The sequence below is a fragment of the sulfur-oxidizing endosymbiont of Gigantopelta aegis genome (genome assembly GCF_016097415.1).
In the GTDB taxonomy this organism is placed as follows: Bacteria; Pseudomonadota; Gammaproteobacteria; order GRL18; family GRL18; genus GRL18.
Map to the genome: position 1 here is coordinate 1637686 of NZ_JAEHGE010000001.1, position 57671 is coordinate 1695356.

The 57671-nt window shown below is 40.1% G+C and carries 51 protein-coding genes and 3 pseudogenes (2 of these 54 only partly in view); 37 read left to right on the forward strand and 17 right to left on the reverse strand.

All coding sequences use genetic code 11. The features are described 5' to 3' along the window. Positions 1 to 1883 carry the 3' portion of an EAL domain-containing protein gene (locus JEU79_RS08285; protein WP_198263728.1) on the forward strand. The gene continues 439 nt to the left of window position 1, outside the view, so 1883 of the gene's 2322 nt are visible here — the last part of the coding sequence; its start codon lies beyond the left edge, outside the window; the stop codon is at positions 1881 to 1883. A 9-nt stretch (positions 1884 to 1892) separates the two neighbouring features. On the opposite strand, the gene ppsR is transcribed toward JEU79_RS08285, so the two are convergent. From ppsR to rsuA, 3 genes are read right to left on the reverse strand one after another with little or no spacing between them, the layout of a single operon-like run. Next, a complete protein-coding gene (gene ppsR / locus JEU79_RS08290) occupies positions 1893 to 2702 on the reverse strand; it encodes a posphoenolpyruvate synthetase regulatory kinase/phosphorylase PpsR (protein WP_198263729.1) in 810 nt (269 codons plus the stop codon). Continuing rightward, the gene (gene ppsA / locus JEU79_RS08295) at positions 2699 to 5092 is read right to left on the reverse strand and encodes a phosphoenolpyruvate synthase (RefSeq protein ID WP_198263730.1); all 2394 of its coding nucleotides are present in this window, start codon (positions 5090 to 5092) and stop codon (positions 2699 to 2701) included. The genes ppsR and ppsA overlap by 4 nt, the downstream gene beginning before the upstream one ends. A 57-nt stretch (positions 5093 to 5149) precedes the next feature. Then, the gene (gene rsuA / locus JEU79_RS08300; protein ID WP_198263731.1) at positions 5150 to 5854 is read right to left on the reverse strand and encodes a 16S rRNA pseudouridine(516) synthase RsuA; all 705 of its coding nucleotides are present in this window, start codon (positions 5852 to 5854) and stop codon (positions 5150 to 5152) included. A gap of 184 nt (positions 5855 to 6038) precedes the next feature. Here rsuA and JEU79_RS08305 point away from each other — a divergent pair, with 184 nt between their 5' ends. Beyond that, the gene (locus JEU79_RS08305; protein ID WP_198263732.1) at positions 6039 to 6314 is read left to right on the forward strand and encodes a hypothetical protein; all 276 of its coding nucleotides are present in this window, start codon (positions 6039 to 6041) and stop codon (positions 6312 to 6314) included. Here JEU79_RS08305 and JEU79_RS08310 read toward each other — a convergent pair. Then, the gene (locus JEU79_RS08310; protein WP_198263733.1) at positions 6311 to 6943 is read right to left on the reverse strand and encodes an MBL fold metallo-hydrolase; all 633 of its coding nucleotides are present in this window, start codon (positions 6941 to 6943) and stop codon (positions 6311 to 6313) included. The genes JEU79_RS08305 and JEU79_RS08310 overlap by 4 nt on opposite strands. Before the next feature lie 65 nt (positions 6944 to 7008). After that, positions 7009 to 9645 carry an ATP-dependent helicase HrpB gene (gene hrpB / locus JEU79_RS08315; protein ID WP_198263734.1) on the reverse strand — a complete coding sequence of 879 codons (2637 nt, stop codon included), beginning with the start codon at positions 9643 to 9645 and terminating at the stop codon, positions 7009 to 7011. 92 nt (positions 9646 to 9737) lie between these two features. On the opposite strand from hrpB, the gene JEU79_RS08320 reads away from it, so the two are divergent. From JEU79_RS08320 to JEU79_RS08350, 7 genes are all read left to right on the forward strand, one after another. Beyond that, entirely contained in the window at positions 9738 to 9977 is a 240-nt protein-coding gene (locus JEU79_RS08320; protein ID WP_198263735.1) for an OadG family protein, read from the forward strand. A 70-nt stretch (positions 9978 to 10047) separates the two neighbouring features. Continuing rightward, positions 10048 to 11823, forward strand: coding sequence for a sodium-extruding oxaloacetate decarboxylase subunit alpha (gene oadA, locus JEU79_RS08325; RefSeq protein WP_198263736.1), 1776 nt, complete (start codon positions 10048 to 10050; stop codon positions 11821 to 11823). 45 nt (positions 11824 to 11868) lie between these two features. Continuing rightward, positions 11869 to 13248, forward strand: coding sequence for a sodium ion-translocating decarboxylase subunit beta (locus JEU79_RS08330; protein ID WP_425511167.1), 1380 nt, complete (start codon positions 11869 to 11871; stop codon positions 13246 to 13248). A 151-nt stretch (positions 13249 to 13399) separates the two neighbouring features. Further along, positions 13400 to 14866, forward strand: coding sequence for an MFS transporter (locus tag JEU79_RS08335; protein WP_198263738.1), 1467 nt, complete (start codon positions 13400 to 13402; stop codon positions 14864 to 14866). A gap of 91 nt (positions 14867 to 14957) precedes the next feature. After that, a complete protein-coding gene (locus JEU79_RS08340; RefSeq protein WP_198263739.1) occupies positions 14958 to 15599 on the forward strand; it encodes a TetR/AcrR family transcriptional regulator in 642 nt (213 codons plus the stop codon). 3 nt (positions 15600 to 15602) lie between these two features. Further along, positions 15603 to 16688: an efflux RND transporter periplasmic adaptor subunit gene (locus JEU79_RS08345; RefSeq protein WP_198263740.1), complete on the forward strand. Its 1086-nt coding sequence runs from the start codon at positions 15603 to 15605 to the stop codon at positions 16686 to 16688. After that, complete coding sequence (locus tag JEU79_RS08350; RefSeq protein ID WP_198265923.1) at positions 16685 to 19726, forward strand: efflux RND transporter permease subunit; 3042 nt, start codon at positions 16685 to 16687, stop codon at positions 19724 to 19726. Before JEU79_RS08345 ends, JEU79_RS08350 begins: the two co-directional genes overlap by 4 nt. A gap of 35 nt (positions 19727 to 19761) precedes the next feature. On the opposite strand, the gene JEU79_RS08355 is transcribed toward JEU79_RS08350, so the two are convergent. Further along, positions 19762 to 20790 (reverse strand): response regulator, encoded by a 1029-nt coding sequence (locus tag JEU79_RS08355; protein WP_198263741.1) that lies wholly within the window; start codon positions 20788 to 20790, stop codon positions 19762 to 19764. A gap of 38 nt (positions 20791 to 20828) precedes the next feature. On the opposite strand from JEU79_RS08355, the pseudogene JEU79_RS08360 reads away from it, so the two are divergent. Then, positions 20829 to 21989, forward strand: a pseudogene (locus JEU79_RS08360) (IS3 family transposase). A 232-nt stretch (positions 21990 to 22221) separates the two neighbouring features. Here JEU79_RS08360 and JEU79_RS08365 read toward each other — a convergent pair. Next, positions 22222 to 22389 (reverse strand): hypothetical protein, encoded by a 168-nt coding sequence (locus JEU79_RS08365; RefSeq protein WP_198263742.1) that lies wholly within the window; start codon positions 22387 to 22389, stop codon positions 22222 to 22224. A 156-nt stretch (positions 22390 to 22545) separates the two neighbouring features. On the opposite strand from JEU79_RS08365, the gene JEU79_RS27395 reads away from it, so the two are divergent. After that, positions 22546 to 22674, forward strand: coding sequence for a hypothetical protein (locus JEU79_RS27395; protein WP_281400849.1), 129 nt, complete (start codon positions 22546 to 22548; stop codon positions 22672 to 22674). Between the two features lie 4 nt (positions 22675 to 22678). Here the strand turns inward: JEU79_RS27395 and ylqF are convergent, their stop codons facing one another. Continuing rightward, positions 22679 to 23614, reverse strand: a complete 936-nt coding sequence (ylqF, locus tag JEU79_RS08370; protein ID WP_198263743.1) for a ribosome biogenesis GTPase YlqF — start codon at positions 23612 to 23614, stop codon at positions 22679 to 22681. A 150-nt stretch (positions 23615 to 23764) separates the two neighbouring features. Here ylqF and mtgA point away from each other — a divergent pair, with 150 nt between their 5' ends. The 3 genes from mtgA to JEU79_RS08385 all read left to right on the forward strand — a co-directional run bounded on the left by mtgA (position 23765) and on the right by JEU79_RS08385 (position 25441). Then, positions 23765 to 24475: a monofunctional biosynthetic peptidoglycan transglycosylase gene (gene mtgA, locus JEU79_RS08375; RefSeq protein ID WP_198263744.1), complete on the forward strand. Its 711-nt coding sequence runs from the start codon at positions 23765 to 23767 to the stop codon at positions 24473 to 24475. A gap of 403 nt (positions 24476 to 24878) precedes the next feature. After that, positions 24879 to 25112 (forward strand): hypothetical protein, encoded by a 234-nt coding sequence (locus JEU79_RS08380; protein WP_198262780.1) that lies wholly within the window; start codon positions 24879 to 24881, stop codon positions 25110 to 25112. Further along, positions 25088 to 25441 (forward strand): IS3 family transposase, encoded by a 354-nt coding sequence (locus JEU79_RS08385; RefSeq protein ID WP_425511168.1) that lies wholly within the window; start codon positions 25088 to 25090, stop codon positions 25439 to 25441. Before JEU79_RS08380 ends, JEU79_RS08385 begins: the two co-directional genes overlap by 25 nt. A gap of 144 nt (positions 25442 to 25585) precedes the next feature. Here the strand turns inward: JEU79_RS08385 and JEU79_RS08390 are convergent, their stop codons facing one another. Together JEU79_RS08390 and JEU79_RS08395 are read right to left on the reverse strand one after the other, a co-directional pair. Further along, the gene (locus tag JEU79_RS08390; RefSeq protein WP_198263745.1) at positions 25586 to 25978 is read right to left on the reverse strand and encodes a hypothetical protein; all 393 of its coding nucleotides are present in this window, start codon (positions 25976 to 25978) and stop codon (positions 25586 to 25588) included. Between the two features lie 127 nt (positions 25979 to 26105). After that, entirely contained in the window at positions 26106 to 26504 is a 399-nt protein-coding gene (locus JEU79_RS08395; protein WP_198263746.1) for a hypothetical protein, read from the reverse strand. A 266-nt stretch (positions 26505 to 26770) separates the two neighbouring features. Here JEU79_RS08395 and JEU79_RS08400 point away from each other — a divergent pair, with 266 nt between their 5' ends. Continuing rightward, positions 26771 to 27592 carry an ion transporter gene (locus tag JEU79_RS08400; RefSeq protein WP_198263747.1) on the forward strand — a complete coding sequence of 274 codons (822 nt, stop codon included), beginning with the start codon at positions 26771 to 26773 and terminating at the stop codon, positions 27590 to 27592. 29 nt (positions 27593 to 27621) lie between these two features. Here JEU79_RS08400 and JEU79_RS08405 read toward each other — a convergent pair whose 3' ends face one another. After that, entirely contained in the window at positions 27622 to 28506 is an 885-nt protein-coding gene (locus JEU79_RS08405) for a phosphoesterase (protein ID WP_198263748.1), read from the reverse strand. 448 nt (positions 28507 to 28954) lie between these two features. Further along, positions 28955 to 29839, reverse strand: a complete 885-nt coding sequence (locus tag JEU79_RS08415) for a lytic transglycosylase domain-containing protein (RefSeq protein WP_214660530.1) — start codon at positions 29837 to 29839, stop codon at positions 28955 to 28957. 290 nt (positions 29840 to 30129) lie between these two features. On the opposite strand from JEU79_RS08415, the gene JEU79_RS08420 reads away from it, so the two are divergent. From JEU79_RS08420 to JEU79_RS08450, 7 genes are all read left to right on the forward strand, one after another. After that, positions 30130 to 30375: a DUF3820 family protein gene (locus JEU79_RS08420; RefSeq protein WP_198263751.1), complete on the forward strand. Its 246-nt coding sequence runs from the start codon at positions 30130 to 30132 to the stop codon at positions 30373 to 30375. A gap of 17 nt (positions 30376 to 30392) precedes the next feature. Then, positions 30393 to 31223 (forward strand): M48 family metallopeptidase, encoded by an 831-nt coding sequence (locus tag JEU79_RS08425; RefSeq protein ID WP_198263752.1) that lies wholly within the window; start codon positions 30393 to 30395, stop codon positions 31221 to 31223. 165 nt (positions 31224 to 31388) lie between these two features. Beyond that, positions 31389 to 33824, forward strand: coding sequence for a type VI secretion system Vgr family protein (locus tag JEU79_RS08430; RefSeq protein WP_198263753.1), 2436 nt, complete (start codon positions 31389 to 31391; stop codon positions 33822 to 33824). 6 nt (positions 33825 to 33830) lie between these two features. Next, the gene (locus tag JEU79_RS08435) at positions 33831 to 36545 is read left to right on the forward strand and encodes an HET-C-related protein (RefSeq protein ID WP_198263754.1); all 2715 of its coding nucleotides are present in this window, start codon (positions 33831 to 33833) and stop codon (positions 36543 to 36545) included. Next, positions 36546 to 38057: an Lcl domain-containing protein gene (locus tag JEU79_RS08440; RefSeq protein WP_198263755.1), complete on the forward strand. Its 1512-nt coding sequence runs from the start codon at positions 36546 to 36548 to the stop codon at positions 38055 to 38057. After that, entirely contained in the window at positions 38048 to 38815 is a 768-nt protein-coding gene (locus JEU79_RS08445; protein ID WP_198263756.1) for a LysM peptidoglycan-binding domain-containing protein, read from the forward strand. The genes JEU79_RS08440 and JEU79_RS08445 overlap by 10 nt, the downstream gene beginning before the upstream one ends. Before the next feature lie 75 nt (positions 38816 to 38890). Next, on the forward strand, positions 38891 to 42118 hold the full coding sequence (locus tag JEU79_RS08450) for a type VI secretion system Vgr family protein (RefSeq protein WP_198263757.1): 3228 nt from the start codon (positions 38891 to 38893) through the stop codon (positions 42116 to 42118). 242 nt (positions 42119 to 42360) lie between these two features. Here the strand turns inward: JEU79_RS08450 and JEU79_RS08455 are convergent, their stop codons facing one another. Continuing rightward, a complete protein-coding gene (locus JEU79_RS08455) occupies positions 42361 to 43356 on the reverse strand; it encodes an IS30 family transposase (protein ID WP_198263758.1) in 996 nt (331 codons plus the stop codon). A 628-nt stretch (positions 43357 to 43984) separates the two neighbouring features. On the opposite strand from JEU79_RS08455, the gene JEU79_RS08460 reads away from it, so the two are divergent. The 11 genes and pseudogenes from JEU79_RS08460 to JEU79_RS08510 all read left to right on the forward strand — a co-directional run bounded on the left by JEU79_RS08460 (position 43985) and on the right by JEU79_RS08510 (position 52933). Then, entirely contained in the window at positions 43985 to 44566 is a 582-nt protein-coding gene (locus JEU79_RS08460) for a PEP-CTERM sorting domain-containing protein (RefSeq protein WP_198263759.1), read from the forward strand. 356 nt (positions 44567 to 44922) lie between these two features. Continuing rightward, entirely contained in the window at positions 44923 to 45945 is a 1023-nt protein-coding gene (locus tag JEU79_RS08465; RefSeq protein WP_198263760.1) for a 4Fe-4S dicluster domain-containing protein, read from the forward strand. Beyond that, positions 45942 to 46814 (forward strand): FAD/NAD(P)-binding protein, encoded by an 873-nt coding sequence (locus JEU79_RS08470; protein ID WP_198263761.1) that lies wholly within the window; start codon positions 45942 to 45944, stop codon positions 46812 to 46814. Before JEU79_RS08465 ends, JEU79_RS08470 begins: the two co-directional genes overlap by 4 nt. Continuing rightward, positions 46814 to 47587, forward strand: a complete 774-nt coding sequence (locus tag JEU79_RS08475; RefSeq protein WP_214660531.1) for an NADH-quinone oxidoreductase subunit B family protein — start codon at positions 46814 to 46816, stop codon at positions 47585 to 47587. The genes JEU79_RS08470 and JEU79_RS08475 overlap by 1 nt, the downstream gene beginning before the upstream one ends. Positions 47588 to 47605: 18 nt before the next feature. Then, positions 47606 to 48925 carry a Ni/Fe hydrogenase subunit alpha gene (locus tag JEU79_RS08480; RefSeq protein ID WP_198263763.1) on the forward strand — a complete coding sequence of 440 codons (1320 nt, stop codon included), beginning with the start codon at positions 47606 to 47608 and terminating at the stop codon, positions 48923 to 48925. After that, complete coding sequence (locus tag JEU79_RS08485) at positions 48918 to 49400, forward strand: hydrogenase maturation protease (RefSeq protein WP_198263764.1); 483 nt, start codon at positions 48918 to 48920, stop codon at positions 49398 to 49400. The genes JEU79_RS08480 and JEU79_RS08485 overlap by 8 nt, the downstream gene beginning before the upstream one ends. A gap of 24 nt (positions 49401 to 49424) precedes the next feature. Next, positions 49425 to 49967 (forward strand): hypothetical protein, encoded by a 543-nt coding sequence (locus JEU79_RS08490; RefSeq protein WP_198263765.1) that lies wholly within the window; start codon positions 49425 to 49427, stop codon positions 49965 to 49967. Between the two features lie 33 nt (positions 49968 to 50000). Continuing rightward, positions 50001 to 51121: pseudogene (locus tag JEU79_RS08495) on the forward strand (IS3 family transposase). 249 nt (positions 51122 to 51370) lie between these two features. Beyond that, positions 51371 to 52285 (forward strand): sensor histidine kinase, encoded by a 915-nt coding sequence (locus tag JEU79_RS08500; protein ID WP_214660532.1) that lies wholly within the window; start codon positions 51371 to 51373, stop codon positions 52283 to 52285. Next, a complete protein-coding gene (locus tag JEU79_RS08505) occupies positions 52278 to 52667 on the forward strand; it encodes a response regulator (protein WP_198263767.1) in 390 nt (129 codons plus the stop codon). The genes JEU79_RS08500 and JEU79_RS08505 overlap by 8 nt, the downstream gene beginning before the upstream one ends. A gap of 38 nt (positions 52668 to 52705) precedes the next feature. Further along, positions 52706 to 52933: a PLD nuclease N-terminal domain-containing protein gene (locus tag JEU79_RS08510; protein ID WP_343074955.1), complete on the forward strand. Its 228-nt coding sequence runs from the start codon at positions 52706 to 52708 to the stop codon at positions 52931 to 52933. 126 nt (positions 52934 to 53059) lie between these two features. On the opposite strand, the gene hypE is transcribed toward JEU79_RS08510, so the two are convergent. From hypE to JEU79_RS08530, 3 genes and pseudogenes are all read right to left on the reverse strand, one after another. Beyond that, a complete protein-coding gene (hypE, locus tag JEU79_RS08515) occupies positions 53060 to 53758 on the reverse strand; it encodes a hydrogenase expression/formation protein HypE (protein WP_281401055.1) in 699 nt (232 codons plus the stop codon). Between the two features lie 189 nt (positions 53759 to 53947). Next, positions 53948 to 54428 (reverse strand): annotated as a pseudogene (locus JEU79_RS28450) (IS3 family transposase); the annotation flags it as partial. 186 nt (positions 54429 to 54614) lie between these two features. Beyond that, positions 54615 to 54794: an IS66 family transposase gene (locus tag JEU79_RS08530; protein WP_425511142.1), complete on the reverse strand. Its 180-nt coding sequence runs from the start codon at positions 54792 to 54794 to the stop codon at positions 54615 to 54617. Between the two features lie 92 nt (positions 54795 to 54886). Between JEU79_RS08530 and tnpA the strand changes: the two genes are divergently transcribed. The 4 genes from tnpA (at position 54887) to tnpC (JEU79_RS27400) (ending at position 57165) form a co-directional block, all read left to right on the forward strand. Next, positions 54887 to 55210 carry an IS66 family insertion sequence element accessory protein TnpA gene (gene tnpA / locus JEU79_RS08535; RefSeq protein ID WP_198262602.1) on the forward strand — a complete coding sequence of 108 codons (324 nt, stop codon included), beginning with the start codon at positions 54887 to 54889 and terminating at the stop codon, positions 55208 to 55210. Next, positions 55207 to 55560 (forward strand): IS66 family insertion sequence element accessory protein TnpB, encoded by a 354-nt coding sequence (gene tnpB, locus JEU79_RS26255; RefSeq protein ID WP_246540120.1) that lies wholly within the window; start codon positions 55207 to 55209, stop codon positions 55558 to 55560. The genes tnpA and tnpB overlap by 4 nt, the downstream gene beginning before the upstream one ends. Before the next feature lie 74 nt (positions 55561 to 55634). Beyond that, complete coding sequence (gene tnpC, locus JEU79_RS08545; protein ID WP_281400850.1) at positions 55635 to 56540, forward strand: IS66 family transposase; 906 nt, start codon at positions 55635 to 55637, stop codon at positions 56538 to 56540. Beyond that, positions 56431 to 57165, forward strand: a complete 735-nt coding sequence (tnpC, locus tag JEU79_RS27400) for an IS66 family transposase (RefSeq protein ID WP_281400851.1) — start codon at positions 56431 to 56433, stop codon at positions 57163 to 57165. Before tnpC (JEU79_RS08545) ends, tnpC (JEU79_RS27400) begins: the two co-directional genes overlap by 110 nt. On the opposite strand, the gene JEU79_RS08550 is transcribed toward tnpC (JEU79_RS27400), so the two are convergent. After that, a protein-coding gene (locus tag JEU79_RS08550; protein WP_198263770.1) for a hypothetical protein crosses the window boundary here: on the reverse strand, positions 57141 to 57671 show its final stretch. 834 nt of this gene lie beyond the right edge of the window; 531 of the gene's 1365 nt are visible here — the last part of the coding sequence; its start codon lies beyond the right edge, outside the window — the gene reads right to left on this strand; the stop codon is at positions 57141 to 57143. The genes tnpC (JEU79_RS27400) and JEU79_RS08550 overlap by 25 nt on opposite strands.

Here is a 57671-nt window from a genome sequence, read left to right on the forward strand (position 1 = left end):
GATTGGTAACTGAAAAGCAACGCATAGAGCAAAATGAACGCTATCAAAAAGCTTTGTTGAGATGGTCAAATGTTGATTTTGAAAATACCGGGGAATCAATTAAAGAATTGACCAAGCTTGCTTCTCACACTCTCAATGTTTCACGAGTCAGTTTTTGGTTGTTTAATGCAGAGTGTACTGCAATGGTATGCGAAGACCTCTATATCCGGGAAACAGATACACATTCTCATGGTATGATTCTGGAAAAACACCACTTTCCGCGTTATTTTAAGGCACTCAATGAGCAAAGCATGCTGGTGATTAAGGATGCCAGAAAAGATGTGCGTACGTCGGAACTAAAAGATAATTACCTTGAGCCTTTAGGTATATTTTCCATGTTAAAAATTCCTATTTTACAAAATAAAGAATTTTTAGGTATTATTTGTCATGAAGCAATAGGGGCTAAACGCGATTGGAGTATAGAAGAGCAAGAGTTTGCGATGACTTTATCGAACAATATTGCGCTTTCTATAGAGATAAAAAAACGCTATGAAGTTCAGGCACAATTGGAAAACCAAAAAAATAAATTAGATTATGAAGTGCATCATGATCAATTAACCGACTTGCCCAATCGTGCTTTATTCATTGATCGTCTGGAACAGTCGATTATAAAGAACCATCGCCAGAATACCAAAGTGGCTCTTTTTTTTATTGATCTGGATCGCTTTAAAGAAATTAATGATTCTATGGGGCATGATGCGGGTGATTTAGTTTTAAAAGAACTTGCCAAACGGCTTGCTGCTCAAATACGAAAATCAGATACCCTGGCTCGATTAGGTGGTGATGAATTCACCATTATCTTAGATGATATTCAGGATCCGGATGTTGTTACCAATATTATTCAAAAGCTTTTAGCCTGTACTCAAGAAGCTTTTATTATTAATGGTAAAACACTCTTTGTCACGCTGAGTATTGGTATTAGTTTATTCCCTGATGATGGTATTGATGTAGACTCATTATTAAGAAATGCTGATGCGGCAATGTATAAAGCAAAAGACAATGGGCGTAATACTTATGAGTTTTATACGCTTGAAATGACCATTAATGCTGTTGAGCGAGTGATGATGGAAGCGAATCTTCGTCAGGCTATTGATAAACAGGAAATGTATTTGAATTATCAGCCACAGTACGATGCCACTTGTAATAAGCTTATTGGTATGGAAGCCTTAATTCGCTGGAAAAATAGAGATTATGGTATTATAGCACCGGATAAATTCATTCCCTTTGCTGAAGAAGTTGGATTAATCATTGGTATAGACCGCTGGGTGATGGAAACGTCAATGCAACAATTTTCTCAATGGTATAAAGATGACTTAAATCCAGGCGTACTATCACTTAACCTTGCCATGCAGCAATTGCAGGATAAAACCTTTATTCCTTTTCTTAGCTCTCTCTTAGAAAAATATAACTTTTCTAGTGACTGGTTAGAGCTTGAAATTACCGAGGGTCGCATTATGAAAGATCCAGAAGTAGCAATTAAGACGCTCTCTCGGGTGAAGGCTTTAGGGATAAGTCTGGCTATTGATGATTTTGGTACGGGCTATTCATCCTTATCTTATCTAAAGCGTTTGCCGATTGATACCTTGAAAATAGATCGAGCATTTATTATGGAATTGCCAGACAATGAAGAGGATGAGGCTATCTCAAAAGCTATTATTGCCTTGGCTAAGAGTTTGAATCTCAATTTGATCGCTGAAGGAGTTGAAACAATCGAACAAAAAAACTTCTTGGTTGAGCATGGCTGTGATTTGATTCAGGGCTATTATTATTCAAAACCCTTGTCTGATATTGATATGCAGGCACATCTCAAAACGCCTTTTATAGAAGGCCAACTCATAGATTAATTTTTTCGGCTAACGCTTTAAACCAGCCTTGGCGATGATTCGAGTGGCAATTTCTTCGATGGAACGATAAGTGGTATTAATGGTAGGGATGTTTTCTTGTCGATATAATTTCTTTATTCGACTCACCTCAAACTCACATTGTTTGATGGATGAATAGGTGCTATTGGCGTGTCGCTCCGTACGAATTTCCTGTAATCTAGGGGTATCAATTTCCAGGCCAAATAACTTGTTTTTAAATTGTGTTGCCCAAGGGGCTAATTCATATTTCTCTAAATCATCTTCGGTAATCGGGTAATTAGCCACCATAATGTCAAATTGCATGGCAAGATAGAGTGCCGTCGGTGTTTTTCCACTACGGGAAACACCGATAAGAATAATGTCAGCCTGATGGTATTGTTGAGTTGCTAAACCATCATCGGTATTTAAGGCAAAGTTAACCGCCTTAATTCTATGCTCATAGGCTTCTTTGTCATCAGCACCATGTTGTTTTCCGACGCGATGAGAAGAAATAGTGTTAAAGGTTTGCTCTAATGGTGATATAAATTGTTCAAAGACATCTAACATCACTGCATTGGACTGATGTAATAGGCTTTTAATGTCCGATTGAACAATGGTGGAAAAAATAATGGGCTTATTATTATTTTTCTGAGCAGAGTGATTAATGAGTTCCACTGCTGCAAGGGCTTTTTCTTTGGTGTCAATATAAGTCAGAGTCTGACTTATATAATCAATGGCATCAAATTGTGATAGCAAGGTTTGACCCAATAATTCGGCTGTAATACCTGTTTGATCGGAAATGTAAAAGATGCTTTGTTTCATTGTGATTTTTGTTTGCCCAGATAAAGCCAGGTTTGAACGACTGAATCGGGGGTGAGTGAAGTGCTACTGATCCCCTGTTTCGCTAACCAAGCGGCAAACTCCGGAAAATCTGAGGGGCCTTGGCCACAAATGCCGACATATTTATTGTGCTTACGGCAAGTCTCAATAACTCCTTTGAGTAGTTTTTTAATGGCTGGATTTTGTTCATTAAACAAGTGTGAAACTAAGCCTGAATCACGATCTAAGCCCAAGATTAATTGGGTCATATCATTGGAACCAATAGAAAAACCATCGAAGAACTCTAAAAACTCCTCAGCTAAAATAGCATTGGATGGTATTTCACACATCATAATAATTTTCAGTCCGTCCTTACCCCGTTGCAGGCCATTTTCTGCTAATAAATGCACAATGGTTTCGGCTTCTTCTAAAGTGCGTACAAAGGGAACCATTATCGTTAGGTTGTTGAAGTCCATATCATAATAGACTGTTTTTAAGGCTTTACATTCCAGTTCAAAACAGGCTCTAAAATCTTGGGAAATATAGCGGGAGGCACCACGAAAACCAAGCATGGGATTCTCTTCTTCCGGCTCATAACGAGAGCCGCCAAGCATATTGGCATATTCATTGGATTTAAAGTCAGATAGACGAATGATGACTTGCTTGGGAGCAAAGGCAGCACAAATTGTGCTAATACCTTCGATTAATTTATTCACATAAAAACTGACCGGATCCTTATAACCGGCAATTCGTAGCATGATGTCTTTTTGTATGTCGGGATTTTGCTGATTGAATTCCAGTAATGCCCTGGGATGAATGCCAATGGTATTATTGATAATAAATTCTAATCGTGCCAAACCTACGCCGTCATTGGGAATGGAGGAAAAATCAAAAGCTCGGCTGGGATTACCCACATTGAGCATCATTTTGTTGGCTAAAACCGGCATGTGCATATTATCAGAAGTGATAATCTCAAAATCGAGAATTCCTGAGTAGACATTGCCAGTATCACCTTCGGCACAGGAAACGGTGACATCTTGATCGGGCTTGATGACTTGAGTGGCATTACCACAGCCAACAATCGCCGGTATGCCTAATTCTCTGGCAATAATGGCCGCATGACAGGTTCGACCGCCGCGATTAGTCACAATGGCGGCAGCACGCTTCATGACAGGCTCCCAATCGGGATCGGTCATATCGGTGACTAAGACGTCTCCGGCTTGCACTTGATCCATGGCTGAAACATCATTGATCACCCGTGTTTTACCTGCGCCGATTTTTTTTCCAATAGCACGTCCGGTGAGTATTGGCTTGCGATTTTGAGAGAGCTGAGAGGGTTGAGAAGGCTGAGTGAGTTGGTAGCGTTGGGTCTGATGTACTTTTTCTTGGCTAGCAACAGTTTCAGGACGTGCCTGAACGATATAAAATTGTCCATGATGATCCAATGCCCATTCGATATCCATTGGGCGCTGATAGTGTTGTTCGATAATGACTGCCTGACGTGCCAGATCGTGCAATTGTTCATCATTAAGGCAAAACTGTTGTTGTAGGCTTTTTTCTACGGGGATGATTGTCGTTGTTTCATTGGCTTGCTCGCTATAAATCATTTTAATGGCTTTGCTGCCTAAGGTGCGACTGAGAATAGCAGGCTTATTATTTTTTAATGCGCTTTTATAAAGATAATATTCATCGGGATTCACCGAGCCTTGCACCACGGTTTCTCCCAGACCATAGGCGGCGGTAATAAATACCACCTCTTTGAAACCTGATTCGGTATCCAAAGTAAACATCACGCCACTGGCGCCGCGATCACTGCTGACCATTTGCTGAATGCCTGCAGAAAGAGCCACTTCGCTATGGGAAAAATTCTGATGAACACGATAGGCAATTGCACGGTCATTGTATAAAGAAGCATAGACTTCACGAATATAATGGAGCACTGCATCGATGCCACGAACGTTTAAATACGTTTCTTGTTGCCCAGCAAAAGAGGCATCTGGTAGATCTTCTGCTGTCGCTGAAGAGCGTACGGCAACGGAGAGTTGGTCATTATCCCAAGCGTTCATCTGCTCCCAGGCGGTTATGATGTCAGCTTGTAAATCTGCGGGTAGGGGCGCTTCAACTATCCATTGACGGATCATTGCCCCAGTTTTTTGCAAGCGTTCCACATCATCCACATCTAATTCATTGAGTATGGTCGTTATTTTTTGCTCTAGTGAATTGTGCTTGAGAAAACGTCGAAAGGCTTCTGCTGTGGTGGCAAAGCCATCGGGAACACGAATGCCCATTTGACTGAGTTGACTGATCATTTCACCGAGCGAAGCATTTTTGCCGCCCACTTGATCAACATCGGTATTTGCAAGCGCTTTAAACCAGATGATATTACTTGTCATAAGGAGGTCTCTTTGTTGCTGTTCTAAGATATAATTTTAGTATGGCACAGATTTTTGCTAATTCATTGAGGTAATTTCAGCTTCTGTTAAATAGCGCCATTCACCCTCACTCAATTGAGTATCTAAAGTAATTGCGCCGATGCTGACACGGTGCAGTGCTTCAACATGATTACCCACGGCAGCAAACATACGTTTTACCTGATGGTAGCGTCCTTCTTGAATGCTTAATAGTACCTTTTGATTAGATTGTATAACAAGCTGTGCGGGTAAAGTTGCTTTGAATTCATTTTTGAGTAATAGACCTTTTTTAAAGCGTTCAATAATATCGCGGCTAAGAGCAGCATTAAGTGTTTCAGCTAAATCAACCTGATATGTTTTTTGGCAGTTTCTTTTCGGGGAAGTAATGCGATGTGACCATTGACCATCATCGGTGATTAGCACTAATCCAGTCGTGTCTACGTCCAAGCGCCCGACTATATGCAGGCGATCAGGTTTATCGATATCAATGAGATTTAAAACCGAAGGGTGTAGTTCATCTTGAGTCGAACAAATATAGCCCAAGGGCTTATTCAACATCAGATAGCGATGCCCCAAAGTGACTATCGGTTCACCACAATAAAGTACCTGATCACTCATTTTAACTTTAAATGCGGTGTTTTTTATGCACTCAAGATTAACCGAAATCTGACCTGATGAAATCGCTTTTTTCGCTAAAGAGCGACTCAGGTTAGTATTCTGACCAAGGTATTTATCGAGTCTCATGGGAATATTTAATATACAAAGTTTAACCTAAATTAATTAGTTGAGCTGATGATGAGAAGTACAACGATAGCCAGCTTGTTTTGAAATAACTTTAATAAATAGCTGTTGTAAGATAAAATTGCTAGCATAAAAATCATTATTTTAGGTTTAACTGACTCCTTAATCGAACAATAGCATAGCAGATATGAAACAAACATTAAGAAAACTATTTTCATTTATTCTCAATTTTTTTGAAGCGGGTGATGATGAATTTGTTTATAAAAAATCACATCGCTATATTTTGCTGTTTATTGGCTGTATGTTTACTGGCATGGCGGGTGCGGTTGTTTATGTCGCAAAGGATGTTGACCTGAGCTATTTATTTTCAGCGCTTATCTTTGCTGCCATTGGCCTGACCAGTTTTCTGGTTGGTTTTTTGGGCAATGACCGAGCTGTAGCTAAAATATGGGGCTCTCGCTAACGTAAGAAGGGGTTAGTCAGCGCTTCATCTTTTAAACTACTGCCAGGACCATGTCCCGGAACAAATTGATAATCATCAGGCAAGGCAAAGAGCTTGTTTTTGATTGATGCAATTAAATCATCATGGTTGCCACGGGGGAAATCCGTGCGACCAATTCCTTGTTTAAACAATACATCACCGACCCAGACTGTCTTAGACGCATGATGCACGATCACTATGTGACCGGGCGTGTGTCCTGGTGTGTGTAAGATCTCAAAGGTTTCTTTGCCTAAAGTGAGCGTGTCCCCCTCATTGAGCCATTGATCAGGGGTAAAATTCTTCACCTTTGGGAAGTTAAACATCTCACATTGCTGCTGCAGAATATCCAACCAGAAGAAATCATCTTTATGTGGGCCAATAATGGGAATTTTCTTGGAAGTAGCGATTTCTTCTGTTCCCCCGACATGATCAAGATGTCCATGTGTGAGCCAGATTTGCTTTAAGTCCAGGTTGTTTTTACTCATGGCCTCGTATAAGAGCGGCACATCACCACCGGGATCAATTAAAGCCGCCTCATTGCTTTGGTCACACCAGAGCAATGTACAATTTTGTTGATAGGCAGTAACGGGTATGATTTGGAACTTTAACATCAGGTTTTATTCGCCTTTGTTTTTAAATAACGGGTTTTAAATAGCAGGTTTTGAGCCACTGCTCTTTAGTGCTTGTGCTTTCGGGGCTTTACCCGATTAGTTGCCTGAGCTTGCAAGGGATCATCAGGCCAATAATGTTTTTTGTATTTACCGCGTAATTCTTTTTTCACCTCATTATAAGTGTTTTTCCAAAAGCTCGCTAGATCGTGTGTGACTTGCATGGGACGTCGTGCCGGGGAGAGCAAATGCAATAAGAGTGGAAAACTATTTTTTAAGATAGCAGGCGTGCTTTGCAGGCCAAATAACTCTTGTAGGCGCACCGCCAATACGGGAGCATCAGGATCACTATAATCAATATTAATTTGGGAGCCACTGGGTACAGATATTTTTTCTGGTGCGAGTTCATTCAGCAATTGCATTGTGTTCCAGTCGATTTGACTGGATAAAATCGAGGTTAAATCTATGTGCTGTAATTTTTTAATACTATTCTCATTATTTAAATGGCCTTGTAACCATTGTGCTAGATGATTAAGTAAATAGCTTTCAGAAAAGTCGGGCAATTCAATGGTAGATAATAATGTCTTACTCTTGTCATTATGACTTTGCTGATGACGGACAAATTCAACGCGCTGTCTGAGGATATCAGCCTGTTTTGACCAAGGCAGGCAACTAAGACCAAGGCCTTTGATGCCTTGTAGTAGTGTTGACTGCATTTGCTCGACTTCAATAGAAGAGTCAAGTTGTTCTTTAAGTACCAAAGCCCCCAGCATGGACTTTTTAAGACAGGTGACTTTTTGCTCGGATTTGTCCCATGAAGCAATGCTACTTGTGTGTATCAAATCAGAAAAATAATGCTCTATCTGCGCTTGGCTAATACTGGCGGCAAGAAAAATACGTGCTTCTTTGGCTTGTTTATTCGTTTGTTCGTGTAAGCTTGGAATCACTAAAAAAGCTTCTCCTGATAATATTTCCTGTTGAGCGAAATATGCCCCCTTACTATTGCTCAGTAAATAGCGTGGCTCTTGCTGCTTGCTAAAAGTGTTGCGTAATTTAGCGATTCTATCAGGATAGGCAAAGCCGAGTAACACACCGATCATTTCACTATCGGCATATTGTGCCGATGCATTAGCGCTTAAATCTTGGCTAAGGCTGGCTTGAGAGACCCGTTGCTGTAGCTCTTTTGCCGTTTTTAAGATCTGTCGGCATTGCTGTGGCTTTACTTTTGAGTGAGCAGATGATTGTGAACGATTTCCCGCCATTTGCTGCAAAATCGCGACACGTTGTGCGATGTCGGAAGATTTTGTATCGACTAGAAAGTCTTTTTCTGTGAGTAAGGCGACCAATAAACAGCCCAAGTGGACTAAATTAAACTGTCGGGCTGTTAATAGCATATGTGCCAGACGCGGGTGGATACCTAAGCTGAGCATCGCCTGACCGTGTGGTGTGATTTGCCCGCTGGCACTGATGGCCTGTAAATTAAGCAATAAATCATGCGCCTGAGCAATAGCACCCGGTGGAGGGATATCCAGCCAGTTCAAATCATTAACATCCTGCACACCCCATTTTGCCAGTTCTAATAATACCGGGGCTAAATCGGAGCGTAAAATTTCAGCTTTTTGATATTTAGGCAAGCGCTTATGTTGCGCTTCACTCCAGAGTCTATAGCAGGTGCCTGGCCCCAGTCTGCCCGCACGGCCACTACGTTGTGCTGCTGAATCCTGAGCAATCATTGCAGTGTGCAGGGCATTCATGCCTGAACCGGGATTAAAAAAAGCTTCTTTTTGCAGACCTGAATCAATGACAACATTAATGCCTTCGATGGTTAAACTGGTTTCAGCGATATTGGTGGCGAGGACAATTTTTCTCTGCCCAGAAGGGGGTGGACTGATAGCCTGATCTTGTTGTTGTTTTGTTAAATCACCATAAAGGGGGCTGATATGAATATGCTTGTCTTCAGCGCTGAGTTCATGGTGCAAAGCTTGCTCTAATTGCTTAATTTCCCTGACTCCGGGGAGAAAAATCAAAATATTGCCCGTATGTTGTGCCAATGCTGCAATGGTTTGTTGGCTCAGTTGCGCAATGAGCTGAATATTCTTTTTATAGCGACTCAGCGGGGTTTGCTGAGCGGTAATATGCGCCTGATGAATGACATTAACCGGATAAGTCCGACCCTGACTACTGACCAATGGTGCATTTAATAATTCAAGTAAAGCCTGAGTGTTGAGCGTCGCCGACATGACGAGGATTTTTAATTGCTCATTCAAATACTCCTGACTTTGCAGACAAAAGGCGAGTGAGAGATCCGCATGAATATTACGCTCATGGAATTCATCAAAAATAACCAGTGCAATGCCTTTTAGCTCCGGATCGGCTTGCAATTTACGGGTTAAAATTCCCTCCGTAACGACGAGAATTTTGGTTTTCTTACTGAAACAGCGATCTTGGCGAATTTGATAACCCACCGTTTCACCTACTTTTTCGCCTAGCAAATGAGCCATACGAGCTGCAGAACTGCGCGTAGCCAGACGGCGGGGTTCGAGCATAATAATCTGCTGATCCTTTAACCAGGGCTGATCTAATAAAGCCAAAGGCACTAGGGTTGTTTTACCCGCACCGGGAGGTGCTTGTAAAACAAGGCGATTGCTTTGTAAAAGGTGTTTTTGAATCTCTGGTATGACCTGAGTGACGGGAAGTTTTGGCATGGATACTATTATATCGAATTTTAATAACTATTCACTCTCGAAATTTTCAGTTAAAATAACTTCTTTTTAAATAAAATCAGAGAAGAATCACCATGCAACTTGGCATAGAACTGGCGTTAATGGGAATTGGGACGGTATTTACTTTTTTAGTTCTACTGATTTTTGTTACCTCCATGATGTCCAAAGCAGTGACAGCCATGGAAAAGCGAACATCACCACCCGCTGTGACTATGGGTAAGCCTCTTGACGCAGGCACAGGGCAGAAACTCTCTGATGAAATGTTAGCCACTATAATCACTGCCGCCGTAAAACAGTATCGTGCGAAAGGCTAATGTTTAATATACCGGTCTTACTTGAGCGACTTAATTTTTTATCCAATAATATGGCAATATGAAATAAAATATGAGTAAAAACAACCCACTAGGAATTACCGATGTCGTGCTACGTGATGCCCACCAATCCCTGTTGGCCACCCGAATGCGCATTGATGATATGCTACCTATCGCTGAAAAGCTGGATCAAATTGGCTATTGGTCGGTTGAGTCTTGGGGCGGTGCGACATTTGACGCCTGTATTCGTTATCTGGGTGAAGATCCTTGGGAAAGAATTCGTAAAATTAAAGAAGTGATGCCCAATACCCCTCAGCAAATGCTTTTTCGTGGGCAAAATATTCTCGGCTATCGCCATTATGCTGATGATGTGGTGAAAACCTTTGTCGAACGTGCGGCAATTAATGGTGTCGATGTGTTTCGTGTCTTTGATGCGATGAATGACCCGCGTAACTTTGAAACAGCAATCAAGGCCGTTATAGATAATGGCAAACATGCTCAGGGCACGCTGTCTTATACTACCAGTCCGGTGCATACTTTAGATGTCTGGCTTAATCTTGCACGGCAATTACAAAACATGGGTGCGCATTCGATTTGTATTAAGGATATGGCGGGCCTGCTGAAACCTTATGATGCCTTTGAATTAGTCTCACGACTGAAAAAGGATCTGGATATTCCCATTCATCTGCATTGCCATGCTACCACTGGCCTGTCTACAGCTACCTTGCTTAAAGCCATAGAAGCCGGTATTGATAATGTTGATACGGCTATTTCTTCCATGAGTGCAACCTATGGCCACTCGGCCACGGAAACAGTTGTGGCGATGCTAGAAGGTCAAGAGCGAGACACTGGACTGAAACTTACCCAATTAGAAGAAGTGGCTTCTTATTTTCGTACCATACGCAAAAAATATGCAAAATTTGAAGGGGCGCTTAAAGGCATTGATGCGCGTATTTTAGTCGCTCAAGTGCCCGGTGGTATGCTCACCAATATGGAAAATCAATTACGCGAGCAGGGCGCTGAAGACAAGATGGATCAAGTCTTGAAAGAAATCCCCCGGGTGCGTAAAGAACTGGGTTATATTCCCTTGGTCACACCCACCTCACAAATTGTTGGCACTCAGGCCGTGCTCAACGTGCTGTCAGGTGAACGTTATAAAACCGTCACTAAAGAAACCACCGGCATCCTTAAAGGTGAATACGGTGCTGCGCCTGCAAAGTTAGATGCAGATTTACAAACTAAAATCCTAAAGGGTGAAAAAGTCATTACTTGTAGACCGGCTGATAATATTGAGCCGGAAATAGATTCCTTAAGTCAGGAGCTTAGAGATATCGCTTCGAAGCAAGAGCTCAAACTGGCGGCCAATGAAATTGATGATATTTTGACTTACGCTTTATTCCCACAAGTTGCTCTTAAATTTTTTGAGAATCGTAATAATCCAGATGCTTTTGAGCCTGCTCCTATGGCTATTAATACAGAGGATAATGGCAATAATACTTATACTGTTAGCGTTGACGGGAAAAATTATGTCGTTGAAGTCAATGAAGGTGGCGATATCACCAAAGGGCCTGTGGCTTCAGGCGTAGCCACTACCAATGCCCCTCAGGAAACAGTTATTGCAAATGGTGGCGGTGAACCTATTCCTGCGCCATTAAGTGGCCAGATTTTCAAAGTACCCGTGACTCAGGGGCAGCAGGTGGCCGAAGGTGATGTCATTATTATTCTGGAAGCCATGAAAATGGAAACTGAAATTCGTGCCAGCAAGTCCGGACAAATCACCGAATTATGCGTTAAAGAAGGTGATAATGTGAACGTTGGTGATTCTTTAGTTAAAATGGCTTATCAATAAATGGATAATTTAATACGAATTTGGGAAAGCTCAGGACTTTATAATATGACCATCGGGCAGGCATTTATGATTGCTGTCGGGTTATTATTATTGTTTTTGGCGATTAATAAAAAGTTTGAACCGCTATTACTAGTCCCTATTGGCTTTGGTGCGATTTTATCCAATATTCCAATGGCAGGTTTGTCAGAGTCCGCTTCATTTCAGGCCTATAATAAAGCCCTGACGTATGAAGAACTTGTACTTGATGACTATCTTGAGGATAGGCTTGAAGGCAATGAAGTGGCGAATATTAGTCGCTATATCGATTTGCCTCTGAGCGTTCAAAACGAGAATAATTTTAAATCGGCAGAATTATCACGCAATATTCGCTCAGCCATGGGCGATAGTTTGGCTGTGTGTGAAAACGGCCTCTTGTGTAAAGAGGCCTATTATGAAGTTAAACATAATGATGTAAAAAAAGCCTTTGAATTGGATGAAGTGGCTCGTCAATTCAGCTTTGCTGACGGTATATTGTATTTATTTTATTCCATCGGCCTTGCTAGTGGTGTGTTCCCCTTGCTGATCTTTATGGGCGTGGGTGCGATGACTGACTTTGGCCCCTTATTAGCCAATCCAAAAACCTTATTATTAGGTGCCGCCGCTCAGGTAGGTATTTTTGTGACCCTATTAGGTGCGTTGGCATTAGGCTTTACTGGGGGAGAGGCCGCAGCAATTGCAATTATTGGTGGTGCAGATGGCCCCACCGCTATTTATGTGACCGCCAAATTAGCGCCCGACTTATTAGGTGCTATTGCGGTGGCAGCCTATTCCTACATGGCTCTGGTGCCATTGATACAACCGCCGATTATGCGCTTCTTAACGACGGAAGAAGAACGCAAACGCAGCATGACCCAACTACGTCATGTATCACCCACCGAAAAAATTATTTTCCCCGTACTCTTATTGCTTTTAGTCGGACTTGTTTTGCCGGAAGCAACACCCTTATTAGGTATGTTTTGTTTTGGTACGCTGATGCGTGAATGTGGAGTGGTGGATCGTTTGAGTCAAACCACTCAAAATGCCATGATTAATATGGTAACCATTTTTCTTGGTCTTTCCGTGGGTTCAAAACTACAGGCGGGGCAGTTTCTGCAAATTGATACTCTGAAAATTTTACTTTTAGGCGTGATTGCCTTTGCTATCGGTACGGCCTGTGGCGTGTTAATGGCGAAGCTCATGCACAAGTTTACCAAAGAAAATATTAATCCTCTGATTGGTTCTGCCGGTGTTTCTGCTGTGCCAATGGCTGCCCGAGTGTCTAATAAAGTGGGACTTGAAGCGAATCCGCATAACTTCTTATTAATGCATGCCATGGGCCCTAATGTGGCCGGTGTGATTGGCTCAGCTGTGGCAGCCGGAGTGTTATTAAAATACTTTGGCTCTTGAACGCCTAAATAGGTAAGGTTTCACTGAAATAGCGTTAAAGACTTGTTTTTTATGAGGTTAAAGTTAAGGCTAATAGCTATCGACATTGGGGGTGAATCTCTTTATAGTAGACTCCGTTTGCATAATATCCCAGTAATTTAGGAGGGTACTCATGAGTACTTCGAGTTTGAGAGCTAATTTTCTCTCATTCAGTGGTAGAGCCAAGATCTTACATACGACCTGGTTTGCTTTTTTTGTCACCTTCCTTGTCTGGTTTAACCACGCCCCCTTATTAGGACTCATTCAGGAAACCATGGGTCTCAGCGATCAGCAAATAAAAACGCTGTTGATCTTAAATGTTGCCCTGACTATTCCTGCCCGCATTATTACCGGTATGCTGGTTGATGTCTATGGCCCGCGCCGTACCTATTCAGCCATGTTGCTGGCAACCGCTGGTTTATGTTTCTTCTTTGCTGTGGCACAAACCTTTGAAGCCTTAGCTTTGGCACGTTTTTTAATGGGCTTTGTGGGGGCTGGTTTCGTCATTGGCATCCGTATGATCAGTGAATGGTATCCGCACCAACAATTAGGCTTGGCAGAGGGCATTTACAAGGGAATGGGTAATGTGGGTTCAGCAGTTGCTGCAATCACATTGCCTACTCTGGCGCTGCTCTTTGGTGGTGATGATGGCTGGCGTTATGCCATGGGTGTTACCGGCGTAATTGCTTTTGTTTATGCCTTTATTTACTACCTGTCGGTGTCCGACACCCCTGTTGGTTCTACCTATTTCAAACCCAATAAATCCGGCGGTCTGGAAGTGACCAGTACCCGTGATTTCTTCTTCTATTTGTTGATGAACATCCCCATGTATGGTGCAATGGCGGTTCTGACCTGGAAAGTGACCCTCTTAGGTTTATTAAATGACTATGCTGCTGATGCTATTTATGTTTCTTTAGTCGCACTTTATTTGTTTCAAGTCAGCCAAATCTACAAGGTGAATAAAGAAGTTTTTCATAAACCGGTTGATGAGATTTTAAAATACAACTTCAAACAGGTTGCCATTTTAAGTATTGCCTATGCGGTGACTTTTGGTTCTGAACTGGCGGTGGTTTCGATGTTGCCCTTATTCTTTAAAGACGTATTTTTAATACCGGCTGCTTTGGCCGGTATTTTTGGAGCCAGTTTTGCCGTAATTGATGTCTTGTCCTGTCCATCGGGTGGCTGGATGAGTGATAAATTTGGTCGTAAAAAGTCCTTAATACTCATGCTTGCTGGCGCCTCTCTGGGTTTCTTTGCCATGTCACAAATCACCGGAGAATGGCCCATCGCTCTGGCAGTTGCAGTCATCATGGTCAGTTCCTTCTTCCTTGGCTCAGCCGCAGGCTGTGTGTTTGCCATAGTGCCGATGATTCGTCGTAGGTTAACCGGACAAATTGCCGGTATGGTAGGTGCCTATGGTAATATCGGTGCAGTACTCTTTTTAACCGTCTTTTCCTTTGTCAGTCCTTCGGTTTTCTTTATTACCATTGCCGGAGGCATTGCCGTTGCGGCTGTTGCTTCCTTATTCCTGGATGAACCTAAAGGTTCAATGGCAGAAGTCATGCCCGATGGTACTGTTCAGATCATTGATGTCCATTAACAAGATAAGCAGTCAATTTTTGAAAGTACAAATTTGACACCCACTACAGATACTGCCAGAATACCTAACAACTGTTAGTTAGGTGAAAGCAATGGATGACATTAAAGAAGGTACTCGACAAATCATTGTTGATCGTTCTATACAACTCTTTGCCCAATCAGGCTATGCCAATGTCTCTGTGCGTGATATTGCCAAGGCTGTCGGTATTAAACCTGCCTCTTTGTACTATCACTTTGATAATAAACAAAGTCTCTATCTTGCCGCCATTAACGAAAGTTTTTCTATTAAAGCCAGTGTCTTTGCAGCGGTTTTGCAGATGCAGGTCTCCACTGAACTCAAACTCAAACACTATATTTATAAATTAACGGAATTAGTCGCAGAAGATGAACCGTTTCGACGCTTAATGCAACGTGAAATGCTTGATTGTGATGAACAGCGAATGCAATATCTGGCAGAGCAGGTCTTTCAGGAGCAATTTAATGCACTAGGCTTACTATTGACTGAGATTGAGCCAAATTGTGACGCGCATCTGCAGGCTATTTCTATTCTGGGTTTAGTGCTCTATCACTTCGAAACCACTCCGATTCGATTATTTTTAACAGGCTACAAAGCTGAGCATGAGCAAGTGGATGTTATTGCCCAACATGTTTATGGCTTGCTTATTAATGGTTTGTCAGATGCTTTTGTACAGAAAAAATCCGACTTTTTAACCAGTAATATTCATCAGAGTTAACGAATGATAATACGTCCCCTCGCTTTTTTTACCCTACTTTTTGCACTATTAATGTTGCAGGCTTGTACTGAGCAGGAAGAACCGGAAGTCTTGATTCGTCCGGTGATTACAGAGCAGGTTGAGATTAAACCCAATTGGCAACAGTCTACCTATGCTGGTGAAATAAGAGCGCGCTATAAAATGGCTCTGGGCTTTCGTATTGGCGGTAAAATAGTAGAGCGCTATATTGAGGTGGGGGATATTGTTAAGCCGGGTACTTTATTGGCTAAATTAGATCCCGATGATTCCAAGCTACAATTAATGCGCGCTGGTGGCGCCTTAGAAGCGGCAAAAGCGGAACGCAGAAAAGCCCAACTGGATTTAAAGCGTTATACCCAATTGTATAAATCTAAAATGATCAGCGCTGCAGAACATTTACGTTTCAGTAATGATCTCGATATTGCCAATGCCAGATATACTCAGGCAGAAGCACAACTTGAGGTGACGCGTAATCAATCAGATTATACTGATCTCTATACGGATAAGGGTGGCGTGATCACCTCCTTGGAAATGGAAGTGGGACAGGTTATTGTGCCGGGGCAGACCGTGGTCAATTTAGCCCTGCCCGATGATAAAGAAGTGGTGATTGCAGTTGCTGAAAGCCGCTTAGATGAAGTGCGTTTGGCGGATATTGTGAAGATCAGTTTATGGATTGATCCCAAGCGTTTTTATCAGGGACGTATTCGTGAAATTTCTCCCGGAGCCGATCCTGTCACACGTACCTATACTGTAAAAATCAGTTTGTTAGACGCAGGAGATAGGGCACAATTGGGTATGACCACGACAGTAATTATTCTGCAGAAAAAAAATGAAATGGTTGCCCAACTTCCCCTGAGTGCGTTATTTCAAAAAGACGGCAAAGCCGCCGTATGGATTTTCTCCCCCGATAGTGCTCAAGTGCATCTACAGACTGTTGACGTGCTGGAATATCAATATGACTCCTTGTTGATCCAATCAGGTCTAAAAAATGGTCAAACGGTGGTTGTTGCAGGCGTTCATCAGCTCTATGAAGGACAAACTGTGCGTTTATATGATGCGACACAGTGGTGAGAGTGGTGAATTTATCAGAGTGGGGCTTGCGCCATCGTTCACTAACGATTTATCTCATGGTCGTATTAGTTTTTATGGGCGTACTGGCCTATCGCGACTTAGGACAGGCAGAAGATCCCAAATTTACTATTAAATTAATGGCGGTAAAAACTTTTTGGCCTGGAGCAACTGCTTTAGAGGTCGAGCTTCAAGTCACTGAACGTATTGAAAAGAAATTACAGGAAGTACCCTGGTTGGATTTTTTAAGCAGTTATTCCAAACCGGGTGAATCAATGGTTTTTGTTACGCTTAAAGATTATACTCCCCATGATGAAGTAGAAAAATCTTGGTATCAGGCAAGAAAAAAACTGGATGATATTCGTCATACGTTTCCTGTGGGGGTGCAGGGACCCTTTCCTAATGATGAGTATGGGGACACTTTTGGTATTATTTATGCCTTTAGTGGCGATGGTTTTAGTTATGCGCAATTGCGAGACTATGTGGATGATGTGCGTCTGCAATTGCTCAATGTCAAAAATGTCGCCAAGGCTGATTTACTGGGCGTGCAAGAAGAAAAAATCTTTATTGAAATTTCCAATGTAAAACTATCTAAATTAGGGCTTCAGCCCACACAAATTTTTGATACGCTGAATCAACAAAACTATTTAACCCCCGCCGGTGATGTTAATACGGATTCTGATCGTATTTATATTCGTGTGAGTCGTTTAGAATCGGTTGAAGAAATTCGTAAAGTAGGTATTCGCTCTAATGGTCGCTTGTTTCGTCTGGGCGATATTGCTTCGGTGTATCGAACCTATGCTGATCCGCCTGATTTTAAAATGCATTTTATGGGTGAAGAAGTGATTGGTCTGGCTTTGACTATGAGTAAGGGCGGTGACATTCTTAAATTGGGTGAGACACTCAAAAAAACCATTAAAGAAATTCAGGAAAACTTACCCATAGGCATCGAAATTCATACTGTGGCCGATCAGCCTGCCGTGGTGGCGCATTCGGTTAATGAATTTATGGACGTATTACGGGATGCATTGATTATTGTGCTAGCAGTGAGTTTTATTAGCTTAGGTTTACGTACCGGCTTAGTCGTTGCGCTATCAATTCCTATGGTGTTGGCAATCACATTTTTAGGTATGAAACTCTGGGGGATTGATCTGCAGCGTATTTCTCTAGGCGCATTGATTATTGCTTTGGGTCTATTGGTTGATGATGCAATGATTTCTGTGGAAATGATGTCATCAAAAATGGAACAGGGAATGGATCGTTTTAAAGCGGCTGTTTATGCCTATACCCATACCGCGTTTCCAATGTTGACGGGAACCTTAATTACTGTGGCAGGATTTTTACCGGTGTTTCTTGCCAAGTCCTCTGCCAGTGAATATACAGGGTCATTATTTGTAGTGGTGGGTCTGGCCTTGATGACATCCTGGTTTGTGGCAGTTTTATTTATGCCATTTTTAGGTTATCGATTGTTGCCGGACTTTCATGCAAGCAATGCTTCGGGTGCGGTCAAAGATATTTATCAAAAACGCTTTTATCGTATTTTTAGAGCAATTGTCACTTGGTGTGTTAATTGGCGTAAAACCGTTATTATTATTACCTTGATTATTTTTTCAGTCTCTATTTATTCGTTTCGTTTTGTTGAAAGTCAGTTCTTTCCCAGTTCCAAGCGTAATGAAATTATGGTGGATTTATGGTTGCCACAGGGCAGTTCTTTTCAAGCAACAGAAAATTATACTAAACGCTTTGAAAAGATTTTAGAAAATGATGATAACATTATTAATTATGTCGCCTATGTGGGCAGTGGTGCACCACGTTTTTATCTGCCTTTGGATCAAGAACTTAAACACAGTAATTTGACGCAATTTGTTATTATGACGCGCAATAATGAAGCGCGTGAAGTGGTCAGAAAACGGCTGATTAAAGCCTTTGATGAACAATTCATTGATATCAGAGGACGGGTCATGCGGTTGGAAAATGGTCCCCCCATTGGCTATCCGATTCAATTTCGTGTGCAGGGCAAGGATAAAGATATTTTGCGTAAAATTGCTGCCGAAGTAGCAGTATTTATGCGCGCCAATCCCTATGTAGCGAATGTGAATTTTAATTGGAATGAATTATCAAAAGTCGTAAAACTATCGATTGATCAAGATAAGGCGCGTGTGCTGGGCATCAGTTCGCAAGAATTGGCTGTCGTCATTAATTCTATTTTAAGTGGCTATTCCATTACCCATTTTAGAGATGAAAATGAGTTGATAGAGGTGCTGGCTCGGGCAGAAAAAAGTGAACGTATTGGTCTGGGAAATTTAAGCGATGTACGCATTCCGACCAACAATGGTACCTTCGTTCCTCTGAGCCAAATAGTATCACTTTCCTATGAGTTAGAAGAAGGCTTGATTTGGCGACGGGATTTACAGCCGACCATTACCGTTCGTGCTGATGTTAAAGGACACATGCAAGCAGCGACTGTGAGCAAGCAAATTGAACCACAATTAGATAGTATAAGGGAGCGTTTACCCCGGGGTTATAGTATTGAACTGGGTGGTGTCGTGGAAGAGAGTGCCAAAGGTGAGACTGCGATTATGGCCGTGATGCCAGTGGTGGTGTTAAGTGTGTTTACCCTGTTGATGATTCAGTTGCAAAGTTTTCAGCGCACAATTATCGTTATCCTAACAGCACCCTTAGGGATTATTGGTGTCAGTGCTGCTTTGCTTCTCTTTAATGCGCCCTATGGCTTTGTTGCTAACTTAGGCGTTATTGCACTCTCAGGCATGATTATGCGCAACTCGGTGATTTTGGTGGATCAAATTGAGCGTGACCGGGAAGATGGGGCAACCATGAAGCAGGCGATTATTGAAGCGGCCGTTAGACGTTTACGCCCGATTGCCTTGACTGCGGCTGCATCGGTTCTGGCAATGGTCCCCTTATCAACCAATACCTTCTGGGGGCCTATGGCGATGTCTATTATGGGGGGCTTAGTGATCGCGACTTTATTAACGTTGCTGTTTTTACCCGCTTTATATGCGGCCTGGTTTAAGGCTTAAAATTTTAAACCAAAGCGTAGATTGGATTAATAAATCTACTGTTCCATTGCATGTGATAGCTTGGTACAAATACCACTTAATTGTCCATCAATGGCCTTGGCTTCCATATAAACTGCTACCAGTTTTTTCATGCTATTCTCAATGAGTTGCATGAAAAATTCTTCTTGCTCATCAGTGAGATCTAAAAATTGAAAGCCCTGTTCCATTTCCAGCATGAGTTTTTCCATGGTGGCAACAGTCGATAGTTCATGGCGCTGAAATTCTTTTTCCACAAAACTGACGGTGGAGTGAATATCATCCATGACCGTGATTAAGGCATTCTTGCGCTGAAAATCAATCAAGCGTGCTTCCACACCTTCGATAACCGCAGCAAGAATATCACGAAAACGACCATACATGACTTCGTCATCCAAGGGCATATCTTTGACCATAATCGAAGCATGGTGATCATTAAAAATAGTTTTATTTTGAAAATCAAAAATCCGGCCACGCTTTACTAATAACTCAAATACTTCTTCTTCAATGGGATTACAGGCCTGGTTGGGCGCACGAAAACTATGGGTATGATCGGGCATACGAAATTGCACGCTACCGGATAAGTTAAGTTTTGATAGGGTTTGAAAAATGGCGGTGGCTAATTGTACTTCGTCTTTAGTGACAAAGGTTTCTTTAATAAATTGTAAAACAATGCCGTATTGAGAGGCTTCTGTCATGGCTTGAAAGGCCATGTTTTGTGCCATGCTTTGTTGTTCTTGCAAACTTTGCTGTTGCTTGTGATAGCGAGATACTTTTTTTAATTTGGCTAATAACTCTTCTCTAAAGAAGGGCTTGACCAAAAAGTCATCAGCACCAAGATAATAGGCGCGCATTCTTTCATCTTGAGAATCTTTGCCACTGATAAAAATAATAGCGCTCTGACCGTCAGGATCAATTTCTCTTAACTCTTTGCAGACTTCATAGCCGTCTTTGTCAGGCATACGAACATCCAGTAACACAATGTCAGGCTGTTGATTTTTAAAATGTGGTAATGCTTCATTAATGTGGCTATACTTAACCGGACACACAACTTAAAACAACTAAAAGATAAAAAGTGTGACCTAAAATGAATGATCAAACAAAAAAACCGAATAAAAGCTATACATCAGAATTTAAAGAATCAGCTGTCAAATTAGCTAATGAGACGGATCAACCCGTTTCTCAGACTGCCAGGGAGCTAGGTGTTAATGTAAATACTCTACATACCTGGATCAGTAAATATTCCAAACCGGTGAAGACGGTAGCCAATAGAAGTGATGAACACATTTATGATGAAGTAAAACGTCTGAAAAAAGAATTGGCAAAAGTGATTCAGGAGCGTGATTTATTAAAAAGGCCACAGCGTACTTTGCAAGGGAAACTTTGTGAAGTACGCATGGATAACTGATCAGGCTAAAGATTACCCGGTAACGATTCTGTGCCGTTTTATGGATGTTTCCCGTAGTTGCTATTATGATTGGGTTAGCTCTCCTAAAACGGATAGAGAGAAAGAAAATGAAGCGCTTACTGAGCAGCTAAAAAACTGTTTGAAGACAGTCGCAAGACTTATGGAACCCGTCGTCTTAAAAGAAAACTGGCTGAAAAAGGCGTTCATATAAGCCGCCGGAGAATTGGTCGATTAATGAAAAAAGCCGGTTTGTTTTGTAAAACGAAGAGACGCTTTAAAGCGACGACTAATTCCAAGCATAATAAGCGTATATCTCCAAATTTACTGGAAAGAGAGTTTACTGTCTCTCAACCTGATCGCTACTATGTGGGTGATATTACCTATATTGCCACCAAGGAAGGCTGGTTATATTTAGCGGTTGTCATTGACTTATTCTCTAGGCAAATTGTTGGCTGGTCGATGGATGAGCGAATGAAAGCCAAGCTAGTCAATGATGCTTTACTGATGGCCATATGGAAGCGTAAACCAATGGATGGATTGCTTTGGCATACTGACCGAGGTAGCCAATATGCCTCTGATAGTCATAGAAAAATATTGTCGGATCATAACATAATTCAGTCTATGAGCCGCAAAGGAAATTGCTGGGACAATGCTGTATCAGAGAGCTTCTTTCATAGTTTGAAAACTGAATTGACGCACCATTGTCGATTCAAAACCAGAGTAGAAGCAAAGCAGGCAATATTTGAATATATTGAGGTATTTTATAATCGGGAGCGACTTCATTCGGCTAATGATTATTTGTCACCAGTCGATTATGAAATACAGCAGGAAATAGCTTAAATCGATTGATTGAAGAGGGGTAAAAGGCGACATAAATGCCGCCCATTACCGTTGACGGCCATCGGCTCCTCAGCCTGTGCCGTGAAGATATTGTAACAGGATCATTACCGTTGTGAAAATACCTTGGGTGAATGGAACGGCTCTATCGTTCCAGAGGGCAAAGCCCTTTCTCTTCATCTGTTTAAAGTTAACATGAGAAACTAAAATGATAGGAAATACAAAATGACAAAAATCACTTGAAACAGCCAAAAAAATATTTAGAAAACTGTCCGGAAAAGTGTTGACACATCACATCACCACTTTGAAACGTTAAGACCTCGTACTCATCGTTGAGTAGCTCAAACATTGTTTCGCGAATAAGATCGTCATCATCGATAACATAAACAAGTGCTTTTTCCATATGATTGGCCTAAAATGAATCAAAATAAATTTTCTTTAATTATAGATGATAAATATTTCTTTTTAATGTAGGGGATAAGCAAAAGAAGGTTTTATCCTACATATATTGCGTGTTATAGATTAAATTTTATTAATGTAGACAATTTTTGGAGATTTTATGCCTCAATTCACAATTATTATTGAAGCTAGTGCGATTCATTATGAATGGCCGGATGCGATGGGTAAAAATAATAACCTCTGTTTATTGCCCATGGATGAGATTAAAAACACCCTGATACGCCGGTGAAGGTTTAAGGACGATAGGCTCTTTTTTTCTTTTTGCGTTTTTTACCACTTAGCGCATCAGCTTCTGCTTTAAGTTGCAGTTGTTTGGCGAGTTCAATGAGTTCCTGATCGATTATTTTGGGTGTTTCCAGGCTGATACGACCTAATTTACCGGCACGTAATTCAGTCAGTAATATTTTACTGGCTTTATTTAAGTCAATACGGCCACCAGCACGTAAACAACCGCGTTTACGTCCCACTGCCTCGATGACTTGCAGTTCATTCTGAGGCAATTCTTCTAATTTAAAACGTTCAAGCAGTATTTCAGGATAGGCTTTGAGTAGGTAATCAGCGGCAAAAAAAGCAATGTCTTCGTATTCAAAGGCGGTGTCTTTGACTGCACCGGACACGGCTAGTCGATACATACTGGGTTCATTTTCTACTTTGGGCCAAAGTACGCCGGGGGTATCAAATAACACAAAATCATTGCCTAAGTTAATGCGTTGCTGAGACTTTGTGACGGCAGGTTCATTGCCTGTTTTAGCAATGCTTTTGCCTGCTAGAATATTAATGAGACTGGATTTTCCCACATTGGGAATACCCATGATCATGGTATTAAAAACTTGCCTTTGCCCGGGCAGGGTTTTAATGATTTTTCGGCTGAGTTCAATCAATTGACGCATTTTATCAGGCTGTTCAGTCGTCAGGGCAATGGTTTTGACACCTTGCTCCTGCTCAAGCCAGGCCTGCCATTGGCGGGTGAGATCGGGATCGGCCAAATCACTTTTCGTGAGCACCTTAATACAGGGTTTATCCCCCCGAAGGCTTGATAAAAGTGGATTTTGACTGCTAAAAGGAATGCGAGCATCCAATACTTCGATGATCAGATCGATGCGTGACAATGCTTCTTTAATCTCTTTATTGGCCTTGTGCATGTGGCCGGGATACCAGTGAATTGCCATTGGAATAGTCTTATTGTTGATTGAAAGTGTGTATTCTATGGGGCGTTTGATAAGATGTAAAGAAAAGGCTTTCGATTCAGTGGCTTAAATCATCCGCTGTATCAGTCATTAACCTCTACTGAGACGGATGCTTAGGAATAAAATATTTATATGAAGCGTATTTTTACCTACTTGTTAAAAAAAATTCTTTGGCTGCTCTTGGGTGCAGGTTTAATTTCTATCTTATTAGTTACCAGCCTTCAAGTGATTAACCCACCTACTTGGGGATGGAAGTTACAGCGCCAAATCATGCCGCCGGACAACTTTCCTGACACAAAAGGGACTGCACAAATCCAACATCAGTGGCTTGTCGGGGAGAAAATTTCATCTAATATGAAACTGGCGGTCATTGCTGCCGAAGATCAATTGTTTAGTCAACACTCGGGCTTTGACTTTGATTCGATATTGATGGCATTGGATAGTAATGCCCAAGGCAAGCCAGTGCGTGGTGCTAGTACTATATCCCAACAGACGGCGAAAAATTTATTTTTATGGCCCAGTAAAAGCTTGGTGCGCAAGGGAATAGAAGCCTGGTTTACGATATTGCTTGAAGTGCTATTGGATAAATCACGTATACTTGAATTGTATCTTAATCTGGTGGAATTTGGGCCGGGTATCTTTGGCGTAGAAGCCGCGAGTCAGCATTATTTTCATAAAAGTGCTGCTAAGTTGACTCATAATGAAGCGGCGAGATTAGCGGCAGTTTTACCTAATCCTTATCGTTATCATGTGCAACAGCCATCCCAATATACCAGAAAAAGAGTGCGCTGGATTGAGCAGCAAATGCGCCAATTAAGTCTCGCCGCTTTACCAAAGCGATAGATTAGAGAATCCATTTATCCTTGCATAAGTTTGATGCGGTTCGTTCCTCACCACATCCTACATTTGAAGTAACTTTATCTATTCCATAAAAAAACACCTTATAAAAATTCATTTATAAGGTGTTTTGATGTACTTGTCTATTTTCAATAGAAGCAAAGTACCAAGGAAATCCTGTCAGTGATTATTCCTTTTTTAGAGCAAATTATCGAAGTTGATATTCATCGGCAGTTTCATCCCAAACGAAAACGCTATCGGATGAACCACCGGCTGCGGGTGGATTGTTGTCTAAAGTAATGAACACATTTATGATGAAGTAAAACGTCTGAAAAAAAAGAATTGGCAAAAGTGATTCAGGAGCGTGATTTATTAAAAAGGCCACAGCGTACTTTGCAAGGGAAACTTTGTGAAGTACGCATGGATAACTGATCAGGCTAAAGATTACCCGGTAACGATTCTGTGCCGTTTTATGGATGTTTCCCGTAGTTGCTATTATGATTGGGTTAGCTCTCCTAAAACGGATAGAGAGAAAGAAAATGAAGCGCTTACTGAGCAGCTAAAAAACTGTTTGAAGACAGTCGCAAGACTTATGGAACCCGTCGTCTTAAAAGAAAACTGGCTGAAAAAGGCGTTCATATAAGCCGCCGGAGAATTGGTCGATTAATGAAAAAAGCCGGTTTGTTTTGTAAAACGAAGAGACGCTTTAAAGCGACGACTAATTCCAAGCATAATAAGCGTATATCTCCAAATTTACTGGAAAGAGAGTTTACTGTCTCTCAACCTGATCGCGATATTACCTATACTAGGCTGTTATATTTGGTTGTGATATTCTTAGGCAAATTGTTGGCTGGTCGATATTGCCAGTCAATGATGAAGGCTGGTAAACCAATGGATGGATTGCTTTTACTGCGAGGTAGCCAATATGCCTTGATAGTCATAGAAAAATATTGTGACTTATTCAGTCTATGAGCCGCAAAGGCAAATTGTATGGCATAGTTTGGTGACGATGGATGAGCGAATGATAAGTATTTTATAATCCGAAGCTAGTCGAATGATGCTTAAATCGATTGATTGAAGAGGGGTAAAAGGCGACATAAATGCCGCCCATTACCGTTACGGCCATCGGCTCCTCAGCCTGTGCCGTGAAGATATTGTAACAGGATCATTACCGTTGTGAAAATACCTTTGGTGAATGGAACGGCTCTGATCGTTCCAGAGTAGCCACACATCAAAAGCTTGTAACACACCTGCTAATGAAGTGGTCTGAGTTGTTCTGGTGACATTAAAGTCAGCAGGGTTCACAAACTCTTCATATTCAACGCTCCAGACTAGCTCACCAGTATCAGCAACGGTATTGACGGTCTGCGCTTGCAGTAGTGTGCTTGCCATTGGGAAAACGTCATTTATGGCTGGGTCGCCGTATAAAGCACTGTCATAGCTACCGGCATTAGCAGTGAAAGAAACGCTGGTTGCGACTGCGAAAAGTAAAGTTGTTAAAGTTTTCATGATGGTATCCTCGTCGTATTTGTTTGTTTAAGACTAAAATATTTTGTTTTGCTATGAATTAACTATACGACAAGTGAGGTTTCAGGAACCTTACACGAAAATTAAAGATTTTTAATTTTCAGAGGATTTATTTGTCTGGCTGATATTTTTGCCAGAGCCAGCAGCCTACGGCTGATGAAAGCAGGCCAAAAACAACAAAAAACAGTGCAATAGGAGTGAATATCTCATCTTTAAGGGATAAGTAGAGGGAAATGCTACTGCCAAGGAAGGAGGCTATCAGGGCTTTGCTATAGGCATGGCGTAAGGCCACCATCGCAGTGACTAGGCCACCAGTAGCCATCACAATAAAAAAGCCTATCCCGGCGAGAGTATAAGTAAATACCTGTGACCAGGGCTGGAATGCAGGTGACCATTTGATTAGTGAGCTATAGCCTACGGCAGACATAATTAACACGAGCTGATTGACCAGACCTAAGATAAAGATGGTGAGTACACCAAGACTGATTGCTTTGAGAGTGTTTTTCATCGTATCTCCACGGTAAGCGTTATATTTAATTTGGGTATGAGTGATATGCTCTGTTTGAAATAAACGTAGGATGCTGCTGAGGAACGAAGCGCATCAATATCAAACATGCTGACACTGGCTAAAACAATACCGCCCAATTTAATGCATCAAGCCAAGCAAGGCATTGATTGAAATCATGCCAGCCAGGCAATATTTCAATAGCTCAATATAGATGATTCTTAATTTTCAGGTTACAATCGCCACTTTAATTGATTGATTTGAGCAATATGAGAAAAACCATACAAAAACTGATAGAAACCAAGCAATTTCAACATTTTATCACTTTCCTGATTATTTTTAACGGCATTACCCTCGGCTTGGCGACAGACAAAGACTTTATGGCTGATTATGGGGCGATAATTGATGGCTTGGATATGCTGATTGTGGCTATCTTTACCGTGGAAATCACGCTTCGGATTTATGTGCATCGCTTGGCATTTTTTAAAGATCCCTGGAGTTTATTTGATTTTTTCGTGGTTTCCATATCGCTTATTCCGGCCAATGATGGCCTGTCGATACTGCGTGTGCTGCGCGTTTTACGTTTATTCCGCTTGTTGACGATAGTACCGCAAATGCGCTTGATTATTTCTGCTATCTTAAGCGTTATTCCGGGCATGGCTTCGGTTTCTCTTGTATTGCTATTATTTTTCTACGTGTTTGCCATTATTGCGACTAACTTATTCAGTGTGGCGTTTCCACAGTGGTTTGGTGGCTTGGGTGAGTCAATGTATACCCTGTTTCAGATCATGACCTTAGAGAGTTGGAGCATGGGCATTGCGAGACCCGTGATGGAAGAATTTCCGCTATCCTGGATTTTCTTTGTTATTTATATCTTAATCGTAACGTTTATTATGGTGAATTTATTTATTGGCCTAGTGGTCGATGCCATTTTTACCATTAAGGGCAGTGAAGCAAAAGCAAACGAAGAGGATGCTGATAAACCAGAAACGGCCAAGGAATTGGTTTATCAGCATGAGATTAAGGTCTTGCAAATAGAGCTCAAAGAGATGAAAAGTTTATTGACCAAAATTGACAATAAACTCTCCTGAATTCAAGTTATAACGCTCACAAAAAGGGGCTAATTATTTTTAGGATGCAACTCAATGTTGATTCGCTCGGTGCTGAAACCACTGGCATTTTTATGCCCACCGCCACCAAATTGCAGGGCTATTTTGGACACATCAATGGCCTTGTCACCCCCAGAGCGTAATTGCCAGACGCGCTTTTCAGCCTTGTCTTCATAGGCAGCGGCAAAGGGATAACCATCGGATAGTTGGTGTAATAATTCACTACCGATACTGCTCGGCGCATTCACGAGAGGGACAATATGACCAGCAATTTTTCCCATGCGAGAGGCTTTCTTATAACGTTTTATCTGACGCTTGGTTTCTCTTTCCAGAATCAAACCTTCTTGATGTAATACATCCAGTGCTTTGTCATCAATAAGCCAACTTGACCAGAGTTTTAAACGCATGGGATAAGACATGATGGCTAAAATAATGGTTTGGGTATTGTCTAGTTCAAAGCGCCATAAGTCATTGTCTTGCACATGCTGGAATAATTTGGGTACGGGGGCATCTTGATGAAAATACTTCCAGGTGAGTACTGCACCGGACTGGTTCATATCAAAATTAAAATGTAAATTTTCACATTCTTCATCCAGGCCGGCTAAATCATTTAAGGCACTGATGTGATGATCGATAATCGTGACTTTAGCAGCCTGTTGGCAAAGTGCAGTGATGTCATTTCTTTTGTAGCTGAAATCAACAATGTAAACATCCCTATCCTGACAATCAGGCGGGGTAGTACCATGAATACCTTTATGGTAAATAATATTATCTTTAAATTGCTTATAGCCGTCTTGTTGTTTGAAAAATAATTGTGCGGCCAAGGCGGAGGCAAAGCCATCGGGGCAATTGCCGTGAAAGATGACTGTAATGGGACGTTGAAAATAGGTCTTCATGAGTGTGTTAATGTAACCAGTTACAAATAGTGGTGTTAGAAAATAAATCAGTGATATCGGAGCTACAATTAACGATTTGAACTTTTTCAGAATTATTGAAATGTTGTACCAAAGACATCAGCATGACGACACATGAGCTGTCAATTGCTTTAACACTTTGAAAATCAAGGGTTAAAGCAGCGTTAGTGGGTACTTTTTCGTAAGTGTTGCGAAAGTTAATACACTCACTCATTCTAAATTCATTTTGTAAGGTAATAGTATAGTGATACCCTGAGTGGGATAATTCCATTGTTATTCATCCTTGTAATGGCGTTAAATTGTTTCAATTCATTGCCTTCCTTGTTTCACAATACGTGTTAATGCGTAGTTGCTAATATTGGCAATGGAGCAGAGCATAAAGGCTTTTAGGTTATTATTCAAGCTGAATTTAAACCATTTTTTTCTTAAATTACTTCAGCATGGAAATATTTTTTTCAAAAGGATGATAGTTTTGCCCATAAATTTTTATAATACGGCGGACATAATTTTGTGTTTCTTTGTAAGGGGGGACACCTTTGTACCGTTCGACTGCTTTTTCTCCGGCATTATAAGCGGCCAGACTTAGACGCACATCACCCTTATACTGTTTGAGTAACCAACTGAGGTAACGAATGCCGCCTTGGATATTTTGTTTGGGATCCCATACTTTTTTGACATGAAAACGTTTGGCTGTCTGAGGCATTAATTGCATTAAGCCCATAGCACCTTTGTGTGAGAGGGCAGTGCTTTTAAAATTGGATTCTTGCTGTATCAATGCTAATACCAAGCGGGTATCAATATTATAAGCAGGGGCTATTTCTTTGACTAATTGTACGGTTTTTTGACAATGACGCGTGCATTTTTTAGTTTCCCAATAGGCGGTGGGTAATTTAATGCAAATAGTTTTGTTTGTTTGTAAACTTTGATCAAGCTGTGCCAGAATTTTCTTGGCGTAAGCATCCCCTGATTTGGCAGCTCGATTGAACCAACGCACGGCCAATGCCTCATCCTGCTCAACACCACGGGCATTGAGAAACATCCAGGCTAAATTTCTTTGTGCATCAGTTGACCCCTTTAAGGCCGCCTTACAATACCAGAAAATAGCTTTGCTGGTATCTTTTGTGATACCTTCACCATGTTCATAGGCAGTTGCTAATTCAACTTGTGCTGTGATTTGACCATTTTTTGCTGCCTGGCTCATTTGCACTATTGGATCTTGGTAGGTTTTGGCTTTAACGACCGGAATAGTACAGATATGCAATGCCATCAGAACAAAAAGTAAGCACAGAAATTGTTTTTTTTTGCTTAGGGTCATCATTTTTTGAGTCAATCGTTTTAGAATGATTTCAGCCGTGGATATTGATTATACTCATGATGCTTGGAAATGCAGACTTAACAAGCAAACAATATCTTGATACACTTATATTATATCGCTAATTTTGTATATAAATTAAGCAATATTTGTACCTTGTTAATTTATTCTATAAAAATCATCATCTTATCATAATACACAGATATTTAAACAATGTTCATTGATGGTTCAGCTGATTCAGTGTTAAATAAGTTGACAGTTTAAGAGGATCTGACGAATAAGGTGTAAAGAAAATGGAACAAAATGATAATGCGACACTTATATCCGACCCCAAATTATTGCTCAAATTAGCTCGTTATAAAATGCCCTTTGGCAAATACAGTGGTTATTTATTAGTGGACTTGCCTGAACCCTATGTGGTCTGGTTCGCAAACAAAGGCTTTCCCAAGGGAGAGCTAGGCAAGTTATTGGCCATTGTTTTGGAAATAAAAATCAATGGCTTGGAATACTTATTTCAGCCGCTCAAAGAGAAACATTGAAAAGGATTAATGATTGAATGAAACGCATACTACCTATCAGCAAAACATTTTTACTCTTAGCACTGCTATCCTTTACCCTGATAGCTTGTACGACCAGCCCAACTGGGCGCAGTCAATTTATGCTGGTGTCACCTGAGCAAGCCATATCGGCATCAAAAGAAGCCTATGTAAAAACCCTGAAGCCTTTGGATGATAAAGGTAAAATTGATAATGATCCCATAGTGACAAAGCGGGTTAAATTAATCACCGGACGCATTATCAGCCAAGCCATAAAGCAATATCCGCACACCCGTAATTGGCAGTGGAGCGTTAAGATCATTGATGATCCTGAAACCGTCAATGCCTGGTGTATGGCGGGTGGTAAAATGGCCATCTATACCGGTTTAATTAACAAGGTTAAACCCACAGATGACGAACTCGCTCAGGTGATGGGGCATGAAATTTCCCATGCACTGGCAAATCATACCGCAGAAAAAATGTCTACCCAACTAGCCACACAGATAGGCATGGTCGCCTTGTCGGTGGCGGTGACAGATAACGATTATAGTGCTGTGGCATTATCCGGTGCTGCACTGGCAGCCTCGATGGCCATTGAACTACCGAATAGTCGTACAGCAGAACGCGAAGCCGATTTAATGGGTATTGAATTGGCGGCCAGAGCAGGCTATAACCCCAATGCCGCCGCAACATTATGGCAAAAAATGGCCAAAGTGGGAGGCGCAACACCACCCGAATTTTTTAGTACTCACCCGGCACCGGGTAATCGTCAACAGACATTACGCGAACTTGCGCCTAAAATGATGCCGTATTATAAGGCAGATATCGTCAGGCCTGTTTACCCCTTATAGTGAATGCTAGCCAGATAAGGTATTTGACCTTATAGGCTAAATATAAGAAAATGCTCAGCTATTAATCGATTAATGCTCCAATATCCAAGTTGATGATTCAGAGCGATGCCATGGAGGCGTTGCTTTATCAATTTTCCAGCTCATATATTGCTCAAGGGATTGAACATGCAACAGGATGGAACCGCTTCAAATTCGTCACAGGACTCAAGCCCCGCTGCTTTTGGTGGCTCTTCAACGAGCGCCTCAAGAAAAGTGCCGGCAAACATCACCCGCTTTACTTTCGACCTTATTGGTTCAACAGAAGAGCTTCGAGTGCTTGATTTTAAAGGCTCGGAAGGCATTTCTGAAGCCTTTGAATACCACCTGACTCTTGCCAGCAAAAATGATTTGCTCAGACCTGAACAATTTATGGGCAAGTCGGGTTTACTGACTTTCGTTGCCGATGAGCAAAATGAATTGTTGCATGGTAGCATTGCTCAATTCGAACAATATCACCTTCAGGGTGACTTTTTTCTTTATCGACTGACACTAGTGCCACGTTTCTGGTTTCTCAGCAAACGCCATAATCAGCGTATTTTTCAGGACATGAGCATCCCGCAAATCATTGAAGCGGTCTTTAATGATGCAGGGCTGAGCAGTGAAAACTATGAACTACGTCTCAGTGCTGACTATTCGCCCAAAGAATATTGCGTACAATACCAGGAAAGTGAATTTGATTTCATTTCCCGTTTGATGGCCGAAAATGGTATCCACTACCACTTTGAACATGCGCTAGATAAACATCTCATGGTGATTGCCGATCACAATGGTGCTTTTCCCTTTATCAATATCGACAAAAACGTACAATATCACCCCAATGATAGCCTCAATGCCGATCAAGAAGTCATCAATCGTTTTAACAAGCACTTTTCAGTGCAATACGGCAGCACCCATTTTCGTGATTACGCCTTCAAAAAGCCCTTGGACAGACTGAACAACCACCAACAATCAGACTATGACAGCGCACTGGAAGACTACCAATATCCCGGTGATTACGATCTCAACCCTTCAGCACTGACACCCTCAGGGCTCCAAAAAACCACTTTAAAACTACAGCAACACCAGACCTTTCGTGAGCAGAGTCAACTAGCGAGCAATTGCCAACGCCTACGCGCAGGGATGCGCTATGAACTCTATGACAACCCCAATGGCCAATACAATCAACAATATTTACTCACTCATATCGACCATGAAGCAGAACAACCCCAATCATTGGATGAATTCGGCTCAGGCAATCCCAGCACCTATCGCAATAAAGGCAAATGTATACCGGCGATAACACCCTATAAAATGCCGGTGACAGACAAAAAACCAAACATTATCGGCTATCAAAGCAGTGCCATTACCGGCCCTTCCGGCGAAGAAATCTACACCAACGAACACGCCCAAAGTAAAGTTCAATTCCCCTGGGATAGAGAAGGTCAGCAGGACGAAAACAGCAGTTGCTGGCTACGCTCCTCACAAACCTGGGCTGGCAAACATTGGGGCAGTATTGTCCTGCCCCGCATGGGACAAGAAGCCAAAGTGGGCTATCTGCACGGCGATCCCGACCGACCACTCATCACCGGGCGCTTATACAATGAACGCCATAAGCCGCCTTACGCCTTACCCAAACACAAAACCCGCACCACCATCAAAAGCAACTCAACCTTAGGTGGTAAGGGCTATAATGAAATTCGCATCGAAGATAGAAAAGCCCAAGAACAAGTTTATTTTCATGCCGAAAAAGATATCGATATACGTGCCAAAAATGACCGACGAGATATCATCAAGCATGACCGCCATTTGATTGTTGATAATAATCGTTATGAATTCATCAAAGACAGCTCACACCACACCATTGATAACAATCAAAATGAAAAAACCGCACAGAACCATTCCATTAAAATCAGCAATAATCAACACAGCAAAGCAGGCCAGGCCGTTTTAGCCGATATTGCAAACAATGCCCACTTCAAAGCCGGGCAAAAAATCATTCTTGAAGCCGGCAGTGAACTCACCATTAAAGCCGGTGGTGGTTTCATCAAAATTGATGCTTCGGGTGTCACCGCTCAAGGCGCTGCCATCCAACTCAATGGCGGCACCGGTGCGGGCCCTGCCACCGCCGCCAGCCCCATCAGTGTCACTCAGGCCGTTGAAGCGGACAAAGATAAACCGGGGCAAGTGTTTAAACCCATCCCCCCACAGAGCGCCCCAAATCAGGAAAAAATTGCCTTTAAGGGCGAGATTTCAAGACTCTTGCAAGCCGGCAATGACAATCAGCAGGGGATTTGTATTCCTTGTATGTTGCAAACCTTAGAAAAAGCCGTAGTGCCAGACATTATAAAAAATATTATTCCCAACAAACCGGAAAAACCAAAACAAACCTGGCTTAATGTAGTTATAAAAGATGAAGATGGTGAACCTGTCCCCAATCAAAAGTTCATTGTTAAATTTAATAATGGACAAATCAAGAAAGGAAAGGTCAATGACAAGGGCTATGCTCATTTAGAACCCGTACCCGAAGGCAAACATCAAATAGAGTTAATCGACGTCGATATGCGTGAATGGAAAAAAGGATAAGAACAAATGAGTAGTGCAGGGAAGCATCACGAAATTTCAAAAATTGGTGAAGAGATACTAAAAAAAGCCATTGCAGAAGCTAATCCAGGTAAAGAATTTAACCTGCAATCTTTTTATTTGGGCAATTGGCTGACTGATTTTTCTCAGGCTATTGATCCTGTTGCATTTAATAGTATTCAAAATGAAATTACTCAGGCACTTAATTTTGGTATCTCAACGGTTGTTGACATTGAAAGTACGGCAAAAAATGTTGCCTTGGAAGGCTTAGAAACCCTACAGGATGGTGTAAAAACACTCAGGAAGTCAAAATCCGGCTTAAAAATGGTGGATGATATTCTGGAAAAAATTTATATCGAGATGGGGAGCAGGCTGGCATCGACAGAAGATATTGTCCAAACCTTGAAACTATCTGAAGCATTTATTAATGTTGCAACAGAAGTTAATGGAGACGTTAGTAGTTTTGTTTCAGCGGGAACGACTTCTGCTTCCTCTCTTATTGATAATAAAGAAAGCTCAAAATATTCAGAATTAGAATGGGCTGTCAGGAGTACTGTTATAACGCTAGGGTATGCAAAGTTTGTCATGTCGAATGATGGCAAAGGCAAAAAAATGGATGATGATATTTATTTGCAGATTATGGATCGTAACCTAACACAATATTTTCCCCATGAACATATTGATAGGCCGGATGCATTTAAATACCGAATTAATGGGCAGGATAATTATGTAACAAGGGTTGCCAATGCACCTTTATCAAAAAATTCGCAAATCAAAGAAAAGAAAGGTCATTTATATCAATATCTGCGTGATGACATTCATATCCTCGCTGGCAAGTTAACCCAAATTGATGATAATTGGGGGCAACATACCTTTGATTTTAATAAAAAACAATTTATTGGAATGGATAATGAAGTCTATGAAATAGAAAATTCAAAAGAATGGGATTTTTATTTGGCTGATTTGGGCCATGTATTACATGGGGTTGAAGATTATTTTGCCCATTCTAATTTTATTGAACATGCCAGTATGCTAAAAAAAGATGCATTTGAAAAGTATCGTTTAATGGAGTCACAAAATAGCAAAATCTATACTAAGCGATTGTTAAAATGGTCAGGCCCGAAAGAAGAGGGTGATAAAGAGGCAATAGAAAAATTCATGCCAGAGCCAAATGTTGCCACCGGGTATTTTGATTTTATTGATACATTTCATTCGCTCAGCCATATTGTTGAATCACTCTTTAATTGGCCTCATGAACTACTTTTTGACAAGGTACAAAATACAGCCGACACAGCATCAAAGGTTGAAGACAACTATAAACAATTTTTTACAGATTCTGTTGAGTTGTTGACTTTAAAGAATGAGAAGACATTAGATGAATTTATAGAAAAAGAACAGTTAAAACCAAAAGGTAAAAAAAATAAAGCCTTAGAATACTTGCTTAACACGGATACAGTTAAAGACTGGAAAATTGTTATCACTATGGGTAAAGATGATAAAGAGCTTGAGAAACGCACCAAGAAAATAAAGCCCATTGCTGATTTCTTGGCTAAAAATTATTATGGGCAATACAATGATGTGCCAAAAGAAGTCAAAGATAATTATACAGATGCCATTGTTTTATGGACTCGATACAAAGCTGGTGTCAGTCTTTATCAGTCACTTAAGACTCTAATCAGTTTTTTATCAAATCCATTAAAGTGGCTAAAGAAAAAATTACCTGAATTTTTAGGTGAAAAAACCAAGGAATTATTAATGGCCTATGCGGCAAGTTATTTTCATGAATGGACAGGCGCACAGCGTATTGGTTGTCATAGCCTTATGGCCAAAGATGTCGGTGATGAATTGTTCCATAAGCCATCCTTTCAATGTGCACAAAGTGTTCATTGGTATATTATGCATCAACTGACCACAAATCCACAACAACGTGTTTTTAAAATAAAATCTTCTTCTTTGGATTCTTCAAATTTTAATAAACTCAGTGTGTCAAGAGAAATCGATTGGTTGGAACTATTAGAATATTTTATGAGTCATCCTAGTTCATTTGTTTCTGAAACAAAAACTGTGGAAAAAAATTATCTTACAAATGAACGTTTTATTATCGATGCTCAGAAAAAACCATCGACTTTAGGTGAGTTAGCCAAAAAATATAATAGTTATTATGTGGAAAAAAAGAATAACAAAGGTGAGCATATCATTGAGAAAAAAACATTAACGTGGGAAATTATTGCCCGACACAACTTTCCAATATTAAAAGTTGAAAATTTATTGTCAAAGCGTGAATGGGCTAAAGCGTCGGATGCCTTGAGGGCTAAAAGCAAACTCGGATTAGAAAAAGAGATTAATCGTATATTATTACTGAATAATATTGGTTATCCCGTGAAAGACAATATGGCCTTTCATACGGGAACAGTGATTCTTATTCCAGGGCAACAAAAGACGATTAATGTTACAGAGGCTATTTCTGACAAAGAACTCAATGATAATTGGTGGTATCAAGTAACGACATCAAAAAGAAGTTGGGAAATTTTTAAAGACTGGTCACTGAAACAAAAGCTGACAAAAAATAAGTTGGGTGAACTAATGCCAGCTCACAGACACACCCCTGTTAAAGTAAGCAAAGAATATAGTTCGAATCTGATAGTCAAAGCAAACAAACTAAAAGAAGATAAAGAATTTAGTTATAATTCACTTAAAGAGAATGTTGAATTAATAGGAAAATAGATGAAGCTTAAATTCAGACAAAATCACATCATAATAGCAATGCTTTTTTTATTGATGGCAACACCTATAAGTGCTGCAAAAAAAGGGATTATAGTCAAAGGTGATCAATCTATTTATGATGCTACAAAAAAACTGGTGAATACAGAAGAGTCAGTTGTAAAAGGCTGTAGGAAATTTGAATATATCAAAGATAAAATATTGATGCGAACAACTTTTTTGGATTTAAACTGGCCAAAACAAAATCAGCACGTTAAGTTAAGAAGCAACCCTAAAGTGGTTGATGAAAAGGAGTATTTGAAAATTCTCTATCAATATAATTTTTTTGATAATTTTACATATAAACAAGGTTGTTTTAGAAATGAAATTAAGCAATTTAGCCTAGCATTATCAAAAAACAAAACAAAAGTAGTGCGTATTGATAAAGTGACTAATTTAATGTGGAATGAACACTATTCTGATAAATTAACACTTGATGAGGCAAAAAGAATATTATCATCTTTAAATAAAGAAAATTATCTTAGTTATAATGATTGGCGAATGCCAACCCTCGAAGAAATAGCATCACTTTATACTGACTCTGGTCATGTTTTTCGTCACAGTAAAGTGAGTGCTTGGGTTTCGGATGAATTTCCAGATAAAGATTTACACTGGGTTGGTGGTGTTAGATATAATAGCTCATTTGTTGAACCATTTGAAACTATAAAAGGAAATAAAGTAAAGATACAAAAGCTAAAACTGTTAATGGTTAGAAATCAGCCTCCCCCATATCCTATACCGCCATCTGATTTTGATGAAAAAGATGGACTTTGTGAACATTGGGAACAATATAATGCCGACCAAAAATTAATAAGAAAACCCGACTCTCCAGAGTGGCCCGATAATATTAATTCGATAAAGTTACGTTCAACACCAATAAAATACCTTAATAGATCAATGACTGATTTTCAAATAAAAGAAGATACAATCAAAATAGATAAAGGTTCTTTGGAATATGAGCTATCTCAAATCGGTTTTAATTTCTTGTATGCAGATGTCCAATGTTTTAAAAACTATTACATTGATGTTAATGCTGATGTATTAGTGGACTTAGCAACTAATTTAATGTGGCAAAAAGGTTCTAGCAGGACTATTAGTGAGTATAAACATATTACTAAAAAAGAAGAATATATCATACAACTGAATAAAGACAATTTTAATGGTTTTAATGATTGGCGAATCCCAACAACTCCTGAAGTTTCTTCTTTGATTGAAGGTACTAATTATGGTAAATATAAAATTCATTTAAATAAGTTATTTAATCCTAACTATACCTCATTTCATGTCAGTGATAAATTTTCATATTCTGACAATCTATCAAGAGAAAAAGAAATATCTGTGAGTGCTGGTAAAAGACGAGGAATTGGCTTAAGTCAACACCGAGGTAAACTAATAGAAAACATCAAAGCAGTCAGAACATTAACCGCAGAAGAAGTACAATCATACTGCCAACAAAAAGGTGTGACATGCCAGTAAAAAAACATATTGTGAAACAAGGTGAAAGTCTGACCTCAATTGCAAAGAAATACGGTTTCAATCAATATGAAACCATTTATAAAAACGCGGCAAATGACTTTTTTAGAAATAAACGCAGCAATCCTGAAGAAATATTTCTGGGTGATGAATTATTTATTCCAGAAAAAGAAACCAAAACAGAAGAACTGACGGTTAAAACTGATAACGAAATCATCATAAATAAAGAAAAACGCTTTCTGAATATTGAGCTTTATGATTTTTTTGATCAAGGTCAAGCTTTAGCTGATAGTCCTTATACAGTAGTTATAGGCGATAAAACCTTTCGTGGTAAATTGGATGCCAGTGGCAAGCTTTCGCTGGAAATCACTAACGATGACAAGCAAGCAGAATTAAGTTTTGAGGTCGAAGACAAAGCGGGTGTCGCAATCTATCACTGGACACTTGATGTCGCGCATCTTGATCCCATTGAAACGCCCACCGGTATCGCACAAAGACTTGAAAATATGGGCTGTATGGATGTGGATTCAGATAAATTCTACTCTCGTTCCAATAAAGAAGCTAATTTGCACTATTTAACCATCGCATGGAATGCATTGGCGCATTCTTTAACACAAGCCATGCCATGGCATGATCTGGCAGAAGGGGAACAATTAAACTTGACTCAAGAACAATTTATGGTCAATAGCCAAAATAGAGATGCTATAAAAACAACCAATAAGGATGCACAAGATTTATTGAATAATAATGGCTATTGTTAAAGCATATAAAATAAATACCGTGGATAAAACTAAGTGATATTAATAAGGCGATATCATCTTGATTTTCCAGTTTCTATGTATGAACTACGTCTCAGTGCTGACTATTCGCCCAAAGAATATTGCGTCCAATACCAGGAAAGTGAATTTGATTTCATTTCCCGTTTGATGGCCGAAAATGGTATCCACTACCACTTTGAACATGCGCTAGATAAACATCTCATGGTGATTGCCGATCACAATGGTGCTTTCCCCTTTATCAATATCGACAAAAACGTACAATATCACCCCAATGATAGCCTCAATGCCGATCAAGAAGTCATCAATCGTTTTAACAAGCACTTTTCAGTGCAATACGGCAGCACCCATTTTCGTGATTACGCCTTCAAAAAGCCCTTGGACAGACTGAACAACCACCAACAATCAGACTATGACAGCGCACTGGAAGACTACCAATGTCCCGGTGATTACGATCTCAAGCCTTCAGCACTGACATCCTCAGGGCGCCAAAAAACCACCTTAAAACTACAGCAACACCAGACCTTTCGTGAGCAGAGTCAACTAGCGAGCAATTGCCAACGCCTACGCGCAGGGATGCGCTATGAACTCTATGACAACCCCAATGGCCAATACAATCAACAATATTTACTCACTCATATCGACCATGAAGCAGAACAACCCCAATCATTGGATGAATTCGGCTCAGGCAATCCCAGCACCTATCGCAATAAAGGCAAATGTATACCGGCGATAACACCCTATAAAATGCCGGTGACAGACAAAAAACCAAACATTATCGGCTATCAAAGCAGTGCCATTACCGGCCCTTCCGGCGAAGAAATCTACACCAACGAACACGCCCAAAGTAAAGTTCAATTCCCCTGGGATAGAGAAGGTCAGCAGGACGAAAACAGCAGTTGCTGGCTACGCTCCTCACAAACCTGGGCTGGCAAACATTGGGGCAGTATTGTCCTGCCCCGCATGGGACAAGAAGCCAAAGTGGGCTATCTGCACGGCGATCCCGACCGACCACTCATCACCGGGCGCTTATACAATGAACGCCATAAGCCGCCTTACGCCTTACCCAAACACAAAACTCGCACCACCATCAAAAGCAACTCAACCTTAGGTGGTAAGGGTTATAATGAAATTCGCATCGAAGATAGAAAAGCCCAAGAACAAGTTTATTTTCATGCCGAAAAAGATATCGATATACGTGCCAAAAATGACCGACGAGATATCATCAAGCATGACCGCCATCTGATTGTTGATAATAATCGTTATGAATTCATCAAAGACAGCTCACACCACACCATTGATAACAATCAAAATGAAAAAACCGCACAGAACCATTCCATTAAAATCAGCAATAATCAACACAGCAAAGCAGGCCAGGCCGTTTTAGCCGATATTGCAAACAATGCCCACTTCAAAGCCGGGCAAAAAATCATTCTTGAAGCGGGCAGTGAACTCACCATCAAAGCCGGTGGTGGTTTCATCAAAATTGATGCCTCGGGTGTCACCGCCCAAGGCGCTGCCATCCAACTCAATGGCGGCACCGGTGCGGGCCCTGCCACCGCCGCCATCCCCATCAGTGTCACTCAGGCCGTTGAAGCAGACAAAGATAAACCGGGGCAAGTGTTTAAACCCATCCCCCCACAGAGCGCCCCAAATCAGGAAAAAATTGCCTTTAAGGGCGAGATTTCAAGACTCTTGCAAGCCGGCAATGACAATCAGCAGGGGATTTGTATTCCTTGTATGTTGAAGTCATTAGCAAAGAACGAAATCATTGAAAAAGTCTTACCGAATATCATCAAATCAAGTACTGACTCAGACAATCCGTTAAACCCCTTGCCTTTAGAGTCGCTGAGCAATAATGAAACAAAAGAAAAACACTGGCTTGAACTGGAACATCAAACGAGCTTCCCTGATGATAAAGGGCAGATAGAGCCGGCTAAAGAGGCAAACTACTTGCTCACTTTACCCAATGGTCAGACAATAAAAGGTCAATTAGATTCAGGTGGTATGGCGACACACAAGGAAATGCCAGCGGGTATTTATAGCGTTGAATATGAGCCTGATATCGACACAGAAATCAAAACCAAACAATCTGAAATTCAGCAAATACTCAAGCAGATTTTGAATGATGAAGTCAAAGAAGCCGCAGCAATTGAAAAGAAACTACAAGATGCCCGTTTCTATGGCTTTGACTTTCCCGGCAGTAATGCATTAGCACAGATTGACTTATATAAAAAAGCGGCCGAAAATGGGGTATGGAATGGCCTGACGGGATTAGCCAATTTTGCTTGGGAATTACTCAAAGGCACAGGCAGTCTGATGTATGAGCTGGCTTTAAGAAGCAATCCTATTACCGCCCCTTTTAAATTTAGAGAGGATCTAAAAGCACTTAAAACAGCTCATAAAGAATTGCAACAATTTGCCGATGAGGATCTTGAAACTTATGCCGCCTTACTCAGTGATGATGCAACCCATCAACTGTTTAAACAATTCAGCATCGACTACTTGGATGCCCAGCATTCACTAGAGTATACAGAAACCGGTGGTCAGGTTGTATTTGATATCCTGCTGACTATTTTTACTGTAGGCGCAGGCCTTGCCGCCAGTGCTCGACATTTGTCAAAGCTCAAGAAACTACAGCCTTTATTAAAACAAATGAGCACCTTGTTAAAACGCAAGCAAGTGAAAACAAAGAAAAAAGGAACTCATAATACTCGTATCATAATCACTACTCCGTTGAAAAATCCTCATCATGGATTACATAATCGAGATGATTTAACCCCTGATTTAGAAACGTCGATGAACTCCTTCAAAACGACTCGTAAAATTGATATGAGGGATTTGTCACAAAAAGATGAGATTATCAGTGACATTTTAGAAGATCAAAACTGGGATGATCGTAAAATTAAACAGGTCTTGAAATCAGGTGATAATTTTACTGAACAATCATTCAATGCAGGGGATAAAATGTACGGTTTTAATACCGCCGGTCGTTCTCGGAATTTAGATAACTCAGCCTATTTACTGGATGAAGCGGGTTACCAAAATGTCAAAAAGAAATATTTCAAACAAGGCTATTGGGATAAAGAAGGGGTTAAGAATTATTTAGCCTTACCCTGCTTTAATCAAGCGAATAGTATTGATCTGATGGAGGTTACCCAGCCAACAACGGGACTTCAGTCCACTATTGGTAAGGCGACTGAATTGATCCGCTATGATGCTGCTGATGGTTATACAACTGGTACGTTAGGGAAAATTGAGCGGTGGTGGTACTCAAACAACGCTTGATACTTCCTTTTTAAAATTATTACCCAAGGAATAGAAAATGCCTGATACGGAAGAACAACGCCTGGATATTATTGAGAATTGTAATTATTTATTGGATGGTTTTTTGACTGAATTTAATCAAACAGACAATACCCCTCAAGGACGTATGATCACTCAATGTCTATGGTTTAAGGAAAGAGCGCAAAACCATGACCTCTCCTTGCCCGTAGCAGAAAATAAACTCGGTTCATTGTTACGCGGATTCAACTCTGAAGTGCAACGCAGGAAGTTCCAGTTCTTGCAAATGATTTTTTCATTGCCTGGAATGGTGTTTGAAAGCCGAGTGCCTTTCTAGGTCTATTATTAAGTTTTTCCATCATGTTGTAAACCTCTTTATCAGTCACTTCTTTAAAGTCTGTATCTTTAGGAAAATATTGTCTAATCAGTCCATTAGTATTTTCATTTAACCCTCGCTCCCATGAAGAATAAGGGTGGGCAAAATAAAATGCTGTATCAAGAGCTTTGCTTACCTGCTCATGATAAGCAAACTCTTTACCATTGTCTGCGGTAATACTATGAAGCCTGTCTTTAAAGGGTTTAAGCAATTGTATTGTTGCTTGTGTCACCCAATCAGCCTGTTTGCCATTCACTCTTGCTACTAATGTGTAAAGCGTTTTTCTTTCTACAATCGTGACCAGAGCACCACTGTGTCCTTTACCGATCACTGTATCAATTTCCCAGTCACCAACACGACGTTTATCATCAACAATCTTAGGACGGTCATCAATGGAAATTCGATTAATTATTTGTCCTCGACTGCTTTTACCGTTACTACCACGCTTTTGGTATTTCTTTCCCTGACGCCTTAAATACTGATGTAAATCACCACCTTGCTTCTTATCATCCCATATGTGTTGATAAATACGTTCATGGCTAAGAAGTAGCATTTTGTCATTCAGTAACCAACCTGATATCTGTTCAGGACTCCACTGGTGCTGTGAAAGCTTTTCATCAATAAGGGCAATCATGTCATCCGTCATTTTAATTGCTTTAGAAGCATTGTAGCGACGCTTAACGGCTTTTTCTTGAGCTTGCTTAAATCGATAGCCACGTAAACCAGCGTTGCGTTTAATTTCACGGCATATAGTAGATTTACTCACCTCAATCGCCTGAGCAATTTTAGACTGGGAAATGCCATTTTTAATCTCAGTCGAAATGTAGTATCTTTGTTCTTGTGTCAATTGCTTGTAAGTTCTCATAAGTCACTTTACTCTTGCAGGAGAAAATGGCCGATTTTACAAGCAATTGGCCATTTTTTCGAGCAAATCATTGCTGTACTTATGATTTTTTTAGTAGCGCCGTCAGGCGCGTCGCTGTCTCATGAAATTCCCGGGGTGGCCATCGCTACGCTCGGCCACCCCGGGAATTTCATGAGCCAGCGATAAACCAGCAAATATCACAAATACAACCAAATAGTGTTGCACTTATGAGTTGAATCTAAGCAAACTAAAAGAAGATAAAGAACTTAGTTATAATTCACTTAAAAAGAATATTGAATTAATAGGAAAATAGATGAAACTTAGATCAATACAAAATCACATCATAATAGCGCTGTTATAAAAACAACCAATAAGAATGCACAAGATTTATTAAATAAATACAGTGGATAAAATCAAGTAATACCCTAGTAATTAACTCACAAATTAACCTTGTAATAACAAAGGTTGTTTTCCTTATGGTGTAATATATGCAATAATAAAATTACAATCTAATTCCCTCTAAGTAGGTGCAATCATGAAATGTCAGCAAACAACCTCAGAATCCATACTAATCTTAAAACCCTTGCAAACAGCCTGTTTGAAATTCATTATCCTAATAATATTGGTGATGACCGCAGTTAATACCTACGCCTACCAAATTTTCTATGATCGAACGAACTGGGAAAATGCTATTGTTGGTAGTTTAAAAACTGATAACTTTGATAATAAAATAAACAATGCAGATAGTATTACTTTTGATTCCGGCGTGGTTTCAACCAGTCTTAAAAGTTCTGAATACAATCGTATTCTTTCATCAGGGAGTTACTTTGGCAGTGTCACTAGTACTTCAACGCTGACATGGGTGTTTCCATGGGAAATTTTAGCTTTTGGCTTTGATATCATATCAATTAATTCTGGTTCACAGATAAGCGGTAACTTTGACGGTCTGGGAAATGAAATTTTTAATCCTGCAAATGATAATATCAGCAATCAATACAACGGTTTTATCGGTGTCATTGGAAATGATACATTTGATACTATTGTTTTTTCAGGAGCTGGCAACAGAGACAGCTTTTCTATCAATAATTTATCGTTCAGCAAAGCTCCCACCATCCCTGAGCCCGCTACTCTTTTGTTAATGGGGCTAGGCCTGTTTTGTCTCAGTTGCAAGCGAAAAAAAAGTCACAGAGATCGCAGGAATATTTATTAATAGCAGTTCTCTTCCAGGATTAAAACTTTTAATCCTGGTGCAATGTTCCTGAAAATATAATTGGCGTATAGTCGATCCCATAGCAAGACAAATTTAAGTTTATGCTTTCTCAATAATATTGCATGCAATACAACGAAAGTGGTTTGATTTTAACTTTCCTTTGAAGGTCAAAGATAGTCTGTACTGAGGTGGTTCTTTTTAATTATTAATAAAAAACTCCTTGATTTATGGGTGAAATGAACTATATATTAAAATAGGATCATTGCTTGAAACAACCTATTATGAAAGCTTACCTTAGCAGCCTTGAACAACTCACATCCTGGTTTTTCTCTCTTGCTGGAAAACAGTCATTTTTTTTGCCAAAAAAAACAGAAGGGGTTAATTATCGCTTTGAACCTCTTGATTACAAAAATAACACATCTTTAGATTTACTATCGTACAAACCCACTATCTTACCTCCAGGGAAATATATGTTTCCTGATGGTGAAACGCTATTTACCTACCATAGAGATGAACAAGGCCGCTATCATTTTACTCAGGGGGAAAGTATCAAACCCCAGATCCTTGCTGGTGTACGTTCTTGTGATTTAAAAGGTATTTATTTAATGGATGCGGTGTTTTCTGATGGCATAAAAGATATGCATTATTTACAACGCAGAGAGAAAACGGCCATTATTGCTTTTAATTGTCTGACCCCCTGTGATGATCATTGTTTTTGTGAAACGGCACAGTCGCTGGATTTTCACAAAGGAGCAGATATCTTTATTACGCCGCTGGTTGATAAAGAGCGGCTTTTATTAGAAGTACAAAGTCCAAGAGGTGAAGCTTTAATCAAAAGTTTAGTTGCTGAACCATGCGACAATGCCAATGAATTAAAGCAAAATGCGATTGCCAGCCGTCCCAGCCCCTTTGGTCGACAATTCATGACTTCGGTTGAACAGTTATCACAGATCATTCATGAGCAAGATGCTGATGAGGTTTATCAGCAATATGCAGAACGTTGTTTCTCCTGTGGTACGTGTAATCTGGTCTGTCCAACCTGCTATTGCTTTGAAATAAAAGATGAGTTTGAACTGGATGTTAAATTAGCACAAGGGAAGGGCAGTAAAACACGCCATTGGGACGCTTGTTTAAACCCGGGCTTTGCTGAAGTTGCTGGTGGTCATAATTTCAGGCCTGAGTCAGCAGCCAGACAACGGCATCGGGTTCGAAGGAAGTTTGATTATTTGCCCCAACGATTTGAGCAAACTTTTTGTACGGGGTGTGGGCGTTGTGGGCGTCAATGTACAACGGGCATTGATATCTTTGATATTGTCAATGATGTGTGTTCATCCGTCGGTTCTGCCCCTAAAGAGAAGACAGAGGCTAGGGTTCGATGAATGCACCAGTAAGCTCCTCTATAAATAATCCTTATATTCCAATGATGGCAGAAATAGAGCGAGTTGAGCCATTAACAGAGCACGAAAGCTTATTCAGAGTCGTACTACCGGAACCGCTTAATCATCGACCCGGACAATTTGTGATGGTCGGGCTACCGGGTATTGGTGAGTGTGCTATTTCAATCAGTAGCAGTCCACAAAGTGGTCGAGTGCTGGAAATGGTGATCCGCAAGGCCGGTAACGTCACAGGCGTATTACATCAATTAAATGAAAAAGATTTAATCAGTATCCGGGGGCCTTTTGGCTCGGGGTTTGATTTAAATGATTTTCGTATCAGCCATGATAATAAAGACAGTGTTGTTAAAGATATTGTTATCATTGCCGGAGGCTTAGGTTTGGTGCCTTTGCGTTCACTTATTATTCCCATTATGGAAAATAAATCAGAATATGCTCGAGTGCATCTTATTATCGGTTCAAAAACGCCCAGAGAAGCATTATTCAGGCAACAGATAAGACAATGGAAACAACAACCTGACTGTACTATTATTGAATTGGTTGATGCGGTCGATTTTCTTGAATGGGATGGTCAAGTGGGTTTGGTGACAGAGCCAATTCATCAATTGAAACTGGATGAAAAACACACAAAATTCATCTTATGCGGACCTCCCGTCATGTATAAATTTGTCTTGATGGAAATCAAAATAAATTTTAATATTCCAGATGAGAATATCTATCTCGATTTAGAACGTAGAATGCGCTGTGGTGTTGGCAAATGTGGTCATTGTCAGATCAATCATGTGTATTGCTGTAAAGAGGGGCCTGTTTTTCGTTATTCTCAGTTAGTAGATCTGCCTGAGGCACTGAATTGATGAAACCTAGAATTGCCTTTTTTGATTTTGCCAGTTGTGAAGGTTGTCAGTTAGCCCTACTCAATTGTGAAGATATCCTACTGGAGTTATTAGAGTTGGTAGATCTGGTTGAGTTTAGAGAGGCCTTTTCAGAAAAAAGTGAACGCTATGATATTGCTTTTATTGAAGGTAGTATTCATCGTGAAGAAGATAGTAAACGCTTAATCGACATTCGTTCCAGAAGTCAGTATGTCGTGGCTTTGGGGGCATGTGCTTGCAATGGTAATGTGCAAGCACGCTCCAATTTTATTGCCCCTGCTGAAAACTACAAACTGATTTATGGAGAAGAAGCGCGCAATCGTGTTCAGGTGGATAAAAATTATTGGCCACTATGGGCACATGCTCGGGTGCGCTCAGTTGAAGAGATAGTGAAAGTAGATTTCCACTTACGTGGTTGTCCCATGTCGGCAGATGAATTTTTAGTATTAGTGAAGGCATTATTAAGTAAGCAAATACCTCATTTCCCAGAAAATGCAGTCTGTGTGGAATGTAAGCGCAATGCCAATGAATGTGTTTTTGATAAAGGCATGAGTTGTCTGGGTCCTATTGCTTATGGTGGCTGTGATGCCATTTGTGTTAATAATGGCCATGTCTGTGATGCTTGTCGAGGCTTGTTGCCCTATGCTAATGTTGATGCTCACAATGAATTAATGTTGAGTAAGGGTATTTCAAAAGAGGCGATTAAAAGTCGTTATAGACTATTTTGCAGTGCAGAAAAAATAAGTCAGACTTGAATTGGGGTATGATAAATAATGACAGGCACTAATACTAACACTTCAAAGAAGACCGTTCATATTAAAATTGATCATGTGACTCGCTTAGAAGGTCATGGCAGTATTTTGATTGATGTAAAAAAGGGACAAGTTGAAAATCTTAAACTGGAAATTGTTGAAGCCAATCGCTTTTTTGAAAATCTTGTCAAAGGGGTTTCTCCCCATGATGTACCACAAATTGTCAGTCGTATTTGTGGTATTTGTTGTGTTGGCCATCAGTTAGCGGCAATCAAGGCAGTAGAAAATGCACTTAATTTAAGTATCAGTCCACAAACCCGTTTATTGAGAGTCTTATTAAATGAATCTCAATTTTTGCAAAGTCATGCTTTACACTTGTATTTTTTTGCAATCCCTGATTATGTCGGTGTAAAAAGTATTTTACCATTGGCTTCTTCTCATCCGGAACTGATAAAAAAAGCCTTAAAATTAAAAAAACTAGCCAATGATTTTACCACGGTTTTAGGCGGGCGCGCACTACACCCGATGATGCCCACTTTAATTGGCTGGAGGAAATTACCCGATAAAAATAAGCTCGAAGCATTGCTGCAGCGTTTGCACGAATCGATTAAAGACATTGAAGAAATGGTGGATTTTATCAGCCAATTAAACTGGCCAGACTATGAAAGGGAAACAGAATATGTCAGTCTAAAACATCCTGATGAATATGCCTTGTATGAAGGTGAAATTTATAGTTCGGATATAAAAAAATCGGTGCCAGAATCTGAATATCGTAACGTTACCAATGAATTTACAGTGGCACATTCCACTGCTAAATGGTCTCGCTGGAATAGAGAGTCCTATATGGTAGGAGCCCTAGCAAGAGTGAATAATAATTTTGAACAATTACATCCCCAGGCAAAATTAATAGCAGATACATTGAATTTAAAAATTCCCTGTTATAACCCGTACAAAAATAACCTGGCTCAAATGGTAGAAATTGTTCATTGTACTTATCATTGTATAGAAACATTACAAACCGTATTGGCTCACGACTTACAAATGGAAGACCTGAATTACCAAGCCAATGAAGGCATTGGCTGTAGTGCAATTGAAGTCCCAAGGGGGATTTTGTTTCATGAATATGGCTTTGATGCGAATGGCATTTGTAATCATGCCGATGCGGTCATTCCTACCAGTCAGAATATTAATAATATTGAACGTGATATGAAAAAATTTGTACCACAAATGTTACCTTCCATGGAAAAAGAGGTTTTAGCTTCTCATATGGAAATGTTGTTGCGAGCCTATGACCCCTGTATTTCATGTTCTGTTCACATGTTGGATGTGAAGTTTGTCTAAGTCCCTGCTTACTTTAATTGCTATCGGCAATCAAAATAGGGGGGATGATGGAATTGGTATTGCGATTGTAGAAAACATAAAAAATCAATTGCCATCTACTATTGATGTGCAGCTATGGGAAAGTCGCGATGCTTTGTCAGTGGCTGCAGAATTGCTAGCAATTAATATGTCAATTATTATTGTTGATTGTGCAGACATGGGGCTAAAGGGTGGTGAATATAAGTGGTTTAAGCAATCTGAATGTGTCTTAGAACAACATCATAATGTGCTATCAACACATGGCTTTGGTTTTTCAGATGCCTTAGCATTAGCTGAAACACTAGGCTTTGAACAGGATTTATATTTCTTTGCCGTACAAGCAGTAGAAATTGAATTTAAGCAGGGTCTGAGTGATATTTTACAAAAAAATATGAATGTCATGTCGGATTTATTATTAGAAAAAATAAATAATTTAATCTCGGTATCTACTACTTAGGAACATGAATTAAGAGTAAATAATGTGGCAACAGAAAATATCATCCATTGTATTCAGGATGTTCATGTCAAAGAACTGGTTAAACGGTTAAATTGGTCAGTATCAATTCGCTGGTATTATCTCAGTATCAGTTCATTACTGATCATGTTGATTTATTTCATGCTGGATCAACAAACCATTAATTTAAAATATGAGTATTTATTAGCGGCCAATCTTTTTTTGTTTTTGTGTAATTCGCTTTATCAGTATCAACTGCGTTATAGCTATGAAAAATGTTTGGGTACATTTGAACTGCGCTCTTACCTCATTATGCAAATTTTGACGGATTATATGGCATTAACCTTGGTTGTTTATACCCTGGGTAGTATTGAAACGCCTATTATACTTATGATTATCCCCAATACCATTTTAGCCACTCTCTTTTTTACTTCAAGACAAAGTCTTTTGATTGCACTGTCAGGGCTTTTTATGGTGATAATGCCTTTGATTTTGGAGTTTTTTCAAATAATTCCAATAATTTCCATTGTAAATTCTATAGTGGACCCCGAAAACTGGACAATAGGTTAAGATATAAGAGCTAACCTAACGGGGAACAAAAAAATGAGCACAAAAAGAAAAACATTCAACAACAAATTTAAAGCAAAAGTAGCCATTGAGGCTTTGAAAGGTCAAAAAACAGTCGCAGAAATTGCGTCAGAATTTGAAGTGCACACCACCCAGGTCAATAGCTGGAAAAAGCAGATGCTTGATGGTGCAGCCGATACTTTTTCAAAAAAATTAGAGAATAAAGATGCTGAACATGAAAAGGAAAAAAGAACACCTGTACAGCCAAATAGGTCAACTAAAAGTAGAGGCTGACTGGCTGTCAAAAAAGTTGAAGATGTTCAACTGAGTAGAGCAGAAAAGCGGTGTTGCATAGAAAAAGAGCACCCTCAGTTGAGCATCAAAAAACAATGTGAGCTTATCGGCCTGAACCGTTCAAGCTATTACTATCAACCTAAAAAGCCTCTGCAAAATAAAGATTTAACATTAATGAATTTGATTGATGAGTTGTACATAAAACATCCATTCTATGGCAGTCGTCAAATTCGTAATGCATTAAGATTGAAATGTTATAAAATTAATCGTAAAAAGTTCAACGGCTTATGCGGATCATGGGATTGGTTTCAGTGGCACCAAAACCCAATACCAGCAAGCCTTGCAAAGTAAATAACCTCTATCCATATTTGCTCAAAGGAATTGATATTAATAGGAATAACCAGGTTTGGTGCACAGATATCACGTATTTACGGATGCCACATGGATTTGTCTACCTAAGTGCTGTTATGGACTGGAGTAGCCGTTTTGTGCTGTCCTGGGAAGTGTCAACCAGCATGGAAGAAAGCTTTTGTATCAGTAGTCTGGAAACAGCACTGCGACGATATGGAAAGCCAGAAATCTTCAATACGGATCAAGGTGCTCAATATACTAGCAGAGCATTTACAGGTGTTCTAAAGGCCAATGATATAAAAATCAGCATGGACGGCAAAGGCAGAGCAATGGATAACATTATGATTGAACGACTCTGGCGAAGTGTAAAATATGAGGAAATTTACCTCAAGGATTACCAAAGTATTGATGAGCTAAAGAGCTCATTAAAGGAATATTTTGAGTTTTACAACCATGAACGACCACACAGTACACACGGTGGAAAACGCCTGCAGCAGAGATCTATGGCGTGATGAAAGAAGTTGTTCCAGACTTAAAACGGGCAGCATGATGAGAGGATAATCAACTTTACTGGCAACCGCCTTGTCCACATATCCACAGGCCAAGCCAGTAGCCCTGAGATATATCGCAAGCGTCTCTGGACTACTGGCAGACCTGTGGATATGTGGATAAGACTAATACTATAAATAACCAACAGAATTATATCTTAATATTTGAGAAAGCTGTCTTGACAATGGGGTCCACTGTATTCTACCTTTAAAATGGTTATCTTTTCACAGCCAGTTATTTTATTGATTTATATTATAATCTTATTTTCATGTGTTGCCTTTTGCTGGTATCTCCTGTCGAGTATTACCTCTCGACTCATAAAAAATGAATTAGAACTTGAGCAAAGCTATCTGGATATGATAAGACTGGATGAAGAAAAAACACAGGCCACATTACGCAGTACTCATGAGTTGAAAGCACCATTAGCGGCCATAAAAAACTATGTCTATACGATGAATGCGGGTTATGCTGGTGATATTAACGATAAAGTATTAAAAATCATAAATCGAATTGGCCGACGATGTGATTATTTGTTAAATAATGTGACTGACATTATCAAGCTGGGTAATTTAAAATCTTATGTTGTTCTTGATGCAAGTAATGACAATGAAAAAAAAGCACAATTTTATTTAATTGATATAGAAAAATATATCGATGATTTTATCGTTAATAATCAAAATTTAACGTGTGAAAAAAATATAAAAATAATATTTACTAATCAATTGTCCACTGAAGGCATAAGTGAGGGTAAATGCATTTTAGCCAATGAAGAAAATTTACAATTGATTTTCACCAACTTATTGAGCAATGCGATAAATTATTCTTATATTAATGGTGAAATTCATATTATTCTGAATGAAAAACAGGAACAAAATCAAACTACATTTTGTATCACCATTGAAGATAGGGGAATTGGTATTGATGAAAACAAAATCAATAAAATTTTCGATGAGCATTATCGAACCAATAATGCTGCTCAATTCTATGAAGGTGGGACAGGCTTAGGTTTATCCATTGTAAAAGTGTGTAGTCAAATTCTAGGGGCAGAATTACAGCTTAAAAGCACTCTTAATCAAGGAACGAGTGTTACCATTTGTTTTAAAGAAGGGAAAATTTCTTATGAGTAAAATAATGATAATTGATGATGACCGGGATATTATTGATGGCATCAGTATGATCCTAGAAGCCAATGATTATACGGTTGTGTCAAAAATGGATACGGATAATATCATCGAAGCCATTCAGTCAGAAAATCCAGATGCTATTTTATTGGATATTGTTTTTCCAGAAGATGCGCAAGCCGGTTTTAAAGTGGCAAGAAAAATGGCTGCTGATGAATCAGTCAATCATATACCCGTACTCATACTCAGTGCGGTCAATCAATTAAGCAACTTAGGCTTTAGTTTTACGGAAAATGATATTAGTCGTGACTTTATGCCGGTCAATGGATTTATTGAAAAACCTGTGAAACCTGATGAATTGTTAGAAAAGATTAAGTCCTTATATTAATTTAGAGATATTGATAAAAGAAGGCTTATGTTTGATGATTGGGTGATAAATATAATTTCACAATAGGAGTTAACCGTATGCAAGTGAATGGTATTCTAGGCCTCATTATTTTAATCGCTGATATTTTTGCTATTTTTAAAATTGTAAAAAGTTCAGAATCAACCATTATGAAAGTGTTATGGATTGTTATTGTTCTGGTTTTACCTCTTATCGGTTTAATTGCTTGGTTTTTTGTGGGTCCAGGTGATAAATCTCTCAAGATATAATCAGCGCATAATGTGTCTTTGAATGTTACAAAGTTCCTTTATAACATTTATTGTCGGCTGGTTTGTTTGGTTTTGAATTGATAAGCCGCGTGTGGGTCTTGATTTATACTTCTTAGGTTCTATTCATCAGCAAATTCTAGGAAGAGGGTCGTCTTCAAGTTCTTCAAGAAATCGCTCACCACCTAATTCAGTTTCTAATACAACTTGGGCATTGCCCGCTCTTATTTCACCGATAATATGTGCATCCTGACCGCCATTGTTTGACTGCCATATTTCTAATGCCTGTTGTGAATCCTTTTCTGAAACGATGGCAACGACTCTGCCTTCACAGGCCAAATAAAGTGGATCATAGCCAAGAATTTCACAGACACTATCCACTTGTTCATGGATAGGGATTTCTGCCTGGTATAAATGCACTTCCTTTTGAATGACACGACTGATTTCATGACAGACTGAGGCAAGACCACCACGAGTTGGGTCGCGCATAAAACGTAGGCCTTTTAATTCGAATAGTGATTGAGTTAAGGGAAATACGGATGCGGCATCAGATTTCAAATCACCTTTAAGACCAAATTGTTCTCTCGCCAACATAACGGCAGTACCATGATCGCCCACTGTACCACTGACCAAAATTTTATCACCGCTTTTAATGTATTCCATTCCCAACTTTAGGCCGGGTTTTTTTATACCAATGCCACTGGTTGCAAAAAATACACCCGCACCTTCTCCTTTGGGTACTACTTTCGTATCCCCTGTGACAATGAATACTCCGGCTTCTTTGGCGGCTTCAGCCATACTTTTAACAATGCGTTCTAATTGTTTGATGTGTCAACACTTTTCCGGACAGTTTTCTAAATATTTTTTTGGCTGTTTCAAGTGATTTTTGTCATTTTGTATTTCCTATCATTTTAGTTTCTCATGTTAACTTTAAACAATGAAGAGAAAGGGCTTTGCCCTCTGGAACGATAGAGCCGTTCCATTCACCCAAGGTATTTTCACAACGGTAATGATCCTGGCCATCAGTAAAGCATCATTGACTAGCTTGGCTTTCATTCGCTCATCCATCGACCAGCCAACAATTTGCCTAGAGAATAAGTCAATGACAACCGCTAAATATAACCAGCCTTCCTTGGTGGCAATATAGGTAATATCACCCACATAGTAGCGATCAGGTTGAGAGACAGTAAACTCTCTTTCCAGTAAATTTGGAGATATACGCTTATTATGCTTGGAATTAGTCGTCGCTTTAAAGCGTCTCTTCGTTTTACAAAACAAACCGGCTTTTTCATTAATCGACCAATTCTCCGGCGGCTTATATGAACGCCTTTTTCAGCCAGTTTTCTTTTAAGACGACGGGTTCCATAAGTCTTGCGACTGTCTTCAAACAGTTTTTTAGCTGCTCAGTAAGCGCTTCATTTTCTTTCTCTCTATCCGTTTTAGGAGAGCTAACCCAATCATAATAGCAACTACGGGAAACATCCATAAAACGGCACAGAATCGTTACCGGGTAATACCTAGCTCCCTGGCAGTCTAGGTTGATCCGTCTCATTAGCTAATTTGACAGCTGATTCTTTAAATTCTGATGTATAGCTTTTATTGAGCGTGTTTGATCATTCATTTTAGGTCACACTTTTTATCTTTTAGTTATTTTAAGTTGTGTGTCCGGTTAAGTATAGCCACATTAGGTATCTCTGCAAAGTTGCCCATCCTTTGAGCGTGTACTACCACTAATTTTACGCTTAATAACATATTCTCGAATATCATTTTCACTCAAATTATTATGAAGAGGAATATCAGGCCGTTCCAATACCAGCAGTAATTCTGTTTTATTTCTTGCCAATCGTTTCAGTGCCTGATTCAACGTTTCAAAGTAAACGTCAATTAAAACCCACGTTCACAATAAGCTTCAGTTAGCTCAAACTATGATCTTCAATTCGTAATTTGGAGATACAAATGAGCAACCATTCAAAAGATGCTTCGATGAAGCAACACATAGAGGCCTGCCAAGCCAGTAACTTAAGCCAGGCAGTTTATTGTCAACAACATAAGATACCCTCTCATATTTTTAGCTATTATCGAAAGAAGTTGGGTTATGTTAGCTCATCAAAACAGGTCAACACCAACAATCAACTCATTCCCATTAATTTACTGGCCAATTCCCCCACAAGCAATGCAATTAAAGTAAGCCATACCAATGGTTTCAGTTTGGAAATCAATTCTGATACGAACCTGAATCAGCTCAAGTCCATTCTGGATTTGCTCAGGACTGTTTCATGATAACGGGCATCACAGTCAATCAGGTTTATCTGGTTTCTGGTGTTACCGATATGAGAAAAGCAACCAATGGGCTATCACTGATTGTCTCAGAGCAATTGGAACACAATCCCTTTGATGGCAGTGTCTTTGTTTTTGTAATCGTCAGCGAGATAAACTTAAAATACTGTACTGGGAGCGTAATGGTTTCTGGCTTTACTATCGTACACTTGAAAAAGGGAAATTCCAGTGGCCTGGAAAAAGAACAACCCACTCTTTCGTTAACACTGAGAGAATTACAGTGGTTACTGGATGGTTTATCTTGCACACAACACCATGCTCACCCTGAAATTCATGGTCTGGAAAACAACTAAAAAAGTCCCTTTAGATGCGCATTAAACAGAATAAATACAAGCATTTAACGCTCATTTTTAGTATAATATAACGCATGAGTTCAACAGGCAAAATACTACCAGAAGACATACCAACGCTCAAAAACAGGGTGCTTGAACTCCAGTCAAAAGTGGACTGGTATGAGGAACAATTTCGTCTGTTGCAACATAAACGGTTTGGTACTTCCAGTGAAAAAGAAGCCCACCCCGACTTCTTTAATGAGGCAGAAACGTTCGCCGAAGAAGCACCGGAAGTCCGTGAAACCATTACTTATGAGCGTAAAAAGCCCGGTCGTAAGCCTTTACCTAAAGACCTACCTCGTAAAGTTGTTCGTCATGAGTTATCTGAAGCAGAACAAGTCTGTGACTGCGGTCATCACTTGCATGAAATTGGTGAAGAGACCTCAGAGCAACTGGAAATTGTTCCTGCTCAGGTATATGTTGTAGAACATGTTCAGGTTAAATATGCCTGTCGTGCTTGTGAGGAAGGCGTTAAAACTGCTCCTAAGCCTGCACAGCCCATTCCTAGAGGTTTTGCATCACCCAGCCTGCTGGCCTATATCATTGTTTCTAAATTCCTAGACAGCTTGCCTCTCTATCGACAGGAAGCGATATTTAAACGCTATAAGATAACACTTTCCAGAGCCAGTATGTCCAACTGGGTGCTTAAATCAGCTGAATTACTCAAACCCTTTTATAATCGGTTGTTGTATTATCTCATTAGGCAGAAAATCATCCAGGCCGATGAAACAACGATGCGAGTGATCCATGATGGACGTGAGAATTGCCCTAAATCTTATATGTGGCTCTATCAAAGTGGCGGCTATCATTCCAAGTGTCCCATTGTTTTGTATGAGTATCAGCCCTACTCGTGCAGGCCAACATGCCAAAACCTTTTTAACGGGGTTTTCAGGTTACCTGCAAACGGATGGCTTTCCCGGTTATCATATATTCGAAAATGAGAACAGTGAAGTCACTTTATTAGGCTGCATGGCACATGCTCGTCGCAAGTTCCATGATGCCTTAAAAGCATTACCCAAGAACAGTCAGAAAAAGCCTGGCATGGTACAAATGGCGATCAGTAAAATTGCTAAATTGTATGCGATTGAAAAACAAATCAAACCGCTCAATGCTGAACAACGTTACCTGATCCGTCAGGAAAAAAGCAAACCACTACTGGATGACTTTAAAAAGTGGTGTGATGATAAAGTGACTAAAACAACAAAAGACAGTAAGTTGGGTGTCGCTATTCGTTATGTGATCAATCAATGGAAGTATCTGACTGTCTATCTTGAAGAGGGCAACCTCCAGATTGATAATAATATGGCAGAGCGGCGGATCAAACCCTTTGTGATTGGGCGCAAAAACTGGGTCATGAACCAAAATCCTCGTGGTGCTGAGGCCAGTGCTATTTTATATTCAATCGTGCAAACAGCGAAAGCAAACAACCTAGAGCCCTTTGCCTTTTTAACACACATTCTGACTGAGTTACCTAAGCTGGGCAGGCATTATGATGATGAGGCTTTAGAGCAATTGTTGCCATGGAATTTGACTGAAAAAATTCAGCCTTTAAATAAAGTGGAATGATACGTCAACGTGGGAAGTTTTGACGTATACGTTTCAAAGCTTGTTTTAGTCCGGCACAATTCATCAAAATGTTCAGCAATCGCTGACTTCAACGGATCATCTGGCTCAAGTTTATATTGTTTGAGATCATAAAATAGTTCCCAAATCTGAGTATGTACCCAGTTCAGTTCTTTATCATGTCGCTCATTGAGTGGTAGTATCCGCTGAAACACTCTGTCTGCATGTATCCAACATAATGCGTGCAACAAAATATCAAATTGTCCTGCATCATCACTCACAATCACCAAATCACTTGGAAAGCCACTGTTAATTAATGCCCCCAGTAAAGCGCCTTCTGTGGCAATGCGAACATGCCGTTGTGTTATGATACTATTGTTCTGCAGATAGTATTTCCAGGCTTCTTCATTATCAAAGCAAGTCTGATGACTTTGTTCAATAACGCTCAATGGCTTGTGAGGTAATTTTTCTGCTCTCATATAATCAAGTGCTGCATCGTTGAGCGTATA

Excerpts from the sequence above, each read along its gene's own strand:
- tnpC (WP_281400850.1), top strand. The coding sequence starts at position 55,635 with ATGAGTTCAACAGGCAAAATACTACCAGAAGACATACCAACGCTCAAA.
- JEU79_RS08390 (WP_198263745.1), bottom strand. The coding sequence starts at position 25,978 with ATGAAAACTTTAACAACTTTACTTTTCGCAGTCGCAACCAGCGTTTCT.
- rsuA (WP_198263731.1), bottom strand. The coding sequence starts at position 5,854 with ATGAGACTCGATAAATACCTTGGTCAGAATACTAACCTGAGTCGCTCT.
- JEU79_RS08420 (WP_198263751.1), top strand. The coding sequence starts at position 30,130 with ATGGAACAAAATGATAATGCGACACTTATATCCGACCCCAAATTATTG.
- JEU79_RS08340 (WP_198263739.1), top strand. The coding sequence starts at position 14,958 with ATGGATGACATTAAAGAAGGTACTCGACAAATCATTGTTGATCGTTCT.
- JEU79_RS08455 (WP_198263758.1), bottom strand. The coding sequence starts at position 43,356 with ATGAGAACTTACAAGCAATTGACACAAGAACAAAGATACTACATTTCG.
- tnpC (WP_281400851.1), top strand. The coding sequence starts at position 56,431 with ATGAGTATCAGCCCTACTCGTGCAGGCCAACATGCCAAAACCTTTTTA.
- JEU79_RS08460 (WP_198263759.1), top strand. The coding sequence starts at position 43,985 with ATGACCGCAGTTAATACCTACGCCTACCAAATTTTCTATGATCGAACG.
- JEU79_RS08425 (WP_198263752.1), top strand. The coding sequence starts at position 30,393 with ATGAAACGCATACTACCTATCAGCAAAACATTTTTACTCTTAGCACTG.
- JEU79_RS08450 (WP_198263757.1), top strand. The coding sequence starts at position 38,891 with ATGTATGAACTACGTCTCAGTGCTGACTATTCGCCCAAAGAATATTGC.
- JEU79_RS08305 (WP_198263732.1), top strand. The coding sequence starts at position 6,039 with ATGAAACAAACATTAAGAAAACTATTTTCATTTATTCTCAATTTTTTT.
- JEU79_RS08415 (WP_214660530.1), bottom strand. The coding sequence starts at position 29,839 with ATGACCCTAAGCAAAAAAAAACAATTTCTGTGCTTACTTTTTGTTCTG.
- JEU79_RS08475 (WP_214660531.1), top strand. The coding sequence starts at position 46,814 with ATGAAACCTAGAATTGCCTTTTTTGATTTTGCCAGTTGTGAAGGTTGT.
- ppsA (WP_198263730.1), bottom strand. The coding sequence starts at position 5,092 with ATGACAAGTAATATCATCTGGTTTAAAGCGCTTGCAAATACCGATGTT.
- tnpB (WP_246540120.1), top strand. The coding sequence starts at position 55,207 with ATGATAACGGGCATCACAGTCAATCAGGTTTATCTGGTTTCTGGTGTT.
- ylqF (WP_198263743.1), bottom strand. The coding sequence starts at position 23,614 with ATGGCAATTCACTGGTATCCCGGCCACATGCACAAGGCCAATAAAGAG.
- JEU79_RS08430 (WP_198263753.1), top strand. The coding sequence starts at position 31,389 with ATGCAACAGGATGGAACCGCTTCAAATTCGTCACAGGACTCAAGCCCC.
- JEU79_RS27395 (WP_281400849.1), top strand. The coding sequence starts at position 22,546 with ATGCCTCAATTCACAATTATTATTGAAGCTAGTGCGATTCATTATGAA.
- JEU79_RS08505 (WP_198263767.1), top strand. The coding sequence starts at position 52,278 with ATGAGTAAAATAATGATAATTGATGATGACCGGGATATTATTGATGGC.
- ppsR (WP_198263729.1), bottom strand. The coding sequence starts at position 2,702 with ATGAAACAAAGCATCTTTTACATTTCCGATCAAACAGGTATTACAGCC.
- JEU79_RS08400 (WP_198263747.1), top strand. The coding sequence starts at position 26,771 with ATGAGAAAAACCATACAAAAACTGATAGAAACCAAGCAATTTCAACAT.
- JEU79_RS08405 (WP_198263748.1), bottom strand. The coding sequence starts at position 28,506 with ATGAAGACCTATTTTCAACGTCCCATTACAGTCATCTTTCACGGCAAT.
- JEU79_RS08440 (WP_198263755.1), top strand. The coding sequence starts at position 36,546 with ATGAAGCTTAAATTCAGACAAAATCACATCATAATAGCAATGCTTTTT.
- JEU79_RS08310 (WP_198263733.1), bottom strand. The coding sequence starts at position 6,943 with ATGTTAAAGTTCCAAATCATACCCGTTACTGCCTATCAACAAAATTGT.
- JEU79_RS08480 (WP_198263763.1), top strand. The coding sequence starts at position 47,606 with ATGACAGGCACTAATACTAACACTTCAAAGAAGACCGTTCATATTAAA.
- tnpA (WP_198262602.1), top strand. The coding sequence starts at position 54,887 with ATGAGCAACCATTCAAAAGATGCTTCGATGAAGCAACACATAGAGGCC.
- JEU79_RS08445 (WP_198263756.1), top strand. The coding sequence starts at position 38,048 with ATGCCAGTAAAAAAACATATTGTGAAACAAGGTGAAAGTCTGACCTCA.
- JEU79_RS08470 (WP_198263761.1), top strand. The coding sequence starts at position 45,942 with ATGAATGCACCAGTAAGCTCCTCTATAAATAATCCTTATATTCCAATG.
- JEU79_RS08395 (WP_198263746.1), bottom strand. The coding sequence starts at position 26,504 with ATGAAAAACACTCTCAAAGCAATCAGTCTTGGTGTACTCACCATCTTT.
- hrpB (WP_198263734.1), bottom strand. The coding sequence starts at position 9,645 with ATGCCAAAACTTCCCGTCACTCAGGTCATACCAGAGATTCAAAAACAC.
- JEU79_RS08500 (WP_214660532.1), top strand. The coding sequence starts at position 51,371 with ATGGTTATCTTTTCACAGCCAGTTATTTTATTGATTTATATTATAATC.
- mtgA (WP_198263744.1), top strand. The coding sequence starts at position 23,765 with ATGAAGCGTATTTTTACCTACTTGTTAAAAAAAATTCTTTGGCTGCTC.
- JEU79_RS08435 (WP_198263754.1), top strand. The coding sequence starts at position 33,831 with ATGAGTAGTGCAGGGAAGCATCACGAAATTTCAAAAATTGGTGAAGAG.
- JEU79_RS08365 (WP_198263742.1), bottom strand. The coding sequence starts at position 22,389 with ATGGAAAAAGCACTTGTTTATGTTATCGATGATGACGATCTTATTCGC.
- JEU79_RS08345 (WP_198263740.1), top strand. The coding sequence starts at position 15,603 with ATGATAATACGTCCCCTCGCTTTTTTTACCCTACTTTTTGCACTATTA.
- oadA (WP_198263736.1), top strand. The coding sequence starts at position 10,048 with ATGAGTAAAAACAACCCACTAGGAATTACCGATGTCGTGCTACGTGAT.
- JEU79_RS08335 (WP_198263738.1), top strand. The coding sequence starts at position 13,400 with ATGAGTACTTCGAGTTTGAGAGCTAATTTTCTCTCATTCAGTGGTAGA.
- JEU79_RS08320 (WP_198263735.1), top strand. The coding sequence starts at position 9,738 with ATGCAACTTGGCATAGAACTGGCGTTAATGGGAATTGGGACGGTATTT.
- JEU79_RS08330 (WP_425511167.1), top strand. The coding sequence starts at position 11,869 with ATGACCATCGGGCAGGCATTTATGATTGCTGTCGGGTTATTATTATTG.